At 45.9% G+C, this 45,022-nt stretch carries 37 protein-coding genes and 1 tRNA gene; 29 read left to right on the forward strand and 9 right to left on the reverse strand.

The window, feature by feature from the left end:
• Window positions 1-442 precede the first annotated feature (442 nt).
• Window positions 443-1,837, forward strand: a complete 1,395-nt coding sequence (locus ABUE30_RS09605) for an ammonium transporter (RefSeq protein WP_408623532.1) — start codon at window positions 443-445, stop codon at window positions 1,835-1,837.
• A gap of 95 nt (window positions 1,838-1,932) precedes the next feature.
• On the opposite strand, the gene ABUE30_RS09610 is transcribed toward ABUE30_RS09605, so the two are convergent.
• Window positions 1,933-2,008, reverse strand: a tRNA-Arg gene (locus ABUE30_RS09610).
• Window positions 2,009-2,771: 763 nt separating this feature from the next.
• Between ABUE30_RS09610 and ABUE30_RS09615 the strand changes: the two genes are divergently transcribed.
• The 4 genes from ABUE30_RS09615 (at window position 2,772) to ABUE30_RS09630 (ending at window position 6,223) form a co-directional block, all read left to right on the forward strand.
• Window positions 2,772-4,685, forward strand: coding sequence for a methyl-accepting chemotaxis protein (locus ABUE30_RS09615; RefSeq protein ID WP_408623533.1), 1,914 nt, complete (start codon window positions 2,772-2,774; stop codon window positions 4,683-4,685).
• A 151-nt stretch (window positions 4,686-4,836) separates the two neighbouring features.
• Window positions 4,837-5,238, forward strand: a complete 402-nt coding sequence (locus ABUE30_RS09620) for a thiol-disulfide oxidoreductase DCC family protein (protein WP_408623534.1) — start codon at window positions 4,837-4,839, stop codon at window positions 5,236-5,238.
• Window positions 5,239-5,596: 358 nt separating this feature from the next.
• A complete protein-coding gene (locus tag ABUE30_RS09625; protein WP_408623535.1) occupies window positions 5,597-5,791 on the forward strand; it encodes a Rossmann-fold NAD(P)-binding domain-containing protein in 195 nt (64 codons plus the stop codon).
• A gap of 183 nt (window positions 5,792-5,974) precedes the next feature.
• The gene (locus ABUE30_RS09630; RefSeq protein WP_408623536.1) at window positions 5,975-6,223 is read left to right on the forward strand and encodes a VF530 family protein; all 249 of its coding nucleotides are present in this window, start codon (window positions 5,975-5,977) and stop codon (window positions 6,221-6,223) included.
• Between the two features lie 8 nt (window positions 6,224-6,231).
• Here the strand turns inward: ABUE30_RS09630 and bioA are convergent, their stop codons facing one another.
• The gene (bioA, locus tag ABUE30_RS09635; protein WP_408623537.1) at window positions 6,232-7,527 is read right to left on the reverse strand and encodes an adenosylmethionine--8-amino-7-oxononanoate transaminase; all 1,296 of its coding nucleotides are present in this window, start codon (window positions 7,525-7,527) and stop codon (window positions 6,232-6,234) included.
• 373 nt (window positions 7,528-7,900) lie between these two features.
• Here bioA and bioB point away from each other — a divergent pair, with 373 nt between their 5' ends.
• The 16 genes from bioB (at window position 7,901) to ABUE30_RS09715 (ending at window position 27,040) form a co-directional block, all read left to right on the forward strand.
• Window positions 7,901-8,950, forward strand: coding sequence for a biotin synthase BioB (bioB, locus tag ABUE30_RS09640; protein WP_408623538.1), 1,050 nt, complete (start codon window positions 7,901-7,903; stop codon window positions 8,948-8,950).
• A 3-nt stretch (window positions 8,951-8,953) separates the two neighbouring features.
• Complete coding sequence (locus ABUE30_RS09645; protein WP_408623582.1) at window positions 8,954-10,129, forward strand: 8-amino-7-oxononanoate synthase; 1,176 nt, start codon at window positions 8,954-8,956, stop codon at window positions 10,127-10,129.
• Window positions 10,116-10,889 (forward strand): malonyl-ACP O-methyltransferase BioC, encoded by a 774-nt coding sequence (gene bioC, locus ABUE30_RS09650; protein WP_408623539.1) that lies wholly within the window; start codon window positions 10,116-10,118, stop codon window positions 10,887-10,889. Before ABUE30_RS09645 ends, bioC begins: the two co-directional genes overlap by 14 nt.
• Window positions 10,886-11,584: a dethiobiotin synthase gene (bioD, locus tag ABUE30_RS09655; RefSeq protein WP_408623540.1), complete on the forward strand. Its 699-nt coding sequence runs from the start codon at window positions 10,886-10,888 to the stop codon at window positions 11,582-11,584. Before bioC ends, bioD begins: the two co-directional genes overlap by 4 nt.
• Window positions 11,585-11,781: 197 nt before the next feature.
• Window positions 11,782-12,654 carry a protease HtpX gene (gene htpX, locus ABUE30_RS09660; RefSeq protein WP_408623541.1) on the forward strand — a complete coding sequence of 291 codons (873 nt, stop codon included), beginning with the start codon at window positions 11,782-11,784 and terminating at the stop codon, window positions 12,652-12,654.
• A gap of 532 nt (window positions 12,655-13,186) precedes the next feature.
• Window positions 13,187-14,020: an ABC transporter ATP-binding protein gene (locus ABUE30_RS09665; RefSeq protein ID WP_408623542.1), complete on the forward strand. Its 834-nt coding sequence runs from the start codon at window positions 13,187-13,189 to the stop codon at window positions 14,018-14,020.
• On the forward strand, window positions 14,017-14,895 hold the full coding sequence (locus ABUE30_RS09670) for an ABC transporter permease (RefSeq protein WP_408623543.1): 879 nt from the start codon (window positions 14,017-14,019) through the stop codon (window positions 14,893-14,895). Before ABUE30_RS09665 ends, ABUE30_RS09670 begins: the two co-directional genes overlap by 4 nt.
• The gene (locus ABUE30_RS09675; protein WP_408623544.1) at window positions 14,892-16,004 is read left to right on the forward strand and encodes an ABC transporter permease; all 1,113 of its coding nucleotides are present in this window, start codon (window positions 14,892-14,894) and stop codon (window positions 16,002-16,004) included. Before ABUE30_RS09670 ends, ABUE30_RS09675 begins: the two co-directional genes overlap by 4 nt.
• Window positions 16,005-16,039: 35 nt before the next feature.
• Complete coding sequence (locus ABUE30_RS09680; RefSeq protein WP_408623545.1) at window positions 16,040-17,056, forward strand: ABC transporter substrate-binding protein; 1,017 nt, start codon at window positions 16,040-16,042, stop codon at window positions 17,054-17,056.
• 113 nt (window positions 17,057-17,169) lie between these two features.
• Window positions 17,170-17,859: a TetR family transcriptional regulator C-terminal domain-containing protein gene (locus ABUE30_RS09685; RefSeq protein WP_408623546.1), complete on the forward strand. Its 690-nt coding sequence runs from the start codon at window positions 17,170-17,172 to the stop codon at window positions 17,857-17,859.
• Between the two features lie 245 nt (window positions 17,860-18,104).
• Window positions 18,105-19,505: an NAD(P)-dependent oxidoreductase gene (locus ABUE30_RS09690; RefSeq protein WP_408623547.1), complete on the forward strand. Its 1,401-nt coding sequence runs from the start codon at window positions 18,105-18,107 to the stop codon at window positions 19,503-19,505.
• The gene (preA, locus tag ABUE30_RS09695; protein WP_408623548.1) at window positions 19,498-20,823 is read left to right on the forward strand and encodes an NAD-dependent dihydropyrimidine dehydrogenase subunit PreA; all 1,326 of its coding nucleotides are present in this window, start codon (window positions 19,498-19,500) and stop codon (window positions 20,821-20,823) included. Before ABUE30_RS09690 ends, preA begins: the two co-directional genes overlap by 8 nt.
• A 6-nt stretch (window positions 20,824-20,829) precedes the next feature.
• Window positions 20,830-22,275 (forward strand): dihydropyrimidinase, encoded by a 1,446-nt coding sequence (gene hydA / locus ABUE30_RS09700; RefSeq protein WP_408623549.1) that lies wholly within the window; start codon window positions 20,830-20,832, stop codon window positions 22,273-22,275.
• Window positions 22,276-22,304: 29 nt separating this feature from the next.
• Window positions 22,305-23,576, forward strand: a complete 1,272-nt coding sequence (locus ABUE30_RS09705) for a Zn-dependent hydrolase (protein WP_408623550.1) — start codon at window positions 22,305-22,307, stop codon at window positions 23,574-23,576.
• A gap of 654 nt (window positions 23,577-24,230) precedes the next feature.
• On the forward strand, window positions 24,231-26,681 hold the full coding sequence (locus ABUE30_RS09710) for a putative bifunctional diguanylate cyclase/phosphodiesterase (RefSeq protein WP_408623551.1): 2,451 nt from the start codon (window positions 24,231-24,233) through the stop codon (window positions 26,679-26,681).
• A gap of 71 nt (window positions 26,682-26,752) precedes the next feature.
• Complete coding sequence (locus ABUE30_RS09715; RefSeq protein ID WP_408623552.1) at window positions 26,753-27,040, forward strand: GNAT family N-acetyltransferase; 288 nt, start codon at window positions 26,753-26,755, stop codon at window positions 27,038-27,040.
• A gap of 166 nt (window positions 27,041-27,206) precedes the next feature.
• On the opposite strand, the gene ABUE30_RS09720 is transcribed toward ABUE30_RS09715, so the two are convergent.
• Window positions 27,207-28,127, reverse strand: a complete 921-nt coding sequence (locus tag ABUE30_RS09720; RefSeq protein WP_408623553.1) for an EamA family transporter — start codon at window positions 28,125-28,127, stop codon at window positions 27,207-27,209.
• A gap of 1,152 nt (window positions 28,128-29,279) precedes the next feature.
• Here ABUE30_RS09720 and ABUE30_RS09725 point away from each other — a divergent pair.
• Complete coding sequence (locus ABUE30_RS09725; protein ID WP_408623554.1) at window positions 29,280-30,374, forward strand: mechanosensitive ion channel family protein; 1,095 nt, start codon at window positions 29,280-29,282, stop codon at window positions 30,372-30,374.
• A gap of 47 nt (window positions 30,375-30,421) precedes the next feature.
• On the opposite strand, the gene ABUE30_RS09730 is transcribed toward ABUE30_RS09725, so the two are convergent.
• Together ABUE30_RS09730 and ABUE30_RS09735 are read right to left on the reverse strand one after the other, a co-directional pair.
• Entirely contained in the window at window positions 30,422-31,111 is a 690-nt protein-coding gene (locus tag ABUE30_RS09730) for an LrgB family protein (protein ID WP_408623555.1), read from the reverse strand.
• Window positions 31,108-31,533 (reverse strand): CidA/LrgA family protein, encoded by a 426-nt coding sequence (locus tag ABUE30_RS09735; RefSeq protein WP_408623556.1) that lies wholly within the window; start codon window positions 31,531-31,533, stop codon window positions 31,108-31,110. The genes ABUE30_RS09730 and ABUE30_RS09735 overlap by 4 nt, the downstream gene beginning before the upstream one ends.
• 135 nt (window positions 31,534-31,668) lie before the next feature.
• Between ABUE30_RS09735 and ABUE30_RS09740 the strand changes: the two genes are divergently transcribed.
• Entirely contained in the window at window positions 31,669-32,559 is an 891-nt protein-coding gene (locus ABUE30_RS09740) for a LysR family transcriptional regulator (protein WP_408623557.1), read from the forward strand.
• Window positions 32,560-32,581: 22 nt separating this feature from the next.
• On the opposite strand, the gene ABUE30_RS09745 is transcribed toward ABUE30_RS09740, so the two are convergent.
• From ABUE30_RS09745 to ABUE30_RS09755, 3 genes are read right to left on the reverse strand one after another with little or no spacing between them, the layout of a single operon-like run.
• A complete protein-coding gene (locus tag ABUE30_RS09745; RefSeq protein WP_408623558.1) occupies window positions 32,582-34,390 on the reverse strand; it encodes an ABC transporter ATP-binding protein in 1,809 nt (602 codons plus the stop codon).
• A 37-nt stretch (window positions 34,391-34,427) separates the two neighbouring features.
• A complete protein-coding gene (locus tag ABUE30_RS09750; protein WP_408623559.1) occupies window positions 34,428-35,864 on the reverse strand; it encodes a M81 family metallopeptidase in 1,437 nt (478 codons plus the stop codon).
• A gap of 8 nt (window positions 35,865-35,872) precedes the next feature.
• Window positions 35,873-37,009, reverse strand: a complete 1,137-nt coding sequence (locus ABUE30_RS09755) for an ROK family transcriptional regulator (RefSeq protein ID WP_408623560.1) — start codon at window positions 37,007-37,009, stop codon at window positions 35,873-35,875.
• Between the two features lie 248 nt (window positions 37,010-37,257).
• On the opposite strand from ABUE30_RS09755, the gene ABUE30_RS09760 reads away from it, so the two are divergent.
• Genes ABUE30_RS09760 through ABUE30_RS09780 form a run of 5 tightly spaced genes read left to right on the forward strand, consistent with a single transcriptional unit; the run spans window position 37,258 to window position 42,290 of the window.
• On the forward strand, window positions 37,258-38,805 hold the full coding sequence (locus ABUE30_RS09760) for an ABC transporter substrate-binding protein (RefSeq protein ID WP_408623561.1): 1,548 nt from the start codon (window positions 37,258-37,260) through the stop codon (window positions 38,803-38,805).
• Window positions 38,806-38,828: 23 nt separating this feature from the next.
• Window positions 38,829-39,749, forward strand: a complete 921-nt coding sequence (locus tag ABUE30_RS09765) for an ABC transporter permease (protein ID WP_408623562.1) — start codon at window positions 38,829-38,831, stop codon at window positions 39,747-39,749.
• Complete coding sequence (locus ABUE30_RS09770; RefSeq protein WP_408623563.1) at window positions 39,749-40,615, forward strand: ABC transporter permease; 867 nt, start codon at window positions 39,749-39,751, stop codon at window positions 40,613-40,615. Before ABUE30_RS09765 ends, ABUE30_RS09770 begins: the two co-directional genes overlap by 1 nt.
• Before the next feature lie 11 nt (window positions 40,616-40,626).
• Window positions 40,627-41,553: an ROK family protein gene (locus ABUE30_RS09775; RefSeq protein ID WP_408623564.1), complete on the forward strand. Its 927-nt coding sequence runs from the start codon at window positions 40,627-40,629 to the stop codon at window positions 41,551-41,553.
• Window positions 41,554-41,561: 8 nt separating this feature from the next.
• Window positions 41,562-42,290, forward strand: coding sequence for a copper homeostasis protein CutC (locus tag ABUE30_RS09780; RefSeq protein ID WP_408623565.1), 729 nt, complete (start codon window positions 41,562-41,564; stop codon window positions 42,288-42,290).
• Window positions 42,291-42,542: 252 nt separating this feature from the next.
• Here the strand turns inward: ABUE30_RS09780 and ABUE30_RS09785 are convergent, their stop codons facing one another.
• Complete coding sequence (locus ABUE30_RS09785) at window positions 42,543-43,502, reverse strand: integron integrase (RefSeq protein WP_408623583.1); 960 nt, start codon at window positions 43,500-43,502, stop codon at window positions 42,543-42,545.
• Window positions 43,503-43,897: 395 nt separating this feature from the next.
• Here ABUE30_RS09785 and ABUE30_RS09790 point away from each other — a divergent pair, with 395 nt between their 5' ends.
• Window positions 43,898-44,770, forward strand: coding sequence for a hypothetical protein (locus ABUE30_RS09790; RefSeq protein ID WP_408623566.1), 873 nt, complete (start codon window positions 43,898-43,900; stop codon window positions 44,768-44,770).
• Window positions 44,771-45,022: the final 252 nt, after the last annotated feature.

Raw genomic sequence — 45,022 nt, forward strand, 5'->3', positions numbered from 1 at the left:
CAGTAACGTGTTGAAGCAACAATGCTTATGTTGCACGGGTGCACGCTTCTATTCGTAAATCTTCGCGCTAATATAAAGCAAGAAATTCCGTTAGGGTTCCATCATGGTGCATCGCTGTTTCTATTGGGACAAAGTTTCAATAATAATGCGGATGTGAGGCGCAATAACATCATTAAAATTTATTTATCTATATGATTTTACGATGATTATATCTTTATTTACTGATTTAAAATAACTGTCATTATATCTGGAATGGTCTATGCAGAAAATTTAATTACTATCATACAGGTTACTCATATTTAGCATCAGCAGAGCATCTAGTTGAATAGATTAGATTGCATTGAAACGGCTTGTGTAAACACTCCCACTGTTGAGTTTTACAAGTTAAATGATAGCTGAAGATGACATCAGGGATTCAAAAGGTTAATAAAGGAGATGGACCATGAAGAGATTATCTTCAAAGCTATGTGTTGCTATGTTGGCGGGATTGCCAGTTATTGCGATGGCAGATACCCCGATCACGGCGACAGCTGTACAGAATAATTTAAATTTTGTATGGACATTAGTTGCAGCATTTTTGGTTTTTCTTATGCAAGCAGGGTTTGCGCTGGTTGAAATCGGCATGACTCGAGCTAAAAATGCAGCCAATATTTTGATGAAAAATGTCATGGACTTTTGTATTGGTTCATTGGCTTTTTGGGCGGTAGGGTTTGGTCTAATGTTTGGGGTTTCCAATGGTGTATTTGGAACCACTGATTTTTTCTTTAGCGGTGCATCGGGTGATGGTGCAGCATGGAACTATGCATTTTGGATGTTCCAAGTGGTCTTCTGCGCGACAGCCGCCACTATTATTTCTGGGGCGGTGGCTGAGCGGACTAAATTTAGCGCGTATTTAGCTTATTCAGTAGCCGTTTCCGCAGTTATTTACCCCGTCTTTGGTAGTTGGGCATGGGGCAGTCTGTACCATGGTGGGGGGTGGCTTGAACATTTAGGCTTTATCGATTTTGCCGGTTCAAGCGTGGTTCACTCTGTCGGTGGTTGGCTCGCCTTAGCGGGTGCGATTGTTGTTGGCCCTCGCATAGGTAAGTTTGATAAACACGGTAAAGCAAAAGCGATACCTGGTCATAATATTCCTTTAGCGGGTCTTGGCGTGTTTTTATTGTGGTTTGGTTGGTATGGTTTTAACCCTGGTTCAACAACAACGGGGAATACCTCTATTGCTGAAATTGCTGTGACCACCACGTTAGCAGCAGCTGCAGCCTCTATTTCTGCCATGGCTTACACTTGGATCAAATATGGTAAAAGTGATGTCGGTATGACACTCAATGGTGCTTTGGCCGGGCTGGTTGGGATCACGGCAGGATGTGCGAATGTCTCACCTCTATCAGCGGTCATCATTGGTTTAGTGGCTGGGGTATTGGTGGTGATGTCGGTCTTGTTCTTTGATCGCATTAAAATCGATGATCCTGTGGGTGCCGTTTCTGTGCATGGGGTTTGTGGTGCATGGGGAACATTAGCCGCCGGGATTTTCGATAAAGGTGGGTTCTCATGGGGTGTGGTTGGCGTACAAGCTGTCGGAGTCGTTACCTGCTTCTTGTGGGCATTTTTAGCCGGGCTGTTCGTCTTTAAAATTATTGACGTTGTCATTGGGATGCGAGTCACTAAAGAAGAAGAGATGGCCGGGTTAGATTATGCCGAGCATGGTGCCAATTCTTATCCAGATTTCCAAGTGATCAATATGGGCGCAGGAACTCATATTGGTTCTGGTTCAGCAGGAAAATCTCAACAAGAAGAATATCCCGTATCAGGAACTTCAACCGCACATTCACATGAATAATTAACACTTCATTATCATTGCGTTTAAAAAGGTCACGGTAGTGGCCTTTTTTATTGCTGAAAGTGCGCTGCAATGGTATGCATGCTAAGAAAAAGTGGCGTCCCCTGCGAGATTTGAACTCACGTCTAAGACTTAGGAGGTCCTTGTTCTATCCAACTGAACTAAGGGGACGTATTCAAGAGAATTCGAAGTATACGGATTTATCGAAGCTGAGTGAAGTGTTCATTGCCTAACAGATTAATAATTAAACAAATAATAATCAGAATAGATAACGGCTAAGAGAGTATTCACGGCGGGACAAATGAACGGTGGATGCATTTCAAGGTTGCTTCGCGCTATAACGAGCAGTACTTCTTTCTAAGAACTTAAGTCATCAATGAGACTGTCGAACTTGGCATTTAGAGCTCGTCATAAAATCAATTCTCTGTAAATGAACCATCCTAGGTTTTATTCATTTAATAGTTATTTACCCACTAGATGAGTGATCGCTCATTATTCATTATCTCCTGTTTTGTCGTGAAACTGCTAATGTGATATCCGTATAAGGTGGGGCGGGCGTATGTCTGTTCAGATTTTGAATGCTGCCTTGGTTGACTAGAAAAATGAGTCAGAACGTCCAGTAGTGATTATTTGTATGCTAATGATTGTTTGTCTAATAAACATAAATTGATTGAAAAATGTTCATATGTTTGCCCTGGCGCATAAGCGCTTTTAGCAAAAAATAAGAGTGCATGATGAGATGCATTGATTAATACAACAAATTGATTTAGATGTCATTTAATAAGTGATAACAAATTTTAGTGAATATCAAAAAACCAATCTATAGTAGTTATTAGATGAGTAAGAAGCTCATTCAACGAATGACAAAAAAGCTCTGAGTGTCTAATTAGACAAGACTATAAGCGAGTGTACATATTTTAAACAAGGATAGCTTATGTTAGGTATAAATCGATTTATAGAGAACCTCTCAATTGGTGCAAAAATCGCTTCCGGATTTTTTGTTGTACTGATTTTGGCAATTATCGTAGGGTTGACGGGAATTCAAGGTGTCGGGCAATTTTTGACTAGAAGCGAGAAAGTTGCACTAGCCTCTAAGATCGATCAGGTGATTGGTGATGCGAAAATTGCTCGTTCGCAGCTTGTGCAAACCGGTACGAACCAAAGCTACGATAAATTATCACAAGTTATCAAACAACTTCATCAATTGGTCGCTAAAGGTAAGCAAACTTATCGTCTTCCTACTTCTATCAAAATAGTGAATCAACTAGAGAAAGAATTAACGGCTTATGAAAGCACTTTTCAAGATTTTTCAACAATTAATAGACAGCGTTTGACACTCAATAAAGAAGCGAAACAACTACAACGAGATATCCTGGCAAAGTTTAGTCGACTTATCTCACAACTTCGTGAACATGATAGCCAATTGGCGACCATCGATGCGTTACTTGCTCAGCATGAACTTGATCAAATTAACTTAGAGTTGTACATGCAAGTGCGACAAGATGAACCCTTTAAATCTGATGAAATTCAACAGCTTTTAGATCGCGTCGTCGAAAAAACGACTCAAGCACAATTGGGTAACCCATCGCTGCAACAACTACAACAAGAATTGATACACGATTTGTTGCAAGCACAAGCCCTTATCAAATCATATTCTGGGGTTCATGATGCTGTTTTAGTCAGTCAAAATGAATTCTCGGCACAAGCCCAGTTAATGCATCAAAACACTGATGCGTTGACGCACTATCAAGATCTAAAACGTGTCAGTGATGGCCAGCAAATCAAGCAAAGAATATTCGTTGTCTTAGCGGCTGTTATTATTCTAAGTATTTTTATGACTTGGTGGATCCGTCGAATCATTGTTGGACCAATTCACCAATTGATGGCGGTTGTCGCATCAATTGCGACTGGGGATCTCACCCAGCAGGTGAAGACTGATCGTCAAGATGAAATTGGGCAACTCTATGTGAGTATGGATGAGATGAGCCAAAAATTGGCCGAGCTTATCCGCGCGATAGGCTCGGGGATCTCTCAATTGAGCAGCGCTTCAGAGCAGCTGAATGTGATTAGTCAGCAAGGCGTTGAACGAGCAGGAAAGCAGCAGCAACAGACCGATCAAGTGGCGACTGCTATCAATGAAATGACTGTAACTGTTCATGAAGTAGCCAATAATGCTGAGTCTGCAGCACATTCAACCGATGAAGCTAATTCGGTGGTATCGCAAGGTAATCAAATGCTTGATGAGGCGGTTGCACTGATCCGTGAGTTGGCTGAAGAAATTACTGAGACGAACGAGGCGATGGTTGCCTTAAAAAATCAGACTGATCAAGTGGGCCAAGTGTTAGATGTGATCCGCAGCGTCGCTGAGCAAACCAACTTACTGGCATTGAATGCGGCGATTGAAGCTGCTCGGGCTGGTGAGAGTGGCCGCGGTTTTGCTGTTGTCGCTGATGAGGTTCGTAGTCTTGCCAGCCGTACACAGTCATCTGCAGAAGAGATCCATCACTTAATCGAGCAGTTACAACAAGGCGCAGAACACTCCTCGTCGATGATGCAAATGAGTCAGAAAAAGTCGTCTGAAAATGCGCAAAATGCGCAACATATGATGGAAATGTTTGAACAAATTAGCACGATTGTGGATCAAATCCGCGCGATGAATCAACAAATTGCCACTGCTGCAGAAGAACAATCGCAGGTATCTGAGTCGATTAACCAGAATATTATGATGGTAAGAGATTTAGGGGAAGAAACAAATATTGCATCGAAAGAGTCAGCACAAGCGGTGGTTGGATTGAACAAACTAAGTCATCAACTTCAGGGTATGATTGAGCATTTTAAAGTGGCTTAGTCATCAGAGCATAAGGTCGCTATGCAGTTATAACGAGTATTACTCAATCTAGAATAAAACAGTGGGCAACTATTGTGTAGCGACTGACTTAATTCAAACTGCTACTATAAATTTATAGTGCAGAGGAATTACCTCAGATAGGAGCTGATAAATGCTAACGATTTTTTACGATGGACAATGCCCTTTGTGTGTTCGCGAAATGCAGAAGTTAGCACAGGTCGATAAGCGTCATCAGTTGCAGTTAGTTGATCTTAATATTGCCCATTTTTCTGAGAATTATCCATATATTGATACGCTTAAAGCGTCTCGTATTTTGCATGCTCAGACCCAAACTGGAGAGATACTACTCGGGTTAGATGCAACTTGGGCAGCATGGCAACAAGTCGATAAACATCGCTGGATTAGATTATTGCGCTGGCCCGTGATCGGTTGGTTTGCCGATGTTGGCTACTGGTTTTTTGCGCGCTATCGCTACCGATTCTCGCGGTTAATTTTGGGGCAAAAAACCTGTGATGAACTGTGCGGTCTGCCTTCGAAATCGCGGGATAAATGATGTGGCGGCATACTCGGCGCTAGTAATTGATAGGTACTGAGAGCGCTATTGCGAAAGCGGTGATCACAAAACTTTGTGGTAATGCGTCTTGCGTGGTGATGCGTCTATCGCCGAGAAAAAACTCGGGCAGATTGCCTTAGCAATGTCACGCGTCATGCATTTGAATGCTTTTGTTCCTACGTTATCGTGTTGATATTTTGCGCACTCAAGGCGCATGCAAGTTGTTTTTTTTCAGTGCGGGTGTTGGCCATATTAGTGATAATCATCGCAGCGGTTGGCCTAGTTACCGCAGTTCTAAGGCCGCGCTGAATATGTAACTGATTACCGACGCGTTTGAGTATGTTAGACGAGCCAGCAGGTGAAAATTGTCGCTTTTCACCCAAGATCGACCGACACGCCACTATCGAAGCCATTTTTAAACTCGAGCACCATCAGCCAATTGTTTTCGCCTGACTTTGTTGCCCAGCAGTTATTTGCAGTTATGGACCATTTAGTTGCCGACGGCCGTGCCAGTTTTGTTGAGTGGGTTGGCGAGCCCATTCTGTGGTCATGAACTGAAACTATCCTGCTCGATGGGGCGTTGCGACTTGGGCCCGCATGCTCAGTGCATGGGCGACATGGATAAATTAGTGTAGTATCGCGCTCTTTGAGCGCGAGGTCGATGAATTCAGTTTGATTCATCATCGTGAAAGGATATTTCTATTTTATTATTGATCCTCGGAGTTGTGTTTTATTTATGAGTCATGATCAGCGTAATAATCCGTTACACGGGTTAACCCTTGAAACCATCGTTACCCAACTTGTCGACCATTATGGTTGGCAAAGCTTAGCTCAGCAGATTGCTATTAACTGTTTTAAAAGCGATCCATCGATCAAATCATCGTTGAAGTTTTTGCGCCGAACCCCATGGGCACGAACCAAAGTAGAGGCGTTATATTTGGCTACATTTGATCTGTCTAATCCATGGAATCAGAACAAAAGTTAAGCGGTTATTTAAGCCGTTTGAGTTGGGCAATGTGATAGTTCGCGAGTCACGCAGAGCATCGCTGAGGTGACTTGAGTGAGCTCTTTTGCGGTGATGACAAAAGGCGGCATAATATAGATCAGTTTGCCAAATGGGCGGATCCACACCCCCAACTCAACAAAGCGCTGTTGCATAGTGGCTAAATCCACAGCTTGATGCAACTCAATCACCCCAATCGCCCCCAGTATCCGTACATCTGCTACTGCGGCGAGGGCTTTCGCAGGGGCTAGTTCCCGCTCTAACTGGTTTTCAATTGCGTTAAGACGTTGTGGCCAGTCCATCTGCAATAGCCGCTGCGTGCTGGCAAGGGCAATGCTACAAGCTAAGGGATTGCCCATAAACGTTGGGCCGTGCATCAATACTCCAGCCGCGCTGTTATCAATACTATTGGCGACTTTTTCGCTGGTAAGCGTCGCGGACAATGTCATATAACCGCCGGTAAGTGCTTTACCAACACACATAATATCTGGTGAGATCTGCGCATGTTCGCAGGCAAAAAGTTTGCCAGTACGGCCAAAGCCAGTGGCTATTTCATCGGCTATCAGCAGCAAATTATAGTCATCGCATAATGCCCGAACGCCTTTCAGATAGTTGGGATGATAGATCCGCATTCCCCCAGCACCCTGGACAATCGGTTCTAAAATAATTGCGGCGATCTCTTGATGATGCTTAGCTAATAATTGCTTGAGCGGTATCAAATCATCAGGGTCCCATGGCTTACCAAAGCCGCATTGCGGCGGTTTACAAAATAGTTGCTGCGGTAAAAAGCCTTGATACATCCAGTGCATTGAATTGGTTGGATCGGTGACCGACATCGCCGCAAAGGTGTCGCCATGATAACCGCGGCCAATGGTTGCAAAACGGGTGCGAGTTTGACCGCGTCCTTGCCAGTATTGCATCGCCATTTTTAAAGCGACCTCGACGGCAACTGAACCTGAGTCAGCCAAGAATACTTTTTCCAAACCATCGGGCGTGATCTGAGCCAACAACGCACATAATTCCACCGCTGGCCGATGGGTGATCCCACCAAACATGACATGTGCCATCTGACTGAGCTGGTGTGATGCGGCGGCATTGAGTTCAGGAACATTGTAACCGTGGATACAGGCCCACCAAGAGGACATGGCATCAATTAGTTGCCGTCCATCTTCTAGTTCGAGATAGACGCCTTTGGCGCGTCTCACTGGGTAGCACGGCAGAGGATGGCTCATGGCGGTGTAAGGGTGCCAAACATGGTGTTGATCACGCTCGATAATATCGTTCATTAATTAATCTTTAGTAAATATTTTAGTTTTAATATATTAACAGAATATCATTAGATCCCGGTGTAATGCGATGACTTGCGATAGCATTTAATTTTCTGCTTGGGGGCGAAATTACCTGCTGCTCGCGATGTAATGGCTTGCTATTTATCAGTCTCGTAACTTTCTGTCGATAGCGAATGGTTGACGAAAGGCGAGATTGGCAAAGGTGAATTGTTTTGTGTAGAGCGCATTGCTCGGTTCAATCGATATACAAACACAAATCGATTAATAAATATTCTTTAGTAAAGGTGTAATTCATATAAAGTTGACAGCTGTGTGCAGCGCGCTAGACTATTCGTCAATTTTCATCACTTGATTGAGTATGAGTATGAGCATGTCAGATTCAGTTCGCCATGACTGGTCGTTAGCAAAGGTTGACGCCCTATTTGCGCTGCCATTTAACGACTTATTATTTCGTGCACAAACCGTTCACCGTCAGTTTTTTGATCCCAATGAAGTACAAATTTCTACCTTGTTATCGATAAAAACGGGGGCTTGTCCAGAAGATTGTAAGTATTGTCCGCAAAGTGCTCGTTACGATACTGGCCTAGAGTCAGAGCGTTTAATGGAAGTTGAACAAGTTATCCAAGAAGCTAAAAAAGCCAAACAAAATGGCTCGACCCGTTTTTGTATGGGGGCGGCTTGGAAAAATCCTAAAGAGCGGGATATGCCCTATTTGCTGAAGATGGTCGAAGGGGTGAAATCGTTAGGAATGGAAACGTGTATGACCCTTGGCATGCTCGATCAAAATCAAGCGCAAGTTCTCGCTGAAGCTGGGCTTGATTATTACAATCACAACCTAGATACCTCTCGTGACTACTACGATAAAATTATTACAACCCGCACTTATGATGATCGCCTAGATACGCTAGAAAATGTCCGTAATGCTGGAATGAAAGTGTGCTCGGGTGGGATCATGGGCTTAGGTGAAAGCGCTACCGACCGCAGTAGTTTATTGATGCAGCTGGCAAATCTGCCCATTCAGCCACAAAGCGTGCCGATCAATATGTTGGTGAAGGTGAAAGGAACACCGCTGGAAGATGCGGCCGATCTTGATCATTTTGATTTTATCCGCTGCATTGCTGTTGCGCGGATTATGATGCCTCAATCGCACGTACGCCTATCGGCAGGTCGGGAGTCGATGAATGAACAAACGCAAGCGTTATGTTTTATGGCGGGTGCTAACTCAATCTTTTACGGCTGCAAGTTATTGACCACTCCGAATCCAGAAGAAAGCGAAGACATGCGCTTGCTGCGTAAATTAGGGATGCGACCTGAGGCCGTTTCAACCCATTTAGGCAATCAAGAAGAGGAAGAGCGACTATACCGGCGAATGGCGACTCAGCAGACTAGCCATGATGAAAACTTCTATGACGCCTCCTAAATGATGAACTTTGCTAATCGCTTTGCGCAGCTGCAAGCGCGTAAAAACCAAGCTTTATTTCGACAGATTCAAGTTAACGATGCTCCGACTGGACGCACATTTGAATGTAACCGACAACGTTATCTTAATTTTTCCAGCAATGATTATCTAGGCTTGGCGGCTCATCCGCTAGTGATCAAGGCCTACCAACAAGGCGCCGCGAGTTATGGTGTGGGTTCTGGAGGGTCACCGTTAGTGACGGGGTTTCAGCGCCCGCATGCGATACTCATCGAGCAGTTATGTGACTGGCTCGACCGTCCGGCTGCGATCCTGCTTAATAGCGGCTTTGCCGCAAATCAGTTAGCGCTTAAAACTTTGCTCGGAAAGGGTGATTTGGTTGTGCAAGATAAGCTCAATCATGCGTCATTGATTGATGCTGCCTTATCGACTGCTGCTACCAGTCAACGCTTTTTACATAATCAGCCGCAAAGTTTAGCCGCGCGATTGCAGCGCAGCGTTGCGTCAAATCGTCTGGTAGTGACTGAAGGGATCTTTAGTATGGATGGGGATGCGGCACCGATTGCACCAATCAAGGCTATCTGCCAGCAACAAAATGCGTGGTTAATGGTTGATGATGCGCATGGCTTGGGCGTGCGCGGCGTGCAGGGGCGGGGCAGCTGCGCAGTGGCGCAAATTAACCCTGATTTGTTAATGGCGACTTTTGGCAAAGCGCTTGGGGTGGGTGGGGCAATGCTCTCTGGCAGTATAGAGTTAATGGAATTGTTTACTAACTTAGGGCGTGAATTTATCTACTCCACAGCCATGCCTGCTGCGCAAGCCTGTGCGGTAAGCGCAGCGATTAAACTGGTTCGGACCACTGATTTGCCGCAGATTTTAATCGCGCGTATTGAGCAGTTTAAGACACTGATGCAGCAGACCTCTTGGCGCTTGCTTCCCTCTGACAGTGCGATTCAGCCGCTATGGGTTGGTCAAGCTTCAACAGCGTTGGCTCTTTCGAGCTCACTGCGTGAGCACGGGTTTTGGGTGAGCGCGATTCGCCCTCCGACTGTACCTGCTGGACAGGCTCGACTGCGCATTACCCTAACGGCTGCCCACACCAAGGATGATATTACGCGCTTGGTTAAGGCGCTCTCTTGTTTGGCAAGCGTGTTTAACGAGGCCAATCATGGTCATCACTGACAGTAAAGCCGCTATTGCACGGCATTTTAGCCAAGCGGCAGCGCACTATCAACAGCATGCACAATTGCAACGTATCTCAGGGCAAACATTGCTCGCCTATGCTTCATCAAAATCGGTTGCTTTGTGCCTTGATTTAGGGTGTGGGAGTGGTCAGTTTTTATCGGCGTTAACTGATAATAGCGAAGACGTCATTGGCCTTGATCTATCGGCAGCGATGCTAAAACAGAGCCGAATGCATCGTCAGTCGGTAAAATTATTGCAAGGCGATGCAGAGCAGTTGCCTCTGCAATCGGGGTGTGTATCACGTATTTTTTCTAATTTAGCACTGCAATGGTGCGGCGATCTCAGTGCGGCTTTAAGTGAATGTTATCGCGTCCTTCAGCCTAGCGGACAGTTACTTTTTAGTACGTTGACGTGTGGTACCTTGGATGAATTAGCGCAGAGCTTTGCCCAGGTGGACGATCACGTGCATATTCGTCCTTTCTTAACGCTGGCGCAGATCCAGCGGGCTAGTCAATCCAGCCCTTGGTGCACTTGTCAATTGACTCCCCAGCCAGTGGTGTTGGCGTATGCCAATGGTATTGATGTGCTACGAGAACTAAAAGGATTTGGTGCCAACTATCTTCACCAGCGCCGTCCCGGCCTCATGACTCCGCGTCAGCTGGCAGTGATGGAGCACTATTATCGCGAGCACTTTAGCAATGCCAAAGGGCAGCTGCTAGCGAGCTATCAAATTATCTATGGAGTCTTGAGCAAATGAGTCGTAATCGGTATCCAATTTTATTTGTCACGGGGACCGATACTGAAGTCGGCAAAACGGTGATAAGTTGTGCTTTACTGCAAGCTTTTCAACAGCACCATGTGATAGCCGATGGGTTTAAGCCACTGGCTTCAGGCGCGAAGTGGATTGATGGCCAACTGCGCAATGAAGACGGGCTTGCACTGCAAGCATATAGTGCTCGTCGCTTAGATTACACGGTGGTCAACCCGAATACCTTTGAACCGGCGATTGCGCCACATATCGCCTCTCGAATAGCCCACCAATCTGTCGATATTAGGCTTTTGGATGGCCAGCTGGAAGATTTAGTCCAAGGCAGCGAGCAAGTGATTATTGAGGGGGCTGGTGGCTGGCAAGTTCCACTCAATGACAGACAGCGTTTTGCCGATTGGGTCGGTGGTCATCATTGGCCGGTAATATTGGTTGTGGGTATTCGCTTAGGCTGCATTAACCATGCGTTGCTCAGCGCCGAGTCGATTCGCCAAATGGGGTGTACTCTCGTGGGGTGGATAGCTAATCATTGCCAGCCCAGCACTCCTGTATTGGATGAAAATGTTAGCTATTTACAAGTCCATTTGAAGGCTCCCAAGCTGGGCTCGATTGGCTATCGGACACGCGTGGATGTTGCAGATATTGCCCATGATTTAGATATATCAGTGTTGTTAAAAGATGACTAATCAAGTTATTGTTGAGTGAACAAAGCGAAGAAAATTTTTATTGATTATATAAAAACCGAATATAAACCCAATAATATTCCGAATAACAGATGCTTGACTCCTATTAGGATACAGCTAATATCCAATCTGATAGTTGATCATTCAATGATTAGCTAATAGTGGTTATCTCTTAGTTACTTTTAACGGTAGGCGTTAACATGAAACGTGTATTGCTGTTTATTCTGACCAACTTAGCCGTTGTGCTAGTGTTGGGAATTGTTCTTAATATTGTCTTCGCGGTGACAGGCTTGAACACGCGAAGTTATACAGGTTTATTAGTGTTAGCCAGTGTCTTCGGGTTTGGCGGAGCGTTTATATCACTTTTGATGTCTAAATGGATCGCTAAACGCTCGGTGGGTGCTCAAGTCATTACGCAGCCACGAGATGCTCAAGAGTATTGGTTAGTGGATACGGTCAAACGCCAAGCGAATGCAGCGGGTGTTGGCATGCCGGAAGTGGCTATCTATCAGTCGCCAGAAGTGAATGCTTTTGCCACTGGTGCGAGTAAAAATAATTCGTTGGTGGCGGTAAGCTCTGGTCTGCTTGATAGCATGACCCGCGATGAAGCCGAGGCGGTACTGGCCCATGAAATTAGCCATATTGCCAATGGTGATATGGTCACTTTGACGCTGGTACAAGGCGTGGTCAACACCTTCGTGATCTTTTTAGCGCGAGTGGTGGCCGGTATTATTGCCAACGTCGGCAATAACAGTGATGACGATCGTCCGGCTATGGGCGGCCTCGCTTATATGGCCACTGTGTTCGTGTTAGAGATGGTATTTGGCTTGTTGGCTTCAGTGATAGTGATGTGGTTCTCGCGTCAGCGAGAATTTCGCGCTGATGCCGGCAGTGCTAAGTTAGTCGGTAAACAAAAAATGATCGCCGCCCTGCAGCGTTTAGATCACAGTCATGAAAGTGAGCTGGAAGGCGCAATGAGCGCATTTGGTATTAACGGTAAAACGTCATTTAGTGAACTGTTTATGTCTCATCCTCCCATTGCAAAACGTATCGACGCATTGCGCCAGTTGTAAGCCAACTATGCAGAGCCAAGCGTTCAGCTTGGCTCTTTTGCCTCAAGTTCCGTTCTCAACATTGTCTTAGTGCGTGCACTTTTATGGTGTCACTTCCGCATCATTCATTTTTAAATAGGCTCTAACGCGATACGCTTGCTGTTTGTATATCCACTTTTTGAATAGCTAACTCATTCCCTTTGAGCTTCCCTCTCGGATCAACTGCGTTTCAGTATACGGGCTGGCTATCTGAGTGGGTGAAAACCAGATAAAAGCGCTGAGTCGGTTCCTGTTTTTTGCGAGGATCGTTAGTCAGTCTATCGAGAATGCTTTCTTGCACCGAAAGTTGAGTATTTTTTGCTCTACAATGGTTCGCTTTGATCAATCTGGTGCCCCATCAACGCAACAAAATCCATTATTGATTCATTTATTTATTAAAAATGAACGTTTTTCTCCCTATGAAAGGCCCTTACCATTACATGGCATATATCGTGCTTATCAAAAATTAACCAATTGGTCAGGAATTTTCATTAATAGCGTTAAGGAAAACATCATGAATCAACCTCTTCGGGTTTTGACCTGTGAATCCATGAGTGAAGCTGAAGCTAATCCACATTTTCGACCAGTGGTGAAAACGAAAGCGCTAAATGTGATCTATCCAGCAGCTGATCAACCTGTCCACGCATTGTCCAACATTGATCTGGTTATTGGTAAAGGTGAGTTTGTTTCCTTGATTGGGCCATCAGGATGCGGCAAAACAACATTATTGCGGGTCATTGCAGACCTTGAACCGATCACCTCTGGCACGGTATTCGTTAATGAAATGAGTCCATCAGAGGCGCGTCAGGCGCGAGCTTATGGTTATGTTTTTCAAGCGCCAACGTTGTTAATGTGGCGAACGGTGCTGGAAAATGTGATGTTGCCTTTGATTATTCAGCGGCGGCCAGTGCAAGAAGTGCAGCAAATTGCTAAAGAACAATTAGCGAAGGTTGGCCTGCAAGGCTTTGAAGATAAATATCCTTGGCAGCTCTCTGGGGGCATGCAACAAAGAGTGTCAATTGCTCGAGCTCTGGGGTTTGAGCCAAAAATATTGATGATGGATGAGCCGTTTGGTGCTCTGGATGAAATCACTCGTAATCATCTTAACCAGCAACTGCAAGAGCTTTGGCTTGAGCAGCAACGAACCGTCGTATTTGTCACGCATTCTATTTCTGAAGCGGTCTATCTGTCGACCAAAATTGTGGTGATGTCACCGCGCCCAGGGCGCATAGTTGACATTATCGACTCCCCATTACCACGCGAACGCAGCGCGGCGCTGCGCGATAGTGAAGCATTTATTCAACTCGCCCAACAGGTGCGAGATGCGCTTAAGGATGGGGCATTATGAACATCAGTTTAGGTGTCGCAAAGCGCTATGGCATACCGATGACGGTCGTGTTGGGGATTGTGTTTATCCTTTGGTATGCCTTAGCTATTGCCATGAATGCACAAGCGGTGATCGCGCGCGTATTGCCAAGTGATTGGTCAGTGAGTCAGTTGGTTGTGGCATGTTGGAACATGTCAAGACCGGTGCTGCCAACTCCCCATCAAATTATTATCGATATTTTCAATAGTATGACGCAATGGCCCGTTAGTTCACCGCGTAATATCCTCTATCATGCGTGGGTCACAGGAGAGGCCGCATTAACTGGGTTTGTCATGGGGTGCATACTGGGCATTGCGCTGGCCGTTATCATTGTCCACTCCAAAATGTTAGATCGCGCGTTGCTCCCCTGGATTGTCGCCTCACAAACGATTCCGGTATTGGCGATAGCCCCGATTGTTCTGGTTATTTTAGGCAGTTTAGGTGTGACTGGCTTATTCCCCAAAGCGGTGATTGCCATGTATTTGTGCTTTTTCCCCATTACTTTGGCGATGGTGCAGGGGCTGCGTGCTCCCCCTAAATTGCAAATGGAGTTATGTCATACCTATGCAATGACGCCACTTGACACATTTAGGCTATTACGGTTTCCATCGTCGCTGCCTTATCTATTTCCCGCTTGCCGAGTCGCTATTGCCGCAGGATTAGTGGGCACCATGGTGGCAGAGCTACCCACGGGTGCCCAAGCAGGATTAGGTGCGCGGTTATTAGTGGGGTCGTATTATGGGAATACCTTGATGATCTGGTCAGCATTGGTCGTTGCATCGTTATTAGGATTATCGTTAACGGGGCTAGTCAGTGTGGTTGAATATTGGGTGATGCGGACAAGGAGAATCGCGTGAATAACTATAAACCGGGCACGCTATTTATTGTTTTATCCTTTATTTTTACGTTACTGGGGCTGACCCAATCGGTGGTGTTAAACCTTACTGATTTGAGCATTCATTCCGATCATAACACCCTTTTATTAGGGGGATTTTTATTAGCAACGGTGGTTTATAGCTGCGTATCGCCCATTCATTTTAAACATGTTTTAGTGACGCAGCTTGGTACGTTTATCAGTGCCTATTTGCTCATACATACGGGGGCTTTATTCTCGCCGGTGCCTGCTTTTTTCTGGTTTTACGTCTTAGCGGTGGTTTTATTAGCCAATCTTTCTTTGAAATATTTAGCCGAGCTGCCAGATAGACAGATTCCGCAGTTAGTGATGACGGCTCTTTTCGGTTTTTGGTGTCTGTATGTATGGCAGTTGAGTGTGACATTTTTACACGTGCCACAAGTGCTATTACCCACCCCAACGGCGATTGCTGGCGCACTGGCAACACATAGCGCGATGTTGTGGGGCGATTTTGTACAAACCGTGGTCAAGGCGGTTGTGGCGGGCTATCTACTGGGGAATGGTTTGGGCATCGTAACAGGGATATTGATTGAACGGTCACCTTTTTTGCAGCGTGGTTTTCTGCCCTTAGCCAACTTAACGAGCACCATTCCGTTGGTGGGTATCGCGCCCATTGCAGTCATGTGGTTTGGTTTTGATTGGCCATCTAAGGCGGCTGTTATTGTATTAGTCACTTATTTCCCGGCGTTAGTTTCTACCCTGGCGGGGTTGCATTCGACCAATAAACTAGAGGGTGAGTTGATGTATTCCTATGGTGCAAATTATTGGGTTACCCTAAAAATGTTACGCCTTCCCGCCGCAATGCCATTTATTTTTAATGCATTGAAAGTGAATTCGGCATTGGCGTTGATTACCGCGATTGTGGCGGAATATTTTGGTTCGCCAACGGTAGGGTTGGGGTTTCGAATATCAGTCGAGGCAGCGCGCATGCACATGCCAATTGTTTGGTCGGCGATTGTGGTCGCGTCGGTGGCAGGTTCGTTGATCTATGCTGTTTTGGTTTATCTAGAGCGTCGAGTGACTTTTTGGCACCCCGCTATTCGCAAGGCCTAAGAGTTCAAGTCAATAATACAAAGGAAGAGTAGATGATGAGTAAACTAACATTAAGTAAAATGCTACGGACAGCTTGTGCAACGATTGTTGTGGCGACTCTGGCAACGACAGCTCATGCGATGGATAAGGTAACATTGCAATTAAAATGGCTGCCTCAAGCGCAGTTTGCTGGTTATTATGTTGCCAAGGAAAAAGGGTTTTATAAAGACCATGGGATTGAGGTCACGATTAAACCCGGCGGGACCGATATTTCCCCTGTGCAGGTGATTGCTGGCCATTCTGCTGATGTTATCGTGGATTGGATGCCCGATGCCTTGGCGGCTCGGGAATCAGGGGTCCCATTGGTGAATATTGCGCAGATCTATAATCGTTCTGGGATGATGTTGACCTGTAAAAAGTCATCGGGTATTCATTCGCCAGCCGATCTTAAGGGGAAAACATTGGGCGTGTGGTACGGCGGCAATGAATATCCATTTTTTAATTGGATGGCTAAATTGGGACTCAAACCCGGTAAAGATATTCATATTTTAAAGCAAGGGTTTAATGTTGATCCACTGCTACGCGGCCAAGCCGATTGCATTTCAGCGATGAACTATAATGAATATTGGCAGCTCATTGATGCAGGAATGAAACCCGATCAGTTGATCTCCTTTCCGTATGAAGACGAAGGCGTTTCGACACTTGAAGATGGGTTATATGTGTTAGCCCCTGATCTTAAAAAACCGGCGTTTGTCAGCAAAATGGCGAAGTTTCTAGCTGGAACCTTTGAAGGATGGAATTACGCGGTCAAACATCCTGAAGAAGCGGCTAAAATTGTTGTGGCACAAGATATGTCAGGTGCGGCAACGCTAGCGGTTCAGCAACGACAGATGGAAAACGTGGCGAAACTTATTACCTACGCCAATACCGATAAGATGGGTTACTTGGAACCTAAAGCTTATCATCGAACCATTAATATGTTACTCAATAGTGGCAAAGCGACAGTGATTAAAAAAGATCCGGGTAACAGTGCGATGACGCATGTTGTTTGGGAACTGGCCAAAAAAGAATAACCTCAATCCGCCTCAACCTAATTCATCTTGGGTTGGGGCTTTGTCAAATCCCCCGCCGCTCATTTATACTAGGCAACAATCGTGACTTCCTACATGACAGGCCAATTCAAATTATGACTGAGATCTTCGAAGCAAGTGAGATGACCCATCTTTTGCAGTTAGCGGATGAAGGCGACTCTGTGGCCTCGGCCAGTAAAGGGCGCATTCGCAAAAGTAACGAAAATTTAATTTTAGCTGCAGCGGAGCGTATTTTTTCTCAATATGGGTTTAAAGGCACAACCATGGCCCAAATTGCCGAAGAGGCGGGTTTGCCTAAAGCTAATTTACACTACTATTTTTCCAGTAAAAAGAATCTATATTTACACTTGCTTGATCGCATTATGAACGAGTGGCTTGATCCCATGGCCGAAATTTATCCAGGGGCTGATCCTAAAGTCGCGCTGGAAGCGTATGTTCGCCAGAAAATGCATCTCGTATTTGCACGCCCACAGGCGTCAAAGCTATTTGCTAATGAATTGCTGCAAGGCGCTAAAGTTCTCAGTGGGTTGTTGCATAACACGCTCAAAACGCTGGTTGTAAAAAAATCAGCGGTGATTGAGCAGTGGATTAATGAAGGTAAAATTAAACCTATTGATAGTGTTCAACTGTTTTTTTCTATGTGGGCGATGACCCAAACCTATGCTGATTTTGACGTGCAGATTAATGCCATTTTAGGTGAGTCCATCCATACGCAAGCGCAGCAAGAGCGAGCCATTGAACATGTTTTAACGATGGTTTTGCGCAGCTGTGGGCTAGCCGATTAGTTTTCCTCCTTTTCTCAACACAGAGGCATGTGCACATTATATAAGCAATAAAAGCACGATTTTTGTGCAAACTGCTCTCTTCCTCTTCATTTTCAGTTATTCATTCATGAGTCGATTGCCCACAGTTGCTGGGTTTATAGACATTTCTGACTATTTGGTCAGGTTGGCATAAATATCGCTTTGCTTCATATAATCCTAACTAATTGGTCAGGATTTAGTGCCAAATAATGACTAGGGGCAAGACTATGACTCATCTTCATGCATCTTTGAACAAATCGGCTGAGCAGGACGCTGCGCCGTGCTCAAATGTTGGTCATCAACGTGAATTCTGTGACCATCCCCCCCCATTGTCGGTCGCAGCTGCTATGGCTGAAGCCAGCCGCTGCTACTACTGTTATGACGCGCCGTGTATGAATGCCTGTCCCACGCAGATTAATGTCCCGCAGTTTATTCAACGAATTAGCGAACATAATATTCGAGGTGCCGCACAGAGCATCCTATCTGCCAACGAGCTAGGCGGGATGTGTGCCAGAGTTTGTCCCACCGAAGTATTGTGCGAACAAGCGTGTGTTCGTCAAACACAAGAGCAAAAACCTGTTCAAATTGGGCGCTTACAGCGTTATGCAACGGATCAATATTTTGCTAATCCAGGTCAGCCGTTATTTCAGCGAGCTGCTGCAACGGGAAAATCCGTGGCAGTGGTGGGGAGCGGACCAGCTGGATTAACGGTGGCGCATCGCTTGGCCAGACAAGGGCATGCAGTCGTTATATTTGATGCGCGCCCCAAATTGGGCGGGTTAAATGAATATGGCTTGGCACGCTATAAAACATCAAGCGATTTTGCTCAAGCCGAAATTAAGTGGTTACTGTCGATTGGCGGGATTGAAGTCCGATGCCAGCAGACATTAGGTGAAACTATTCATCTGAAACAGCTGCAAGATGAGTTTGACGCCGTATTCTTGGGGCTAGGGCTCACGGCAGTGAATCCGCTCGGTATCGAATCACCCAAGCTTGCATCGGTGCGAGAGGCCGTAGATTTTATCGCCGATATTCGCCAAGCCGATGATCTCTGTGAAGTTGAAGTCGGACAACGCGTAATTGTCATTGGCGGCGGAATGACCGCAGTTGACGCTGCGGTGCAGGCAAAAAAACTAGGCGCCGATGAGGTAACCATGGTGTACCGGCGCGGCGAAGCGTCATTTAAAGCCTCACCCTATGAGATTAACTGGGCGCGACAAAATGGCGTCGTGATCGAGTGCTGGGCGCGGCCCGAAGCGATTATCATGGATGACAAGCTACAAGGGATGTCTTTTATTAAAACCACTGAAGTAGAAGGGCAGTTGCTGGATACCACAACGCGTTTCACTCTTGCGGCAGACATGTTGTTAAAAGCGATTGGACAGCGTTATCTGCCTTGGTCAGATGATCAGCATCCGGCACTGGAACAAGGGCGGATTGCCGTTGATGAACAGTGCCAGACCTCTATAGCTGGCGTTTGGGCTGGGGGCGACTGCGTGGCGGGCGGCGCGGATCTCACAGTGGATGCTGTGCGACTGGGTCAAATTGCGGCCCACTCAATTGACACGGCATTGCGTCTTGATAGCCGTTTATGTACCGCGATAGAACAGGAGCGTACCCATGGCTGATCTAACCTCTCGCTTTTTGGGAATTCATAGCCCTAATCCGTTTTGGTTGGCTTCGGCTCCGCCGACGGATAAAGAATACAATGTCGTGCGCGCTTTTGAAGCGGGTTGGGGTGGGGTGGTTTGGAAAACACTGGGGCTCGACCCGCATGTCGTGAATGTGAAAGGGCCTCGTTATAGCACGTTGCGCTCACCTGATCGCAATATTATGGGCTTGAATAATATTGAGCTGATTACCGACCGCAGCTTGGATGTCAATTTAGAGGAAATTGCTCGAGTCAAACGCAACTGGCCGGATCGGGCACTGATCGTTTCGCTGATGGTGCCCTGTGATGAAGAGTCTTGGAAATTTATACTCCCGCTAGTGGAACAAACTGGAGCCGATGGTGTTGAACTGAACTTTGGTTGCCCTCATGGCATGAGTGAGCGGGGGATGGGAGCCGCGGTGGGTCAGGTCCCCGAATACATTGAGATGGTCACACGGTGGTGTAAGCAGTATTGCTCGCTGCCGGTGATTGTCAAACTCACACCGAATGTGACCGACATCCGTTATCCGGCTCAGGCCGCCCAGCGCGGTGGAGCTGATGCGGTGTCACTCATCAATACCATCAACTCAGTGATGGGGGTTGATTTAAATGCGATGTTGATGAGTCCTCATACGGGCAATCAAGGCTCGCATGGCGGTTATTGTGGGCCAGCTGTCAAGCCGATTGCGCTGAATATGGTCTCAGAGATTGGCCGAACAAGCGAAACTCGCAATCTTCCTATTTCAGGCATCGGGGGGATCTCAACCTGGCGTGATGCGGCTGAGTTTATCGCGTTAGGTTGCTCCAATGTTCAAGTGTGTACTGCGGTGATGGTGCATGGCTTTCGCATCATCGACGATATGCTCAGTGGTCTGTCAAATTTCATGGATGAGGCGGGCTATACATCAATTGCGGATTTTTGTGGGAAGGCGCTGCCATCGGTAACTGATTGGCGCTATCTCAATTTGAATCACGTGAGTAAAGCCGTCATTAATCAGGCGAGTTGTATTCAATGTGGTAAGTGTCACATCGCCTGTGAAGACACTGCGCATCAGGCGATTACCCGCAGTAAAAATGGCCAGCGTTACTACGAAGTCAAAGAACAAGATTGTGTGGGATGTAACCTCTGTGTCTCTATCTGCCCGATTGAAGATTGCATTACTCTGCGTACGCTCGCCCCTGGTGAAGTTGACCACCGGACGGGTGAAGTGGTGCGAGCAGACTCTGCCAACTGGACGCAGCACCCCAATAACCCATTAGCCGAAGCGGATACTATCCGCCCTCTCGTAGAATAAGGAAATATGATGACGACACTACTAATCAAAGGCGGAATCGTAGTCAATGCGGACCGACAATTTCAGGCCGATGTGTTATGCGTTGATGGCGTGATTGCCCAAATTGATGAAACCATTTGTGCCCCTGAAGATGCACAAGTGATTGATGCATCGGGGCAATTAGTCATGCCAGGCGGGATTGATCCGCATACCCACATGAATTTCCCGTTTATGGGAACGACCACCGTGGACGATTTTTATAGCGGTACCAGCGCCGCATTAGCGGGAGGGACCACCACTATCATCGATTTTGTGATCCCGAATCCTCAAGAGCCACTCCTTGAAGCCTATCAAAAATGGCGTCGCTGGGCTGAATCAGCTGTGGCAGATTACAGCTTTCATGTGGCGATCACTTGGTGGGATGAGTCTGTCCGCCAAGATATGAAAACCTTAGTTGAACAACACGGGGTCAATAGCTTTAAACATTTTATGGCCTATAAAAACGCCATCATGTGTGATGATGAAACACTGGTCAATAGCTTTCGCCGCTCTTTGGAACTAGGGGCGATGCCAACCGTGCACGCTGAAAATGGTGAGCTGGTCTATCTGTTGCAACAACAGGTCAAAGAGATGGGCATCACCGGTCCAGAAGGTCATCCTCTATCGCGCCCAGCGATGGTTGAAGCAGAAGCGGCAAATCGGGCGATTGCGATTGCAGATGTGATTGGAGTGCCGATTTATGTCGTGCATGTTTCCTGTCAGGAATCAGCGGATGCGATCGCGCGAGCGCGTGCTCGCGGGCAGCGGGTTTATGGTGAAGTATTGGCGGGTCACTTAGTGATTGATGACAGTGTTTATCGGGACCCAGATTATACCCAAGCTGCCGCGCATGTGATGAGCCCACCGTTTAGACCGAAACATCACCAAGAAGCGTTATGGACAGGTTTACAGTCGGGCCAATTGCATACCACCGCAACGGATCATTGTACCTTTTGCGCGGCGCAAAAAGCCGCTGGCGCTGATGATTTTGCCAAGATCCCCAATGGTTGTGGCGGGGTTGAAGAGCGTATGGCGGTGATCTGGGATGCTGGGGTTGGCACGGGACGGTTAACGCCAAGTGAGTTTGTGGCAATTACATCAGCCAATGCCGCTAAGCTATTTAATATCTACCCGCGCAAGGGCTTGATTGCTGTGGGCTCAGATGCCGACCTCGTGATTTGGGACCCGCAAGCTAGTCGCACTATTTCGGCCAAAACTCATCACTCCAACAATGACTTTAATGTGTTTGAAGGGCGCACAGTGACCGGTATTCCCTCTCACACAATCAGTCACGGCAAAGTGGTTTGGGCCAATGGTCAATTACATGTTGAAAAAGGCGCGGGTCACTATATTAAACGGGCTGCCTTTGGCGACAATTTCACGGCCAATGCAACGCGTCAGCAACAGCTAACACCGACCGCCGTTAAACGTTAATGCACCATAACAGTTCAAGGATTATAACCATGGATACAGCGACACAGACAAATTCTACAGCTATGAATATTGACACACTACGAATTAATGGTGAGCGAATTTGGCAATCATTAATGGATTTGGCCAAAATTGGTGAAACGCCTAAAGGTGGGGTTTGCCGATTAACTTTAACTGAGACCGACCGCCACGGTCGGGATTTGGTGATTAGCTGGGCAAAAGAAGCCGGATTATCGGTAACAATCGATAAAATTGGTAATGTGTTTATGCGCCGAGACGGTTGCAATAATGAACTCCCACCGATTATGGCGGGGAGCCATATCGATACCCAGCCAACGGGAGGCAAGTTTGATGGTAATTTTGGTGTGCTGGCTGCCCTTGAGGTTATTCGTACTTTGAACGATCACAATATTACCACTGAAGCGCCAATTGAAATGGTGTTTTGGACTAATGAGGAGGGATCGCGGTTCGTGCCAGTGATGATGGGCTCGGGGGTCTTTGCCGATCAATTTTCATTAGAACATGCTTATGCGGCGACCGATATAGATGGGAAGACGGTCAAAGATGAATTAACCAAGATTGGCTATGTCGGTGAGCAGGAACCGGGTGATCATCCGTTTGCGGCTTATTTTGAAGCCCATATTGAGCAAGGGCCAATTCTTGAAGATGAAGAGAAAGTGATTGGTGTCGTGCAAGGGGTATTAGGGATACGCTGGTATGACTGCGTGGTCACAGGAATGGAAGCTCATGCTGGCCCCACACCCATGCATTTGCGCCAAGATGCCATGCAAGTCTCTGCCAAGATCATGCAAGAAGTAGTAGCGATTGCGCTTCGTGTCGGTGAGCATGGCCGCGGTACGGTAGGTATGGCGCAAGTTTATCCCAATAGCCGTAATGTGATCCCCGGTCAGGTTACATTTTCAATTGATTTTCGCAATATGACCGATGAACTGGTTGACGAAATGGACACGCAATTGCGTGAATTTACCGCGGATCTGGCCAAACAGACTGGGCTGCGTATCGACCTCAAATTGGTGTCAAACTATAAAGCGGCGCCTTTTCATCCAGAGTGCAAAGACGCGGTACGCAATGCAGCTGAAAAACTTGGTTATTCGCATATGGATATTGTCTCTGGCGCTGGGCACGATGCGGTGTATATGTCTGAACTCGCGCCCACAGGGATGATTTTCATCCCGTGTAAAAATGGCATCAGTCATAATGAAATTGAAGATACTAAACCATCCGAGGTTGAAGCTGGCACGAATGTATTGTTGCATGCGATATTAGCTCGCGCGCTCTTGTAGCTTTATCCCAAAGTGCCCCTCATTGGGGGGCCTTTGGTCTTTGTTCGGGTGAAGTCTTAACAGGTTCATCAATATTTGTGTTAGATTCCGGCTTCCCTTAACCTTTCATCAATTTGTCTTCGTGTGTAGAATTTATTAGCCCTCATTAAATTCAGCAAGCGGAACAAAAATTGAAACATTGTTTTGTATATCTATCTACTATATTATCGGTAGCGGATCTTACTAAAAACAACTCGTTATGATCGTCCAATCGCTAATGAGGCGCTTTGCGTCATAACTAAATATCTCATTTTGTCAAAAACTCGAGTCAACCAAGCAGTATAGGATGCGACAACGTTTGTTTTGATCTATCCAATTGATGCTCGCTTAGAGTGGTGTGATGAGTGAGGCATCTTCATTGACTGTTAGGCAACATTAATTAACCTTAATGGCACAATGTCTGAATAATTAATTATCTTTATTATCAATTATATATGAAATTGTAAGATATGTATATAACTTGGGTATATATGTTGTTTCAACAGGTTATTTGAAGTAGATTAATGGCCTTTAAGCTAGTATTTTTAATAGCTTAATAAAATGGAGAGACGAGTTAGTTGTGCAAGGTATGCATTATAGAATTATTGACGTGAGTGTGAAGCAGGTGATGGAGTGATGCGTCGATTGTCATTGAGTATTATAATTCCTGCGTTGTTACTGCTGATACTCACTGGCGCACAAATATTAATGACTTTTGAGTCATTAAGTCATCGCCAGTATCAGTTAATTGATGGAAGTCAACGGCATATGCTAGAAGTCGCTGAGCAGCTACAGCATATTCTTCCCGTTTTACTTAGGCAACAACCACCGAATACGAAATTGGTACAGCATGTCTTTCATTTAGCCATTGCCAAACAACTATTTAATGATATTTTTATCATCGATAGTGATCAACATGTACTGATTCATTCGAATGTTTTAGCGCCAAGTGCAAGAGCGTCTGACGCCTCTTTACCTATAGATCCTGATGCAGTGATGCAGATGCAAAAAACGGGTCAATATCAATGGCGTCAGTTTAATCATCAATTAACTGGATCATTATACATTCCATTAACTGCGTCTTATAAACAGTCGCCCACCGCAGAGTTGTTATTACTCCAATACAATCTACGTCCGAGCTGGATGTCATTGCGTGTCGAAATTTTAAAAAAGGCACTTTGGCAGTGGCTTATAGGAGTTGCCTCAGTTTTTCTGATTTATTTGTTGATACGTCGTTGGTTAGTTCGGCCGTTACGTGCGTTTTCGGTGATCAACACAGAGACATATCGTGCACCCAAGGGGCGTGGCGAAATTGCTGAGCTCAGTCAAATTTTCACTAATTTAACACATGCATTACACCATTCTCGAAGTAAGGCCCATCAGGATGAAAAAAGATGGCTGTTTGCAATGGATGGGGCCACAAATGGTATTTTTGATTGGGATTTTGCCACCAATAAAGTGATTTATAATCGCCAATGGGCGGCCATGTTGGGAATTGAATACGAGGATCTTGAAGCAAATCTCAGCGGTTGGCAACAGTATATTCACCCTGACGATCGTGATGAAACACTGAATGAATTACGCTTTTATATTCAAGGGCAACGCCCTATCTTCGAATGCGTCCATCGTTTGGTTTGTCCATCAAATGAGATCTTATGGGTCGCAGCTCGGGGCATGATTGTCGAATATGATGAAGAGGTGCCGCTGCGTATGATTGGCTCATTTTCCAATGTCACAGAGTTTCGCCAAACTCAAGATCAGTTACGTTATCGCAGTAGTTATGATGAAACCACCGAGGTGGCTAATCGGAGCAAATTATTACAAGAATTAGACTTAGCCATAGAGAGCCATTCGAAGAGTAAATCATATGGTGGATTACTCTATTTTGATATTGATGATTTTAAAAATGTCAATGATCTGTTTGGCCATCACATTGGCGATATCATTTTAAAGAAGGTGGCACAGCGCTTACAAAAATCGTGTCATTATAAACAGTTAGTTGCACGTATTAGCGGTGATGAATTTGCTATATTAGTCACAGAACTGGGCCCTCATCGACAAGAAGCTGTCCGTCAAATTTTAATGCTCGCACATCAATTTCGCGCTGGGCTTTGTCGTAGTTTTCTTGTGCGTGGGAGTGAGGTGAATTTTACCGCTACAATTGGGATTGCGCTTTTTCCTCACCAGTCAGATAGTGCCTATGAAATTTTTCGCCAAGCGGATATAGCCCTCTATCATGGAAAAGAAACAGGCCGTTCTGGCGTGCACTTTTTTATCAAAGAGATGGCTAATAAAGTCCATAAACGCCATGAATTACAGCTCTTGATGCCCAAAGCAATGGCGAATAATGATATGGTTCTTTACTATCAACCACGCTTTAATGATCAATATCAGATGGTGGGAGCGGAAACATTACTGCGCTGGTTTGACGAGCAGCAAGGCTGGCTGTCGCCCGGCTACTTTATTCCGATTGCTGAAGAGTCCGGTTTTATTGTAACGCTGGGTGAATGGGTGATGCGTGGCGCATGTCGCGCCCTGAAAAAATGGCAAGATCGCGGTTTACCTGATTACTTCACTACATTTTCGGTGAATGTCAGCCCAAAACAGTTCCATCGTAGTCGATTTGTCCAAGATACGATTGATATTATTCGCGAGGAAGGTTGTGATCCGCGATTAATTGAATTAGAGATCACTGAAGGTGTGCTGGTGACGAATGTTGAAGAAACGATCCAGAAACTTCAGCAATTACGCGACTATGGTGTGCGTTTCTCAGTGGATGATTTTGGTACGGGTTACTCATCGTTGGCCTATCTGACTAAACTGCCGATTAACTGTCTGAAAATTGATAAATCGTTTGTGGATGAAGTCGTCTCCAGTGGTTCAAGTGGCGCCATCATCACGACAATTATTGCGATGTCAGAGAATTTAGGGCTGGAAGTTATTGCCGAAGGTGTTGAAACATCTTTCCAGATGCAATTTTTAAAATATCGCGGCTGTCATGTTTATCAAGGGTTTTTGTTTAGCGAGGCGCTCGAGCCAGAGATCTTTGAAAATCTACTGTTTCAAGATCAACGACTTCGGACATAAGATAACCCGATAGATGTTAGTCGTAACAGATTGATAGATAGTCCGTCAATCAGTGCCTTGTTGCCATTTAGATGCATCATGCTAGATTCAGAAATCAGGCGATAGTCGCATGTCAATGTGTCACGATAGTATGGCTACTTCCAAAATCAAAGGGGAAGGAGTATGCCAAAGAGGCATCAATCGCAGCTGTTGCTTATGCATATAACGAATTGGGCTGGTGTAAAGTCGAAACGTATATGCACGATTCAAATGATTCGGCGAGGGTGTTGGTTAAACGACTCGGTGGCATTCAATCAGGACGGCATAAATTTCATGATGGTTTAAGTCGTAACATTTACATCATTCCAAAACCAGCCTGATAAAAGCGGGCAGTTACTGTTGCCCCGCTTATGCGCTTCCTTCGTCAGTATAATGCAAGACTCAGCTTAGCTGACGGTTCAATGGCTTCCATCAACCTACTTTATCAGCGTTTTTGCACCTGTTATCGCGACACCGATATACCCTAGTCAGCGCGAAAAGATGAATTTACAGGCGGTTCGATACATTGACCGGCGGCGTTGAACGGGCCCTTAACAGACGGGCACCAAATACATTAAATACCAGTGCAATCCCAACAATAGCGGCGCCAACAAGTTGCTGGGTGCTTAGATGTTCATTGACAAATACAGCCGCACTGACAAGGCCTACAACGGGAACTAACAGTGTCAATGGGGCAATTCGCCATGTTTCATAACGACTCAGTAAGCTTCCCCAACATCCATAGCCCAGCATTGTGGCAATCACTGCCAGATAGAACAGTGCTAAAATATTATGCCATTGGATATGCACGAGACTGGTATAAATCGTCGAAGTGCCTTCAAATATAACGGAGCTCAAGCTAAAAGCGAGCAATGGCACTAAGGCACTCCAAACCACTAGTGACATTATCTTCACCGAATAACGAGCCATGATCACTTTATTGGTAATATTTCCGATCCCCCACGAGGCAGCAGCGCCCAAAATGAGCAACAAGGCAGGGAGCGTAAATGAGTTTTGATAATGGCTATGCGATAGACCAATTAAGGCGATGCCAATGGCCGCGATTGCCATGGCCAGCAGATTATGTAGGCGAAGGGATTCTTTGAGCAATACCGCGCCAAATAAGAGGGTGAAAAATGCCTGCGCCTGCAAAATTAATGAGGCAAGCCCGGCAGGCATCCCTAATTTGATCGACAAAAAAAGTAATGAAAACTGGCCAAAACTAATGCTCAAGCCATAACTGACTAACCAACGCAGCGGCAGTTTGGGTGGTGCGATAAAAAATATCGCAGGGAATGCAACACAGGCAAAGCGCAGCCCTGCCAGTAGTAATGGTGGCATTCCTTCTAATCCTACTTTGATGACAACAAAATTTACTCCCCATGCGATGACAACAGCAAGAGCGAGTAGCATATCTTTAATGGGCATCTCATGGATTCCTTTCACATGATTATTTGGTAGTTTTAGATAATGTATGATGGTTTAAATATCAGCCTAGAAGATGTAATCTACATGTAATGTAGATGCATCGCTAGTGTTCATTTCACCATAATGAGTAAAGCGTCGCCCAGATATCAGATATCTTGCAGCGATTTTTTCCCTTTGAGGATGATGCCATTATTTCCATCGGAGTAGTCCCTATATGATGGCACTAGAATCAACACCAATCGCAGTAGGAATACTCAGCGCATCCCTTATTCGCTATTGTGGTTTGATAATGTTAGGACTAGTCAGAATGATAAGCACCATATTGTACAACAATCATTCACATTACGGTGTAATGCACTATTGAGCCGTGCTAGAGTCATCATCCTTAACTCCTAGTGGCATTCGGATGATGATACTTTTCCAATCATTTTGTAACCAATTGATCACTGAGGCATTGCACATTTTCTCCTGACCCTAGCCAATATTACTTCAAAAAAGCTATTGTCCGCTAAGCTAATGGTTTTTCCGCCAACCCTACCTGCATACCTTGCACAGTGAGGACCGGCTAGCTTGGTTCAAGCAGGCATTGAGCAACATCCGACAAAAACTGCGCTCAATCATGATTGTCTTTAGCGTTGAGATATTCATATAATCCTCGGCATGCTATAAACAAAGTGATTGATTCGGACATGCTGATGTTTTGCGGTTGAATCTGATGCGCCATGAACGGATTTTGAACATCTAGTGAGAAAAAATTCATTTTTAAGTAACCCCAATGATAGCGATAAAAAATTATCTTGATTTAGATGAATCAAGGCCGCCTTTGGCCACAAATTAATGGGCCACTGCTGTGGTATGGTGTCCGCAAGTAAATCGCGCTGCGCTGCTTTATATGCATCTTTAGTTTGCTTTAATCACTATGACAAACGTCAGCATTGCTTAAGTCTATCGGGAACGGATAGGCATATTAATATTTTTGTGTTTAGTTGTTGGCTATTTTGATTCGATCATTGCGACGTGGGAGGCTCAGCCCATTGAAATCAAGCTAAGAAGGGCGTCCATCTACAGCATCATGATGGTTATAAATTTAGATTGGGTCAGTCTTTAGTCTTCTTTAGGACTGAAGTTCTACCGATAGGAGACAATGAAAATATGACTGATATAGTCAGTTGGGGACATGCACAATTTGGTCGATTAACCCATTTATTAGGGCAAGGATGGGCCGTTGAAGCATTGTGTATTATTGTAGCAACTTTATTCGTCACGCTTTGCTGGCGCTTATTGGGCAAGCGCATCGTTAAATTCGCCGAACATTCTCAAACCCATTGGGATAATATTCTTTGGGATGCGCTTAATGGCCCTATGAACTGGTTTATCCTGCTGATGGGGTTAAGTTTAGTGGCTGAAAGCGTGGCCGAGCGCATAGATTCTAACTTGTCAGCTTATCTTCCCGTTGTGCGTCAAGTTCTATTAGAGGTCTTGTTTGCGATTGCCGCGTGGCGAGTCGCCAATAGTGGCGAAGATGAGTTTATTAGTCGAGGCCGAGATGCCACCACCGTGCAAGCGATGGCGAAGCTTATCAAAGCGTCGGTCATTGTCATTGTGCTGCTGACCGTTTTTCAAAGTCTTGGATTGAGTCTTTCCGGATTACTCGCTTTCGGAGGCTTGGGTGGTTTGGTGATTGGGATGGGTGCCCGCGATCTGATCGCTAACTTTTTTGGGGCGGTTGTGGTGTATCTGGATAAACCGTTTCGGGTGGGTGATTGGGTTCGCAGTCCCGACCGGCAAATTGAAGGGACCGTCGAGCGCATTGGTTTTCGGGTCACGAAAATTCGAACCTTTGATCAGCGACCTTTATATGTGCCCAATGCGGTGTTTACTCAAATCTCGGTAGAGAATCCCTCTCGAATGCTGAATCGGCGAATTTATGAAACCATTGGTATCCGCTATCAAGATTCAGCACAGATGCAACAGATCGTGGATTCGGTCAAAGAGATGTTGCAGGCGCACGAGGCCATCGATACCAACAAAACATTAATGGTGAATTTTACCGCATTTGGTACGTCTAGCTTAGATTTCTTTATTTACGCCTTTACCAAAACTATTAATTGGGCGGAATATCATCAAATCAAACAAGATGTGTTATTACAGATTTTAGCGATTATTCATCAGGCTGGGGCTGATTGCGCCTTTCCAACACAAACATTGCATATTGAGTCGTTACCTGAAAGGGCTGAACCGGCCTAATAATGGTCAGAATAAGCCCTTTACGCGAAACAATGTGTTGATACGAACTACCAAAAAAGCCGACCCACTAATGGCGCAATACAAACGGTAATCACCCCTGCGAGCATCATAATGATACTGGAGGTGACGCCTTCAGTATGGCCGATTTGATAGGCCTTTGCAGTGCCAGCACCATGGGCACAGGCGCCGAGACTGGCGCCTTTGCCTAGTCTTGAGCGAATTGACATCGCCGTTAGAATTAGTTCGCCAATAGCCATGCCAAATACCCCAGTGATCACCACAAACACGGCGTTTAAATCAGTTTTTCCACCAATGAGCCGTGTTGCCTGTATCGCAAATGGAGTCGTGATTGAGCGCATGGCTAGACTGCGTTGTAAAATTTCGGACAAATGGAATAATCGGGCCAGTGCGATCGTGCTGCTGACGGCAACACAAACCGAGACACACACGCCAACCGAGAGCGATAACCAATGCTTATGGATTAATTGCCGTTGATCGTAGATAGGGATAGCAAAAGCCACTGTCGCTGGGCCTAACATCCACAATAGCCAGTGGGAATCTTGAATGTAATCCAGATAGGGGATACGGAAAAGCAATACGACCGCTAGAATCAGCAATGGGGCTAATAATAACGGCATAAATAAGATGGAAGGTTTTTTCCCATAAAGCCACTTACTTAGAAAATACAAAAAGATCGTTAGGACAAAGCAAAATGAAGAGATCCATGGGTTGATCATAAACGGCTGCCTCGTTTATTCGCTGCATTTTGTAGACTGCGGCGACGGGCTAGCTTGACTTCAATATGGTGCATTTTGTCAACGACCCAGCTAGTTGAAATAATTACACATAAAGTACTTAAGCAGATGACTGACACAATCTGTAAGCCGTGTTGGCGAACCAATTGTGGATAATTCACCACGGCCATAACGGCGGGGACAAAAAAGAGTAACATTTCAGCTAATAACCATGTTGCCCCAAGGCGGAGCCAATTAGGACGAATAATTTTGGCAAATACCAATATTAACAACAGGCACATTCCAACTAAGTTAGATGGCACGGGAATATGGAAATAATGGACAAAAATGTTAGCAATCATCCAGATCACGACAATGAGTAGGACTTGCCAGCAAGTGAGTATAAACGTCTGAAACCGCAGCATTTAAAGTAACAACTCTGATATGTGTTTGTGAAGTGAGTCACAGTATAAGCAGTTACAAACTAGTCAGAAAATGAATTTTTTTTATTTAAAGTATGCCACTATAGAATAGTTTTAAACCGAGATAGTGATACGATTATGGACCTTCGCGCATTACGTTATTTTGTTGAATTAGTGAAGCAAAAAAGCTTTACGCGGGCCTCAGAACAGCTGTTTGTGACACAGCCGACGATCAGTAAAATGATCAAGAGCCTTGAACAAGAATTAGATCTGCCACTGCTCCATCGGCAAGGGCGGCGATTTTGGCTTACCGATGCCGGCGACGTCGTCTTTAAAAATGCACAAAGCATCCTTAAACAAATGGATGAACTCGCCGCGCAGCTTGATGATCTTAATGAACTGCGCAAAGGCCAGTTAAAAGTAGGAATACCGCCGATGGTTGGTCATCTGTATGCTCAGTTAATTCGTCAATATCGACAAGCCTATCCCGATGTTGAATTAACTATTTTGGAATACGGTGGGCGAAAAATAGAGCATGCCGTGTTAGACGGTGAAATTGATATCGCGATTACGATGATTTCTGAATACATTCAGGAGCACCTTAACACCTTGCCGTTTACCAGTTATCCACTATTAGCTGTGTTACCCGATGAGCCTCGTTGGCAGCAAAAATCAAAGGTCTGTTGGGCTGATTTGGCCGCCGAGCCATTTTATTTGTACACCAAAGAATTTACCTTAAGTGAAGTGATTCAACAGGCCTGTCAAAAGGCTGGTTTCAAACCACAAGTTTTAGCGCGTAGCAGCCAGTGGGACTTTCTAGTCGCCTTGGTGAAAAGTGGCGGTGTCGCTTTTCTACCGCAACCGCTTTTTCAGCAGATGGATGCCAGAGGCGTGATTGGCCGCGCAATTGAACCCGCCATTGATTGGAACCTCGGTGTCATTTGGCCGGCGGATCGCTATCTATCAAGGGCGGCGCAAGCTTGGTTGCAATTATGTTATCCATTGCAGCATCGCTCATCAGGCAACTAACCTTCGCGGGCCTCAGTCCTATTTAATGTTGCATCACCCAATGCTGATCGCTGACTTGTCGATAATGGCGCTGTGGCGGTTGGTAGTTGTTATCGCGGATCGGGCTTTTTAGTTCATCGACACTTAAGTGGCGTTTTAAATGACGCTGCGCCGGATCGGCAATTGGAACCGCAGCGAGTAATTTTTGGGTGTATGGATGTTGCGGGTTGCTAAAGATCGCTTGGCGTGGACCAATTTCGACAATTTCGCCAAGATACATCACCGCCACTCGGTGACTAATACGCTCGACAACCGCCATATCATGGGAGATAAAGAGATAGGCTAGATTGTGCGTTTGTTGCAGGTCCATGAGTAAATTTACCACCTGTGCTTTGACGGATACATCAAGTGCTGACACGGATTCATCGGCAATAATGAGCTTCGGGTTAAGTGACAAAGCTCGGGCAATGGCGATGCGCTGGCGCTGGCCACCGGAAAATTCGTGCGGATGACGTTTGAGCATGTCACCACTTAGGCCCACTTGCTCAATAAGCTCTAACGCTCTCTTTTTGGCATCACGTTTACTGGCTAATTGATGTTCAAGAAGTGGCTCAATGAGCGTTTCTTCAATGGTCATGCGAGGATTTAGACTGGCAAATGGATCTTGAAAGATAAACTGAATATCTTGGCGCATTCGCCGCAGTTCTGCTTGGCTTAGTTGACAGACGTTATAGCCGTTAAATTCAATCTCCCCGTGCAAAGGCTCAACTAGTCGCATCAACGAGCGGCCCGTCGTCGATTTACCGCAGCCCGATTCACCCACCAACGACAGCGTTTCTCCTGGGGTCAAAGTAAAGCTGATATTTTCTACGGCATGCACGGCCGCAGTTTGTCGTGACCAAAAACCACTATGGATAGCAAATCGGGTCGTCAAGTTGGAAACTTTAAGTAGGGGCGGTTTCTTGTTGGGTAACGGAGGCTGCGGTGAAAATAACTGCACCTGACCATTGCTATCAATTTGTGGAAATTTAAGGGGTTCTGCGCAGTCGGTCATTGAGCCCAGTTTGGGCACAGCATTCAGTAACATCCGAGTGTACTCGTGCTTGGGGTTGGCAAATAGCGCAGCGGTGGTATTTGTCTCAACCAACTCACCGCGATACATCACCAAGGTGCGATCTGCGACCTCCGCGACAACGCCCATGTCGTGGGTAATAAATAAAACCGCCATCCCTTCTTCTTGTTGCAGTGTCTTGATCAAATCAAGAATTTGACCTTGAATCGTCACATCCAAAGCGGTGGTTGGTTCATCAGCAATTAACAACTTAGGGCTGAGTGCCAGTGCCATCGCAATCATCACCCGTTGACGCATACCGCCAGAGAATTGATGGGGATAATCATCAAAGCGGCTAGCGGCATTGGGAATGCGCACTTTTTTAAGAAGTTCCACGGTATGCTCGCGCGCCTGTTTTTGGTTTTCACCACGATGGACTTGCAACAACTCAGCAATTTGTTCACCGATGCTAAAAGCGGGGTTGAGCGAGGTCATCGGTTCTTGAAAGATCATCGCAATTTGATTGGCCCGGATCTGTTGCATCTGCGCATCATTGAGGGTGGTCAGCTCTCGCCCCTCGAGTTTAATACTCCCTTGTACACGGCTACGGCGCGGATTTAAAAGTTGCATGATAGATAACGAGGTGACGCTCTTACCCGAACCTGATTCACCAACAATCGCTAGGGTTTCGCCTGGATAAATGCAAAATTGAATGTTATTGAGCACCGCTTTCCAGCGATGACCATCGCGAAAACTAGTGGTTAAATCGCTTACTTGAAGAATCGGTGCCAGTTCAGTCATGCCTTATTCCTTGATGATTATGCGATGAGCTAGATGGTTAGTGAGGAGTCCGAACGCTGTAGTGCAACTTAGGCGTATAGTTAAAGTCTCTATCAAAGGGGAAAGTTGGGTGGACTTTACGCGCGCGAGTCAGTCGCTCTACATATTGGTCCACGACACCTTCAGATAACGCCATCAAATTGGGGTTAGCTAACGGGGCTAGATCGGGGGACAAATAACCAGATTTAACGACTAAAATACCGAGATGGTTGACGTCAATACCAAGCTGGGCAAAATCTTCAAGATTATGATAAGGGCGGCGACGCTCGGCAACGACAACGTCAATACCGTCAATGCGTAGTACGGCTTGGCGGGCGTTGAGTGGTGTTGCTGGGATTAAGCGTATGACGGTAAATTGGCCATGAACATGTTGACCCGTCGGATCAAGACTTGCCCCAATCGTGAGCGTTAACTGTGCGCCAATACCGGCCTCAAAGGCAGCTTGGGTTGCATTGGCATCGGCAATTCCGGCGACGACGGTATCGGTCGCTTGTTGGGCAATTAACTCGGCGAGTAGATCGGCGCGATCACCCACACCACCACCGGTCGGGTTATCACCTGAATCGGCTAAAATGACCGGATGAGTACGGCTGGCTATCGCCCAACTGACACATTCGCTGACGCTACCGGTTTGACAACCAAAACAAAATGACTCACGCGCCTGCCAATACCGATTGGCCAAATAAGTGCCCTGAAATTCCAATGCGTTAGCGTTAGTTCCGGTCATGACGACTGCGGCGGTAGCGCGTGGCTCATCAGCCCATACATAGCCAACTAATAAGGAACTATCCCAAATGCCATCGATGGCATCGATACTGGGCAGCTCAGCATAAATACTTTTCGCCGGTTCATCTTCAGTACTAGTTTGTTCACCAGAAAGCACGACTGGAATGGGGCACCATAATAGTTTTGGGCGCACCCCAGTCGAAATACTTTGTACGAGCATGGATACCGAACGGCGCATCGTTTGTTCAATATCAATATGCGGTGCCGTGCGATAGGTCGAGAACATATCGATGTGATCGATAATCTTTTGTGTGACGTTACCATGCAGGTCGTAGCTGACACTGATGGGGCAATCAGCGCCGACCAACTCACGCGTCGCACTTATCCAATCGCCTTCAGCATCCGTCATGCCTTCGACATACATGGCGCCATGCATGGCAAGATAAACCCCATCCACCGGCAGGGCTGCTGCTAATTTAGTTAAAAAATCCTGCTTAAAACGTTGATAGGTGCCTTGCGCGACTGGCCCGCCAGCAATTGCCCGCGCATGTACCGTTGGGATAAATTCTGCTGGATAATCGTTTAAGAACTGAAAATAGGTATTGGCTAATAACTGCTCATCTTCGGTGATGCGAAAGTCATCCCGATGGTTGAGTACTGGATTATAAGTACTGCATTCAATATGAATGCCGCCAACAGCAATGCGCATAGCGTTCCTCACTTATTCAATGGTTGGTGCAAAAATTGATGGATAGCGACACTGGCAGCTGCATGTGTCCAGATCTGTGGATGCAGCGCGAATGGGCAAATTTGAATTTTACTTGCCAAATCAGGCAGAACATGTGTATCGATACTCTGTTTAACTAACGTGGCAAATAGGCCGTTAAAACAGTCGGGATGATGGGCAATCAGCACACTTTGTGGGTCATTGAGTTGAATGACGTGAGCAATCGCCAACCCCAGAGCATTCCCAGCACGATGCAATATCCCAATAGCGGTGCTGTCTCCGGTCATAGCTAACCCTTCCAATGCGGGAATGGTTGTTTGGCTGAGTCCGTGACGCGTCGCATTTTCGCGAATGGCGATCAACGAAGAAACCGTATCTAAGCAGCCTCGTTTGCCGCAGCGACATGGCAGCCCGTTTAGTTCGATGGTGGTATGAGCGATTTCACCTGCCCCGCCATGAGCGCCGCGATATAGTTGACCATGAATAAACTGAGCCGAACCGATTCCATCGCTATGGGTCAATAAAGCGAAGTTGTTCACATCACGAGCTAATCCAAACAAGTGCTGATGGATAGCCAATGACTTCGCATCATTTTCCAAATAGATTGGTAATTGCACATGCTGCTGTAATAGCTGCACTAGGGCGACATCACTCCAACCGAGTAAGGTTGACTTAATACAGTGATCGCGCGTCTTATTAATGACCCCTGACAGGGCAATCCCTACCCCTAAAACGGCTGAAATATTCACGTGAGTTTGCGCTAGCAACGGTTCGATATGGGACGCAATGTTTGCGGCTAATTGCGCAGGTTCACGGACAAATTCAAATGCAATATGTGCTAGGGGCCGGTCGGCTAAATCAACGAGCACTAATTCAACTTGCTCGCCTAATAACGAAACGCCAATAAAAAAATAACGGTCAGAACATACGGTCAAAAGCACCGACGGTCGGCCTTGTCCATTGACAGATGGGAGTGATTCGACCACCACGTGTTGGTCAATAAGCTTTCGCACCAAGTGACTCATAGCCGCTTTACTGACGTCCATCTGTTTCGCCAATTCTGTACGGCTTAGCCCATCTTCGGCATGAAGCAAACGAACAATTTGTTGTTGCTGCGCATCTAACATATTTAATCTTTTTTTATTCGGTATGACTTGACAATAATGTTTGGAAATGAATAAATCAACTAAATATTTTTAATAACATACAAAAAGAGGCTTAATTAGTTAATTTAGTAAACTAAACAATGTAAATATAACCATAATAAATTGTATTTAGTGTTTTATTTGAGTTTTGAAGCGAAAAACAGAATATTAATCATTCAATTAGTTTTATATATAAATTAATTAAGAATAAATGACTGGTGAGGGATACGATGCAACATACAACAGACCCCCGATGGGGAACCAAGCTTTTGCGTGGAAGTGGCTTATTGTTATTAGTTGTTCCGCAATTTGTCTGGGCAGCGACCGTGACGATTATGCAAAGCGAGCCGCCGCGAAGTATGGACCCAGGCGATCAAACGGCAACCTATACATCGAATATTCTTGACCCAATGTATGAAGGGTTAGTGCGGATGAATACACAAGGAAAAATTATTCCGGCACTGGCGACTTCTTGGCAAAAAAATAAAGATGGAACGCTGTGGACTTTTAAATTGCGTCCTGACGTGAGCTTTCAAGATGGCACGCCATTTAATGCCCAAGCGGTGGTTTATAATATTGATCGTCATTTAGATAAGTCGCGTGGTTTAGCGGCCAGCGGTCGATTACGAAATGTCGTCGCGTCGATTGAAAAAACTGGGCCATTGACTGTTACTTTTCATTTAAAACAAACATTTCCTACCTTTTTAAATCTGATGACTACGGGTGCGGCGATGATGGTTAGCCCGAAAGCTGATAAAGCAGGCACACTTGGCATGCATGCTGATGGGACAGGCCCTTATCAATTTGTTCAATATAAAACGGGTGAATATGTTTTAGAAAAACGCAATCCGCATTATTGGGGCAAAGTCCACGGCGCTGATGAATTAAAATGGACGTGGAGTAGTGAAATGTCTGTTATGAATATGGCCGTGCAATCGGGTGAGGCGGATATTATTAATCCCGTTCCGCCACAGTTTGCTAAGTTACTCAAGGCAAACCCGACTATTTCGCTGCATCGCTCGCCTGGCGCAGCCGTTTTCTGGGTGGCTTTAAATACTCAGATGAAACCGCTGAATAAGCTTAAAGTGCGCCAAGCACTCAACTATGCGACCAATCGCAGCGCTTTAGTGCGCGCTATCTCGTTTGGTTACGCTGAGGCGGCTAACTCACCACTGCCAACCATTGCCCCCGGTTATGATGCCAAACTTAATGACTACCCCTATAGTGTGAGCAAAGCCAAAGCACTACTAAAAGCCGCAGGCTACCCCAATGGTTTTCGTATGACCATTGCCGTGCAAGCGCCTGATGCCCGCACCGCGCAAGTATTGCAAGCGATGTGGAAAAAAATCGGTGTGACTTTGGATGTTAAACAGATGGAAAGCGGTGTGTGGACCAAAGCGGCCTTTGCTGATGCGAAACAAAAACAACAGATGGACATTGGCTCGGTGTTGGCGTCATGGTCTTCGGGCTTAATTGGCAACGACCTACAACTGCGCCCATTGTATGACTCACAAAGCTTTGCGCCAGATGGGGCTAACTTGGGATTTTATAAAAATCCACAGGTCGATCAATTGATTGATAAGGCCGCTTCAAGCTTAGATACGCGCCAACGCAATCAAGATTATGTCAAGTTGCAACAGCTGATTAGCCGTGATGCACCGCAAGTGCTTTTGTACTATCAAGATGACCTTTATGCTACTCGTAAGAATGTCAAAGACGTCGAGATGGTACCAGGCGGTAGCCTAGTGGTGCGTAACGCTAGTAAAACAGCTCGTTAGGTCGACCCGATGATGGAGCGGTTATGAAGTTATACATTGCCAAAAAACTGTTGTCGTTTCCGCTTATCTTGCTGGGGATCTCGTTAGTGGTATTTATCGCGATTCGTTCATTACCGGGTGATCCTGCCCGGTTAATGGCTGGCCCGCAAGCGACCCCCGAAGCGGTACAAGATATGCGCGTCCGACTGGGGTTAGAAGAGCCATTGCCGTTGCAATACTGGCGGTTTATCCAAGGTGCGGTACACGGTAATTTAGGGGTATCACTCCAGTCAAAACAGCCAGTGATGGCTGAGATAGGTGAACGACTTCCTTATACATTAGCCTTGGCGTTCTTAAGCTACTTACTTGCCATTGTTGTTGGCGTTCCAGCTGGGATGCTCGGCGCGGTGTATCAGCATCGCTGGGTTGACCAAGTGGTGATGATTTTAGCCATTACGGGCGCTTCAATTGCCAACTTTTGGTTAGCGTTAATTGCTATGAACACCTTTGCCGTACAGCTCGGTTGGGTTCCATTATTAGGCGCTGAGTCTTGGCGAAGCTATATTTTACCGACACTGACATTAGCTATTTTCCCTATGGCCGTGGTTGCGCGTATGACTCGCTCAGGGGTCATTGATGTTTTGTCGGCTGACTATATTCGCACCGCCCGCGCCAAGGGGTTAGCCCCGCGGCGAATATACTGGAAACACGCATTTCGTAACGCCCTGGTGCCGATTGTAACCATCGTTGCGCTTAATTTTGGCAGCTTGATTGGCGGGGCCGTGGTCACCGAGTCAGTCTTTAACTGGCCCGGAATAGGCCGGCTGCTGGTGGATTCAGTGCGTTATCGCGATTATCCAGTGATTGAAGGGGTGACCTTAGTCGCTGTTAGTGGCGTAGTTTTGATGAACTTGCTTGGCGAAGTTCTGATTGGTTTTTTAAATCCCAAGATTAGGTTTAATTAATGTCTCTTGCACAAACAAAACAAACACAAACCAGTGACCGGCTGCAGGTGCTACGGTATTGGTTGGTGACGCATCCAAGTATCTTAATTGGCGGTGGGTTAGTGGTGGCAATTGTGATAGCGGCACTTGGCGCCCCTTGGCTGACTCACTATGCACCTGATGCCCAGGATTTACTCAATACCTTGCAAGGGCCATCGACTGCCCATCTATTTGGCACCGATGATTATGGTCGAGATATTTTTACACGGGTGATTTATGGTGCTCGAATCACCGTGTTTGAAGTCGTCCTCAGTGTGGGGTTGTCGTTAGTGGTGGGCGTTCCACTTGGCGTTATTGCAGGGCTTGGACATCGCTGGTTGGATCAGATCATCATGTGGGTGATGGATATTATTTTTGCCTTTCCCGGTATTGTGTTGGCGATTTTGATCGTTAGCGTGCTGGGCGAAGGATTAATTAATATGCTGATTGCGATCTCTATTTTCTCGATCCCAGTTTACGCTCGTTTGAGCCGTAATTTGACCCTTGATTTGAAAACCATGGAGTACGTTGAAGCGGCCCATGCTTTAGGGGTGCGCCACTCTCGCATTATCAGCCGTTATATTATTCGCAATGCCATCGGCCCATTAATTGTGCAATCGACCCTTACCGCTGGGAGCATTGTGCTCGCTGCCGCCAGTTTGTCATTTTTAGGGTTAGGTGTGCAGCCACCGATGCCAGAGTGGGGGACCATGATGAGCGATGGTCGTAACTTTTTAGGGCTCGATATCTATTTGTCGTTGTTTCCCGGATTAGCTATTCTCGTGACCGTTTTAGGATTTAACATTTTAGGTGATGGTCTGAGCGATCTGCTCGACAGCCGCTCATAGTAAGGAAAGATATGCAGTTACAGCCCGTTATCTGTGCGGATATTGGTGGTTCATTTATTAAGTTTGGCGTTTCAACTGCCTTTGGACAGGTACAATTTTTAGAACAACGGCCTAATCCCGCGACAGATTGGCAAGCCCTTTGCCACACGTTAGCTGAACTTATTACCTGTCATCGCAGCCAGTATCCTGATGATGCCCCTGTTGCGATATCGACCACAGGCGTGGTTGACCGCCAGCAAGACCGCGTGACGGCTGGCAATATTTCAGCCTATCAAGGCCATCGTATTCAGTATGAGCTGAGCCAATGCCTAGGCAGAGTGGTGCGCGTTGCCAATGATGCCGATTGTTTTACCTTAGCCGAGGCGCTGGTGGGCCATGCCCGCGAGCAACCGATTGTGCTGGGCGCGATCATCGGTACGGGGATTGGCGGCGGCTTAGTGATCAATGGCCAGATTATTGAAGGGCGCAATGGCATTACAGCCGAGTGGGGCCATGCACCGATTACTCGCACAGTGATTACCATTAATCACCAACCCATCACGATTGCACGCCAACCCTGTGGTTGTGGTCAAACTGGTTGTTTAGACACCCTTGCTGGGGCGCGTGGTTTAGAGCGCTTACACCAGTTGTTACACCATCAAACCCTCGATAGCCGAGCGATCATAAAGCATTGGCATGCAGGGCAGTTACAAGCGAGCCAAACCATTGACGGGTGGCTACAAATTATCAGCGAACCATTGGCTTACACCTTGAATATTTTAGGCGCATCACGGGTTGTCGTTGGCGGAGGGCTTGCTGAAGAAACGGCATTGATTCGTCAGCTAGACCGTGCTGTTCGACTGCTTACTTTAACTGGCACCGAACAGCCGCTGATTGTGCCGGGCAAATTTTATCAAGATGGTGGCCTAATTGGCGCCTCATTACTGGTTCGTCAATAGGAGTAACCATGCGTACACTGGAAGTTTGTTGTTATGGTTTAGATCAAGCCCTGATAGCCGAGCAGGCAGGGGCTCACCGCATTGAGCTGTGTGCCGCTAGTCAAGAAGGGGGAATTACCCCTTCATTCGGAACCCTCAAACTTGCCGAAGCACAGCTTAGCGTGCCCACCATGGTGATGATCCGCCCCCGAGGCGGTGATTTTTGTTATAACGAAGCAGAGCTTGCTTGCATGCTAGAAGATATCGCATTAGTGCGCGAATTAGATCTCGCTGGCGTGGTCTTCGGTGCCTTAAATGTGAACGGTGAACTGGATATACTGGCGATGACACGGCTGCTGGATGCTGCCAAGGGGCTTTCAGTGACCTTTCATCGAGCCTTTGATATGTGTCAAAACCCGCAGCGAGTCTTTCAGCAGTTGGCTGATATGGGGGTTGATCGCATTTTAACCTCTGGCCAGCGCCCCAGTGCACTTGAAGGTTTAGATCTACTTAAACAACTCCACGCCTGTCATGGCCCCATCATCATGCCCGGTTGCGGCATTCGTATGAGCACCTTAATGCCATTGATAGCGGCTGGGTTTAATGAGTTTCATTCTTCAGCTAGTTGCCAAGTTCCTTCCCCTATGCAGTTTATTAATCCCAATGTTGCCATGAGCCAACATGCCAGTGACGAATATTTACGCCAACAGATTGACCCTGCGCAAATCAGCCAGATGACACAATGTCTGATGAGTTAGGCGATCATCACCTTTATGTTATTTGGTGCACCAACTCACAGTGGATTAAGTCATTTATATGCAAAATCATTCTTTTGTGCGATTGCACGATAAGTTATTACTCAGTTATGCTTAACGAGCGCAGTCTAGCTGCGTCTTAAATCCTTAACTGGTGCGATGCCGTTGTTTGCCGCCAGTGGCGGTAGCGTGGTTGAAGGCGCCATGCTAGAGCGTTGTTAGAACTTAATCATTTTATAGCATCGTGAAAAAGTGCTACAGCCTATCTAATGGGCTGGTTACGCCTGCATAATGTTCCCCTAGTATATGCGTATAGATCTGGGTTGTTTTCACATCATTGTGCCCTAACAGTTCTTGAACAGAGCGAATATCGCTGCCTTGGGCCAATAGATGTGTAGCAAATGAATGACGAAACGTATGACATCCTACTTTTTTAGGGATCTGTGCTTGTATGACCGCACGATGCAGCGCCTTTCGTATGATACTGCTGTGAATATGATGCCGACATAAAGTGTGAGTGACAGGATGTATTGATGTTGCCGGGCTTGGGAATATAAACATCCAGCCAGGTTGGCGAAAGGCAGTTGGGTATTTGCGGCTTAAAGCCCCAGGAAGTGAAGGCCCGAATCCTTGGCTGTTATCCTGCTTTTGTAAAGCCAATACCTCATTGATGCGTTGTTTGAGCTGCGGAGCGCACTGGCGACTGAGCAATGTTTGTCGATCTTTATGGCCCTTGCCGTCTCGCACTGTTATCGCTAAATGTGTTAGATCGACATCTTGCACCCGCAAACGTAAGCACTCACTAATACGCAAACCACTCCCATAGAGCAGTTTAATCACCAAGGTGGGTAAGTCAGCCAAGTTGGCAAGAATATGCCCAATTTCGGTTGGGGTGAGAACCACCGGTAGTTGCCGCTGCTTGGTTGCTAGTTGAAACCCCATATCGCCTAATTCAACATGCAGGTATTTTTGATAGAGAAAGGCCAATGCATTGAGCGCAACCTTTTGCGTGTTAATCGCAACATGACGTTGATTGGCTAAAAAAGATAAAAATGAGATAACCTCAGCGGAGCCCATTGTTTCAGGGTGCTTTTTGTGATGAAAAAGAATGAACGACTTGATCCAGTACAAATAACTTTTTTCAGTGCGGATACTGTAACCACGAAGCCGAATATTACGCCGCACCGCTTCTAAAAAAGGGCTTTTTTCCATAATAATCACTATTGATAAAATACTGTATAAATAAACAGTATTATCTTTTTGTTGATAATTGCAAGCTCATTTTCACTCTTGATAATGCGCGTTTTGCAGCAGTGTGATAATAAATATATGATATAAATCATTATGTTATGATTTTTGCTTGGGGAGATATTGCGCAACACAAAGAGAGAAAATGCGCATGCGCATTTATCGCCCTAATATATTTTACCAAACAAGACTTAACTGTATGATAGTTAGGTAAAAACAGCTTGCTCACTTTGTCCCCAAAGGGGTAGGATTTGAGCATGCTTCATATAAAAATGTTAGGTGCAAAATATCGCATAGCATACTTGTTTTCTTGCATATAAGCCTGCATCTTAGATATGGATATTTAATCGTAAGGACATTACATGGAACAATACAGCCTTCAATTATCTTCAGTAAAACATACAGCACCAGATGGAATCGAAATGGGAGTAATGAATAATGGTACTCCATACCTTGGTGCTCGTGGTTTAGCCGCTTTATGTGGGGTCGCACCAAGTGTAATCATTACACTTGTGAAAGATTGGCAGACAGATTTGCGCTTTAAACCTCGTGGGCAGGTGATCGAGAAGCTAATTATTGAGCAAGGTGGTGACCCTAATATTTTATATGTCCCGATTAATATCGAAGGTAAAACTTACCATGCAATAAATGATGTTAATTGTATGGCAATTCTTGAGTATTACGCCTTTGATTCACAAACACCTCAGGAACAAGCCAAACTCAACTACCGTAGTCTCGCTAAACTAACTCTTCGAACATTCATTTATGAGCGAACAGGCTACAATCCATCCGATTCTCTGCCTGAATCTTGGAAAACATTTCATGAACGTATCACCCTTAATGAATTGCCTTCTGGTTACTTTAGCGTCTTTTCTGAAATTGCGAATCTGGTGATCTCTGGCATTAGAAACGGAATGACGTTTGATAGCAGCACAATGCCCGATATTAGTGTTGGCCAGGCTTGGGGTAAACACTGGAGTGGAAGCAATCTTGATGAAAAATATGGTCTTCGTAGAAAACATCTGCATGTATTCCCTGAGGATTTTCCGCAGAAAGATCCAATGGCATGGATTTATCCTGTCGAGGCCTTAGGTGAGTTCCGTCGCTGGATGGACGATGTCTACGTTACAGAAAAATTTGGTGCATACTTGACCAATAAAGCCAAAAAAGGTGGCTTGAACAATGTAAATATTCCAGCATTGGTTCAGGCCGTACAGCCTGTACGACTAAACTGATCAAGGTGTCTTGCACCTAACAAAGCATTTAAGAGGGACAGCCAACGCGTGGCATTTTTATTATGCGTTGGTTTTTGTGATTACGGTGTTATGCGGAAAGTTGGTAGTAGCGTTGGCTGCCCCTTAATGCGGCGTTAAATTACAAGGATAGTTCAGTGGAAATAAAGGAAATTCATTCAACCTCTAGCGTCTCAGTTCAATTAAATTCATTGCTTATAGATTGTGTTGAGAGTGGTGCTTCAGTTGGCTTTT

The sequence above is a fragment of the Celerinatantimonas yamalensis genome (genome assembly GCF_046054155.1).
Lineage (GTDB): Bacteria > Pseudomonadota > Gammaproteobacteria > Enterobacterales > Celerinatantimonadaceae > Celerinatantimonas > Celerinatantimonas yamalensis.

What these genes read in the sequence shown, in the direction of transcription:
- ABUE30_RS09605 (WP_408623532.1), top strand. Translation starts at nt 443, where the DNA reads ATGAAGAGATTATCTTCAAAGCTATGTGTTGCTATGTTGGCGGGATTG.
- ABUE30_RS09615 (WP_408623533.1), top strand. Translation starts at nt 2,772, where the DNA reads ATGTTAGGTATAAATCGATTTATAGAGAACCTCTCAATTGGTGCAAAA.
- ABUE30_RS09620 (WP_408623534.1), top strand. Translation starts at nt 4,837, where the DNA reads ATGCTAACGATTTTTTACGATGGACAATGCCCTTTGTGTGTTCGCGAA.
- ABUE30_RS09630 (WP_408623536.1), top strand. Translation starts at nt 5,975, where the DNA reads ATGAGTCATGATCAGCGTAATAATCCGTTACACGGGTTAACCCTTGAA.
- bioA (WP_408623537.1), bottom strand. Translation starts at nt 7,527, where the DNA reads ATGAACGATATTATCGAGCGTGATCAACACCATGTTTGGCACCCTTAC.
- bioB (WP_408623538.1), top strand. Translation starts at nt 7,901, where the DNA reads ATGTCAGATTCAGTTCGCCATGACTGGTCGTTAGCAAAGGTTGACGCC.
- ABUE30_RS09645 (WP_408623582.1), top strand. Translation starts at nt 8,954, where the DNA reads ATGAACTTTGCTAATCGCTTTGCGCAGCTGCAAGCGCGTAAAAACCAA.
- bioC (WP_408623539.1), top strand. Translation starts at nt 10,116, where the DNA reads ATGGTCATCACTGACAGTAAAGCCGCTATTGCACGGCATTTTAGCCAA.
- bioD (WP_408623540.1), top strand. Translation starts at nt 10,886, where the DNA reads ATGAGTCGTAATCGGTATCCAATTTTATTTGTCACGGGGACCGATACT.
- htpX (WP_408623541.1), top strand. Translation starts at nt 11,782, where the DNA reads ATGAAACGTGTATTGCTGTTTATTCTGACCAACTTAGCCGTTGTGCTA.
- ABUE30_RS09665 (WP_408623542.1), top strand. Translation starts at nt 13,187, where the DNA reads ATGAATCAACCTCTTCGGGTTTTGACCTGTGAATCCATGAGTGAAGCT.
- ABUE30_RS09670 (WP_408623543.1), top strand. Translation starts at nt 14,017, where the DNA reads ATGAACATCAGTTTAGGTGTCGCAAAGCGCTATGGCATACCGATGACG.
- ABUE30_RS09680 (WP_408623545.1), top strand. Translation starts at nt 16,040, where the DNA reads ATGAGTAAACTAACATTAAGTAAAATGCTACGGACAGCTTGTGCAACG.
- ABUE30_RS09685 (WP_408623546.1), top strand. Translation starts at nt 17,170, where the DNA reads ATGACTGAGATCTTCGAAGCAAGTGAGATGACCCATCTTTTGCAGTTA.
- ABUE30_RS09690 (WP_408623547.1), top strand. Translation starts at nt 18,105, where the DNA reads ATGACTCATCTTCATGCATCTTTGAACAAATCGGCTGAGCAGGACGCT.
- preA (WP_408623548.1), top strand. Translation starts at nt 19,498, where the DNA reads ATGGCTGATCTAACCTCTCGCTTTTTGGGAATTCATAGCCCTAATCCG.
- hydA (WP_408623549.1), top strand. Translation starts at nt 20,830, where the DNA reads ATGATGACGACACTACTAATCAAAGGCGGAATCGTAGTCAATGCGGAC.
- ABUE30_RS09705 (WP_408623550.1), top strand. Translation starts at nt 22,305, where the DNA reads ATGGATACAGCGACACAGACAAATTCTACAGCTATGAATATTGACACA.
- ABUE30_RS09710 (WP_408623551.1), top strand. Translation starts at nt 24,231, where the DNA reads ATGCGTCGATTGTCATTGAGTATTATAATTCCTGCGTTGTTACTGCTG.
- ABUE30_RS09715 (WP_408623552.1), top strand. Translation starts at nt 26,753, where the DNA reads ATGCATCATGCTAGATTCAGAAATCAGGCGATAGTCGCATGTCAATGT.
- ABUE30_RS09720 (WP_408623553.1), bottom strand. Translation starts at nt 28,127, where the DNA reads ATGCCCATTAAAGATATGCTACTCGCTCTTGCTGTTGTCATCGCATGG.
- ABUE30_RS09725 (WP_408623554.1), top strand. Translation starts at nt 29,280, where the DNA reads ATGACTGATATAGTCAGTTGGGGACATGCACAATTTGGTCGATTAACC.
- ABUE30_RS09730 (WP_408623555.1), bottom strand. Translation starts at nt 31,111, where the DNA reads ATGATCAACCCATGGATCTCTTCATTTTGCTTTGTCCTAACGATCTTT.
- ABUE30_RS09735 (WP_408623556.1), bottom strand. Translation starts at nt 31,533, where the DNA reads ATGCTGCGGTTTCAGACGTTTATACTCACTTGCTGGCAAGTCCTACTC.
- ABUE30_RS09740 (WP_408623557.1), top strand. Translation starts at nt 31,669, where the DNA reads ATGGACCTTCGCGCATTACGTTATTTTGTTGAATTAGTGAAGCAAAAA.
- ABUE30_RS09745 (WP_408623558.1), bottom strand. Translation starts at nt 34,390, where the DNA reads ATGACTGAACTGGCACCGATTCTTCAAGTAAGCGATTTAACCACTAGT.
- ABUE30_RS09750 (WP_408623559.1), bottom strand. Translation starts at nt 35,864, where the DNA reads ATGCGCATTGCTGTTGGCGGCATTCATATTGAATGCAGTACTTATAAT.
- ABUE30_RS09755 (WP_408623560.1), bottom strand. Translation starts at nt 37,009, where the DNA reads ATGTTAGATGCGCAGCAACAACAAATTGTTCGTTTGCTTCATGCCGAA.
- ABUE30_RS09760 (WP_408623561.1), top strand. Translation starts at nt 37,258, where the DNA reads ATGCAACATACAACAGACCCCCGATGGGGAACCAAGCTTTTGCGTGGA.
- ABUE30_RS09765 (WP_408623562.1), top strand. Translation starts at nt 38,829, where the DNA reads ATGAAGTTATACATTGCCAAAAAACTGTTGTCGTTTCCGCTTATCTTG.
- ABUE30_RS09770 (WP_408623563.1), top strand. Translation starts at nt 39,749, where the DNA reads ATGTCTCTTGCACAAACAAAACAAACACAAACCAGTGACCGGCTGCAG.
- ABUE30_RS09775 (WP_408623564.1), top strand. Translation starts at nt 40,627, where the DNA reads ATGCAGTTACAGCCCGTTATCTGTGCGGATATTGGTGGTTCATTTATT.
- ABUE30_RS09780 (WP_408623565.1), top strand. Translation starts at nt 41,562, where the DNA reads ATGCGTACACTGGAAGTTTGTTGTTATGGTTTAGATCAAGCCCTGATA.
- ABUE30_RS09790 (WP_408623566.1), top strand. Translation starts at nt 43,898, where the DNA reads ATGGAACAATACAGCCTTCAATTATCTTCAGTAAAACATACAGCACCA.